A 54366-nucleotide genomic window follows, 5' to 3' on the forward strand; every position below is an offset into this window, starting at 1 on the left:
CGTACAGCAGCCAGGCGACATGCTCGACGAGCTCATGCGGGACGTCGAGCGTGGCAGGATACGGAACCGACAGGGCCCCTTCGGTCGCCGGTGTGATGAGTGGAATCACCACGCCAACGACGAGGGGCCCTGCCTCGTCACCACACCCGCTGACCGGCCCATTTCACCCTCGAGCACAGGATGAAAGAGGTTCAGTGGAGGAGCGCTCCGCCGTCTACGACCGGTACTACAGCGACTGACGAATCTGCAGCGCCGGTCAGTCGTCCGTGATGAGGCCGGTGCCCGCAAGGCAGCTGTCGACGAAATCCGGGCGGTACTGGATCTGCTTGAGCCTGCGCTTCACGGCCCTGGTGATCTGGCCCAGGTCGGCTGCGGCAAGGTTGCCAATGTCGCGTTTGACCAGCGACCAAATGCCCTCCTGCGGGTTCAGGTCCGGCGCGTAGGTGGGGAGCTGGAACACGGTGAGCCAGGCGGCATTCGCGGCGATGAACTCCCGCATCCCGGCGGTCAGGTGGAGGCGGACGTTGTCCCAGACCAGCACGATCGGCCCGCCGAGCTGAATGCGGGCACGCACCAAGAGGTCGCGGAGGTGTCCCGCCAGCCGAAGCCCTTCGGATCGCCCTTACGCCCTCGGTACTCGCGGATGGCGTAGATCAGCCGGGACCACTCGCCCGGCTTGCAGCAGGTCATACCCGCCATCGACACCCGTCCGGAGCCCCGGCCGCGAACCCGGACGACCGGGGTTCGGCCGATCCGCCCCCAGGTTCGAGAGCGCGGCGGCGTCATCGACTGGCCGGCCTCATCCTCGAAGACGATCCAGCCGTCACGCGCCGCCGCACAGCTCCTACCCGTGGCCAGACCTCCTTCTTCCACAACTCGACCGCCGCATCGTCGAGCTCGACCGCCCGCCGGACGGGCTGCTGCCACGACCAGCCGTGCCGCTTCAGCAGCCGCCACGTGCCTTCCACTGTGTACGAAACGTGGAACAGCCGGCCGATCAGCGTCTTGACTCGCGCCGGCGTCCACCGCTGATCGGCCCAGCCGTGGACGAGTGGTCCACGCTCCAACTCCCGCTCCAGTCTCGTAATCTGAACCGAGCTGAGCCTGGGACGTCCGGGCGATCCCTTCGACAGGATCCCGGCCTCGCCTCGCTCGCGCCAAGCCCGGTGCCACCGCTCCACCGACCGCTCGCTCACCCGCAGCGCGGCAGCGATCTCCCGGTTCTTCTCCGCGCCCTCGAAGCGTTCCACGGCCTGCAGCCGGATTCGCTCCCGCGCGGCTCTCGGCGTCGGTCAGCCCGCCGCCCTGCGCGTACCTCACAGCCCCACAGCTACCGCAGCCGAAAGGCAAACATCCCCGACATCACCCAATCAAGTTCAGCAGCTCGGCGACCTTGGGCTCGGATACCGGCACCGTGGTCTGGAAGATGCCGTCGTGGAAGCCCTTGACCGCGTCAAGGGATTTGGCGTCGATTCCGGACACCAGCTTGGGCGTCCCCTCGAACGACCACCTCTTGCTCCCCGGAGCGATGCGAGCGATGCGTTCGGGGCTGAACCCCGCCAGGAAGTCCACCCCGCCCTTGAAGCCAGACGCCTTCTCCAGGATCCGCAGCAGCAGCTCCTCGGTGGCGCCGGGATAGGTCGTGGGCTCCAGGACCATCGTCGCGCCGGGACGAAGGTGCTCGCCCAGTGTCCGGGCGCAGGACTCGACGTAGGCCAGGTCGGGCACGCCGTCCCGCAGCGGGGTAGGCACGGTGATCAGCGCGACATCGAAACCGGCCAGCGCTTCAGTGTCGGCGGTCGCGGAGGAGGCCCCGGAGTCCAGCACCGCGCGGAGCCGTGAGGAAGCCACGTCCTCCACGTAGGACTGGCCGGCGGTGAGCTGCTGAACACGGTGCGTGTCCACGTCGTAGCCGACGACACGGTGACCCGCCTCTGCGGCGCGTACGGCCAGTGGAAGCCCTACATAGCCCTGACCAGCGACGACTACCTGCATGGCAGCTCCTGCTCGATTGCGGTGTTTGAATGGACCGTCGTTCCTGGTCTGGCAAGGAGAAGTGCTGTGCCCCTGGTGTCTGTCGTGATGCCCGTGTACAACTCGGCAGCCACCCTCGGCGCAGCCGTCCGATCGGTGCTCACGCAGACCCACAGCGACCTGGAGCTGCTGGTCACCGACGACCAGTCCTCCGACGGCTCCATGGACCTGCTCCGCGAGTTTGCCGAGCAGGACGAGCGCGTCCTGCTGGCGTCGGCACCCGAACAGGGCGGTGCGGGCCGGGCCCGTAACCTCGCGATCGAGCGGGCCCGCGGGGACTACATCGCGTTTCTCGACAGCGACGACATGTGGCTTCCGGAGAAGATCGAGAAGCAGCTCGCCTTCGCCGTGGAAGGTGATGCGCCTCTGACCTTCACCTCGTACTTCAAGATGGACGCCGACCACGACGGCGAGAGCACCGACTGGGTTCCGAACGGTCGGGTGGTCCGTGCGCGGGAGCACGTGGACTACCGCGCGATGCTGGTCCGCGATCACATTGGTGCGCTCACTGCCATGTACGACCGTAAGGTCCTGGGCACGAGGCTGATGCCGGAGATGCGCAAGCGCCAGGACTACGCATTGTGGTTGAGCATCATGCGGGACGGCTCTGACGCCCGGGGCCTGGCTGAGCCGCTTGCGGTGTACAGGGCCCATCAGGCGGGATCGCTGTCCTCCAACAAGCTGTCGCTCGTGCAGTACAACTGGGCCCTGTACCGCGAGCACGAGCATCTGTCGGTCCCACGGGCGACGCGGGCGCTGGCCGGCGCTGTGTGGCAGTCGCTGCGCAACTCGCGCATCTAGATCCGTGCACCGGGCCCGGGGGAGCCTGGGGCGCGACCGTTTCCGGGGGCGCCCGACCGGGCCCCGCCTCGTGGTCATGCCGCGTGCTCGGGGAGGCGGGACCCGGTGGGTCGCCGATGCCGTCGGCCGGCTGCGCGGCCGAGCCGTCGCCGACCCTCGCGCAGGAACAGCTGGAGGAGGAGCCGTCGATCGGCGACCGGGACGGTCTCCTGGCCGCTGTGGAGCGCTTCCCTGCCGTGCAGGAAGCGGTGCTGGTTCACGGTGAGGTGGTCCCCGGGTTCGAGCATGAAGGAGACCTGGCCCCGGACGAGCTCCGCGGCGAGCTCCCTGGCGGCGTCGGCGTACGCTTGGCCGAGCTGGGACCGCTTCAGCATCTTGCCGGTGAACCGGACGAACCCCTCGCCTGGGTCGGAGCCGTCCAGGATCGGGAAGGGCTTGTACTCCTTGCCGACGCCGTACAGATCGAAGAAGGTGCCGTAGTGGTAGGCCATCTCGGCCAGCAGTGCGCGGCTGTTCTTCGGTGGTCGTGCCACCGCCGCGCGGGCGTCGGAGAGGATGCTGGTGCCGCCGCCAAGCGGGTCGGGGCGGACGCACAGGAGCGTGGTGTGATCCGGGGGCAGGGTCGTGTTCACCAGGTCCATGTGGAAAAGCGTTCTACCCGATGCCGCTGGACTTGCCGGGGTCCTTGTCGGCCTTGACTCCGATGTCCTTCCACAGGGACCACCGCGGGAAGGGCGAGAAAGGGACCGCCACCTCGGCCGCGAAGGCCGTCGCCACCCGCAGGAACCGGTCGTCGTCGGTCCCCAGCGTCTTGGCGAGATTCCCCAGGCGCAGCACGGCGTATCCGCCGCCCTCCCCTGTCAGAGCGTTGCGCAGCGTCGCGGCGGTCTCCTCGCACTGCGGGGTGGCCGTCAGCTCGGCCCGGTACTGCTCCATGGTGGACTCCGCTAGGAACGGGCCGTCCAGTTCCCACGTAGGGGGAAAAGATCGATCAGAGCGGCTTCGAGTTCGTTTGGGATGTCGATGAACATGTGGAACTCCCTGTCTCTTGGGCTTTCGGGATGTCCTTCGGGTGCTGCTGTCGTCCGGACGGTCAGGGCCCCGATGGACACGAGGCCGGAGCAGACATGGTCCTGTGACGGTCATCCGCGCCGGCGCCTTCGCGCCCCATCGAGGCGCGCTGGATAGCGGAGCCATGGAGGCACCGCTGGCGCCTTCCCGTCGCTCAGCCCCTGGCAGGACGTAGCAGCCGGCGCCCGCCGTCATCTCGGTGGGCGACGAAGTCGTCCTTGACGAGCAGGCGGAGAGCGCGAGGCACCTTCTTCAGGTCCAGGCCGTGCCGGTTGGCCAGGATCACGGTCGGCAGGGGCGTGCCCGGCCGGTAATCGCCGCTTCGTCCGCCTGCCCGGACGGTCTGGTCGAGTGCGACGTCGTCGGGGTGTTGCTCGTTAGGGCCGAGGCGTCGCGGAACGCAGGTGCGGCCCGTGCAGACCACCTCGCCCATCTGATCCAGGTGCGACATCGCTGCCGCGATATGGCGTTGTTCGTGGCCGAGCTCGTCCGCCAACGCGCTCGGCCAGGGGAGGGGAGCTCCCACGGGGTACCGCGCCAGGTGGTTGCGCAGGATGTGCAGTAGGGCTGCATGGCGCCGGGCGAAGGGGGCGCCCGGCGGTCGCAGCGAGCTCTCCACAACAGCTACACCCAAGTCGGATGTATGGGGTGATGCGCTGGTAGACATGGTTCCTTCAGTGGTTACGCCTGGTCTCTACGAGCGCGGGGGGTGTACTTCCTCTCCGCCCGGTCCGGGGTGAGGTGGCTCGACCCACTTCTCGGAAAGGGGTGGTCGGGCAGGGGGTCATCCGCCTCTCTGGCGGAAGGTGACGCCCGACTCGGCAAGGAGGGCACGCACGAAGGTGTAGGAGCGCCGGCTCTGCCCTGCAAGGTCGCGGATGGAGGCACCCGCGTCGTACCGCTTCTGCAGCTCTTCACCCACCCGCGTCCGCGTGGCCCCGGCCACCAGTTTGCGGGGTGCCGGCCAGTCGAGGGGATCGGAAGTAGCCGCGCGCCGCACGCCGCGTCCCTCCATCCACCGCAGGGCGGTGCGCACCGACGATCTGTCCGTCCGGGAGCAGTTCTCCGATGCCCCGAAGGTCAGGACCCCGTTGCACAGCAGGCTCCAGCCCTGTACCAGGTCACAGACGACGGTCTGGGCGGCCCGTGATCGGCGCCGCTCGCGACGGGGTGGGGGGCTCACGCACGCACATGTTCGTCTGATCCCTGGCGGGATGGGGCTCGTAGCGCAGCGGCTGTCGCGCCTTCATCGCATGGGGGAGGACGCCGGTTCGAATCGGGCCGGTCCCATCCTGCTTGTTCTCCGGTAGCTTCCTGCGACCTTCAGAAGCATCCCGGGCGTTACTCAGGGTGGCCAGTCACAGAAGTTGTGCCAGAGCCTCTTCACGTGGACAGAGCCAATGACGACCTGGTGGTTGGTGGAGTATCGGTAGTTCTTCGACCGCTCGGCCGCCGTGTGGTCACGGGTGGGGACCAGGGTGCCATCCACGATGAGCACGGCGCTCTTGCGGAACCGCCTGCGGAGCCGGAGCGCGAGCAGGGGGCCGAGGTGGCTGATGATGCGGTCGGCCGCGGACTTGGAGACACCGAAGAGAAGGGCGTACTGGCGCAGCGTCAAGTTGGTGCGCCAGTACGCGGCGACCGGCAGCACCCGGTCCTCCAGCGGTAGGCTCCACGGCCGGCCCCTGCGGATCGTGTCCGCGCCTTCACGCCGCAGCATCGTCAGCGACTTGCCGAAGCAGCGTGTGCTCAGCCCGGTGAACGGGGCTATCCAAGACGGCTGTGACGCCGTGATCACACCAGTCACGGTGAGGTCTTCACACGGTTCCCGCCGGTACTGGCGCACTGATCATTTGCTTGGCGGGTACGAATCCTCTGGGGGAAGGTGTGACTCCGCGACTCCGGAGGCATCGAGGTGCGGTGGGCGGCGTCCGTCAGACCGTGGAGCAGGACGCGGAAAGACCGCTGCGGGTCGAGGGATCAGCGGTCTTCCCACTGGGCGCGGGCCAGCTCCGAGTTCGTCCGGATCAGGTCCTCGTCGTCCTCGAGCATGAACAGCGAGTACCGGCCCGTCGCGTCCAGGGCTTCGAAGACCCGATGGGCCCAGGCGTCCGTGTCCGGTTGATTGGCGGTGACCCGGGCCGGGTGGGAGCGGTGCGGCTCATCCAGGTCTGGCGGCACGGCGACCCAGACGTTCAGCCAGTGCTCGTTGTCCCCCCAGGTGAAGGAGGGGGATCGCCCGTCGGTGTCACAGAAGAACCGGATGCCGAAGGCCGCTTCGAGGTCGGCCGGCAGGGTCTCCGCGAGGGTGGCCCCAGGGGCCTGCGGCCCCCGGAAGCCGGCGTAGATGTCGTATTCACTCAAGATGATCAGCCTCAGCCCATGTCGAAGGTCTTGTCACAGCAGTATCCGATCAGTCGCACCTGGGCGGAGTTGCGCGCCGCCCCCAAGGTGCGCAAGAACGTGTGGAACCCCTTTGGGGCCTCGGCCCACGACCCAGGGGCCGTTGCATGATCGTGTTCCGTCCGGAATGCCGTGCCGGCCAGGACCTGGAGGGGCTTGCCCCGGTTCGGGCAGGGGGCGGACCGGGGGCGTCGCAAAGTCCGGTGATCTCGTGAGTGCGCTGGTCAGGCGATGCCCAGGAGGTCGAGTGGGCGGGTGAAAGGCTCGTAGGAGGCGTGGCGGAGGCTGGCGGCGATGTTGCGGTGCCCGGCGGTGCGGAGGACGTTGACCGCCAGGTTTCGCAGGGCGGCCATGTTCTCCGGGCCGTGGCCTGTGCGGATCTTCGAGGCGTCCTCGGCGAAGGCGGTGTCGCGGACGAAGTGGAGCCGGTTCTCGATGGTCCACTGCGGCCTGGCGAGCCGGCCCAGCCGCTCGGGCGAGGCTTCCTGCGAGGTCAGGTCCGTGATCGCGTAGACGGTCTGGTGGCTGACGGTGCCGGTCTTGAGGTCGGTGCGGTGTCGCAGGATGCCACGGCCGTGCGGGAGTTCACCCACATCGGCCAACCCCTCGCCGAGAGCGAGGGCCTCGCACGCCATCGCCGTCCGCCGCGCCCGCGAGGCCCTCACCCACTGGCATGGCCGACGCCGTACGTGAAAGCAGGTGGGTGGGTGGGGTCATGTACCGGTGTGGGTGTGGGCGGCCCACAGGCTGGGGGCATGGGGGTACCTGCTGCGGAGGCGTTGGGTGGCGAGGTGAAGGGCGAGGGCGCTTCGATCGGGCCGGGGCGGAGCCGTGCCGTTGTCGGTGAGGTGGGTGTAGAAGTCGGTGCCGAGTTGGGCGGCGGTGCGGTCGTCGACGGGCCACAGCGTACCGATGACGTGCCGGTAGCCGGCGAGGTGGAAGGCGCCGGTGATGTGGAGGGACTCGTCGACCAGGCGGGGGGCGGTGTTGCTGGTGTCGCAGGCGGAGAGGTAGGCCAGCTCGGCAGTCAGGTCCAGGGCGGTGATGTCGGAGAGGGTCAGGGGGGCGGTGGCGTGGTCGGTGAGGACCAGGTGGCTCCGGGCGGGGTCGGTCCAGTCCGCTTCGCCGTGGCAGGAGAAGTGGGCGATGCCATGGCTGGGCAGCGCGTTGAGAACCGTGTCGCGAGTGGGGGTGGCCAGGAGGTGGGCGTCCGGGATCAGGGACGTGATGGCGGTGGTTTCGACACGGACGCCGGGCAGTGGCGGGGTGCCCGGGGCGTTGGCGGCGGCGACGACCAGGGTGCTGGGGGTGGAGGGTCCGGACTGGCGGGTTCTGGCATGGGCGAGGGCGCGCACGGTCGTGGTGTAGGAGGAGACGACACGGTCGAGGACGGTCCGCGGTCCGCCCTCCCGCTGGGGGTCGTCGGTGTGGTGGCCGGCCGCGTGGAGGGGGAGATAGGCGAGGGGGCCGACCGGGCACCACCACAGGCGGGGCCAGCGCTCACCGGGCTGATGGGCGGTCGTGTGGCCGAGGTGGGTCAGAACGGGCTCAGCGATGGTGTCCCACAGCCAGGCCAGAGCGGCGAGGATCTCCTGCTGGGCTTCGACACGTGTCCTGGGGGCGATCTCGTGGTCGGTGGTGGCGCGCAGGGCGGCCAGGAGTCGATTCCCCTGGTCGAAGGCGGCATCCTGGGTCAGCGTCGGCAAGGGCACGACCCGGACAGGGGCGTCGGCGGAGTCGGTGAGGACGAGTGCGTCGCAGCGGCGGGGGCTGGCGGTGACGAAGACGACGGGTCCCTCGTGCGCATGGCGGGCGAGCTCGTTGATCGGGGGCGCGTGGAGGAAGTCCTCGAAGCCCGGGAGGCCGGAGATGCGCGCGAGGAGACTCTGCCAGGCGTCGTGGGCCTCGCGCCTGTGCTCTGCCAGGCGCTGGTTCGCCTCCCGGAGTGCTTCCGGGGCATCCGCCGATGACGTGGGGCGAGGGCGGTCCAGGGCGTCGAGGCGGACCCGCAGTCGGCGCAACTCGTCGGCCAGGTGGGGGGCGTGCTCGCGCAGGCGGACGGAGTCACGGCTGCGCAGACCGAGGGTGTCGGCGGCGAGGATTCCGCGGGCGCTCTCCAGCAGTTCCACGGCCCGCGCCGGCCGGCCTGCGGCGAGCGCGGCGGCGGCGGCCTCCGCCGGTAGATCTGGCAGGCGGCCGAGCTGGTACTCGCGGTCGGCGCGGCCCAGACTGCCCGGGGCGAGGGACGCCGTCAGGCCAATGGCCTCCTCCAGGGCTTCCAGCCCCGCCCGAGGGGCGTCGGGGCCGGAGGCCAGGAATGCGAAGCGCCGATACGCCTTGATGCGGGTGACCGTGTCACTTGTCGTGCTGCCCGCGGCCTCGCTGAAGTGGCGGCATGCCTCCTCCCGCGCTTGCGTCCCGCCCGTGACTTCGAACAGGTTTGCCAGCTTGCCGCCGAGGCTGTTGAGGTACACGGCGCGGTGGGGGTGGTCGTGGGGGGTGGCGCTGACGGCCTCCCGGCTGACCCGTATGGCTTCTTCCAGTACCTTCATGTCACCGGTGCGTTCGAACAGGGTCTGCAAGATGTTTCCGAGGTTGTAGAGGTGCATGGCGTGGCCGGGGTGGTGGTGGGAAGTGGCGGCCACTGCTTTCCGGCTGGTCCTTACAGCTTCCTTCAGTACCTCGATGTCACCGATGTGCTCGAAGAGGGCTGCCAGCGTGCCGGTGAGGTTGTTGAGGCACACGGCGCGGTGGGGGTGGTCGCGGGGGATGGTGGCCACGGCTTCCCGGCCGACCTGTGCGGCTTCTTCCAGTACCTCGATGTCACCGGTGCGTTCGAACAGAGTCTGCAGGGTGTTTCCGAGGGTGCTGAGGTGTACAGCGTGGTCGGGGTGGTGGTGAGGGACGGAGGCCACGGCTTCCCGGCCGACCTGTACCGCCTCTTTCAGTACCTCGATCTCACCGATGTGCTCGAAGAGGGTGGCCAGCGTGCCGGTGAGGTTGTTGAGGCACACAGCGTGGTGGGGGTGGTCGCGGGGGATGGTGGCCACGGCTTCCCGGCCGACCTGTGCGGCTTCTTTCAGCACCTCGATGTCACCGGTGCGTTCGAACAGGCGCTGCAGGGCGGTCCCGAGGTTGTTGAGGGGGGACGCTCGTTTGGGGTGGTGGTGAGGGACGGTGGCCACGGCTTCCCGGTTGACCTGTACCGCTTCCTTCAGTACCTCGATGTCACCGACGCGTTCGAACAGGCGCTGGAGAGCGACCCCCAACGAGGTCAGGTACCCGGCGCGGTTGGGGTGGTTGTGAGGGGTGACGGCCACTGCTTCCCGGCCGGCTTGTACTGCTTCCTCCAGTGCCTCTGGCCGCCCCGTGCGTCCGGACAGCGTCTGCAGCGCGTTCACAAGGGAGTTGAGGTACATGGCGCGTTGGGGGTGGCCATGGGGGACAGCGGCCACTACTTCCCGCTGGACCTTTACGGCTTCCTTCAGTACCCCGATGTCACCGACGCGCCCGAACAGCGCCTGCAGCGCGTTCCCGAGATTGTGCAGGTACCCGGCGCGGTGGGGGTGGTCGCGGGGGGTGGTGGCCACTGCTTCCCGGCCGAGCTGTACCGCTTCTTCCAGCGCCGCAAGGTCACCGATGCGCTCGAAGTGGGTTCGCAGCGTGCTCCCGAGGTTGTTGAGGTGCATGGCGCGGCCGGGGTCGTCGCGGGGGGTGGTGGCCACAGCTTCCCGCCCGAGCCGTACCGCTTCTTCCAGCGCCGCAAGATCACCGATGCGCTCGAAGTGGATTCGCAGCGTGCTCCCGAGGTTGTTGAGGTACATGGCTCGGTAGGGGTGGCCCTGGGGAATGGTGGCCACTGCTTCCCGCTGGATCTTTACGGCTTCCTTCAGTACCTCGATATCACCGACGCGTTCGAACAGGCGCTGGAGAGCGACCCCCAATGAGTTCAGGAACCCGGCGCGGTCGGGATGGCCTTGAGGGGCGGCGGTCACGGCCCCCCGACCGACCTGCACGGCTTCCTCCAGTACCTCGATCTCGCCGACGCGCTCGGACAGGAATTGCAAGGCGTTCCCGAGGTTGTGCAGACCGGCAGCGTGGCTGGGGTGTTCCTCCGGAAGCATGGTGTGCACCGTGCGGAACGCGGCGACGGCCTGCTCGAGTACGTCCCGTTGCCCCGTGCGCTCGTATGCGGTGAGCAGATCGACGGCACGAGCCTGCGCGGTGGCCATGGCGCGCGGATCGAACTCCGGCACGGGGGTCCCGACGGCAGATTCTTGCAGCGTACGGTGCAAAGGCTCGGGAACGGACTGAGGGCTCACTCGATGGACGGGGGCAAAGAACCGGGTAGCAGCTGCCAGATCATCCCGGCCGTGGCCCTCGGAAAGGGCGAGGTGGCACAACCAGTGGTACCAGCCCAGGACCTGTGCGGCGGACAGATCGTGCTCGGGGTCGGTGACACGCTCCAAGTCGCGGGCGGCACGGCGGACCTCAGGTTCGAGGATGTGAGTGGAGTCGCCGACGCTGAGGGCGAGGTGACTGTTGAGGGCGGCGAGTGCCGCATCGCGGTCCGGCATGGCAGATATCCCCCGAAGGAACAGCATCACTGTCGGGGCCCGATCTGCATGCCCAGGCAGGCCGCGACTGCACGCGCAACATGAGTGTTGCGCCTTGAATGGATGCTAACCACGGCACAAGCCGCACAACCTATACTTTGGCCAACTCGGGGGAGCAGGGCCCCGTTTGCCAGCGCAGGACCCACGAGTACCAGCCAGGTGGAGCCGTACGGAGGGGGCGACATGGACGACGTGGTGGGCGAGCGCGTGGCGGCGCTGTGCGGTGAGCTCAGCCGCTGGCCGGAGCTGGCGACGATGATCCGCGACGCCGGGGCGCTGCCGCAGCTGAGCGAGCTGCTGGCGCTGCTCGCCAACCGGGCCGAGCCCGACGAGCGGCAGGTGGCCGCGCTGATCGACGCGATCGAGGACGCCTGCGCCCGGCAGGGCCTGCCCGTGCTGACCCGCCGTGTCCCGTCCTTGCCGCCGGGCGTGGGAGCGGACACAGGGGAGATCGCCGGGTGGACCTGCCCGCTGGGCAGGTGCAGCCGGGTGGTCCTTCAGGACGAGACCCCGCACCCGCCGACCTGTGCGGCAGCCTGGGGCGAGGACGGACGCATGAAGCCCTACTCGCCCGGCCTGCGGTGACGAGCACCTTTCTGGCCGGGATCGGCACGAAACTCGCCGATCGGTGGCTCAACGCGCTGCTACTACCCGGCCTGTTGTGGACCGCGCTGCTCGCCACAGGCCTGTACCTGGGCCAGGACCACCCCTTCGCCGCCAACCGATTGGGCGACCGGCTCGACCAGCTCGCTGCCCGCCCCGCCGCCCACGCCTCCGCCACGGTGGCACTCGCCGCATCCGCGGTCCTGCTGACCAGCACCGGTGCGGGACTCCTCGCCGGCGCTCTCGGCGGCCTGGTCGAGCGGTTGTGGGCGCTGCCCGGCGACCTCCCGCCTGCTTCCTGGATACGGGCCTGGCGCCAAAGACGTTGGGACACGGCAGGCGAGCAGTTGAAGACCGAGATCCGGCACGCCGCCCGGGCCACAGACGACGGGGCCGCCCGGACCCGCGCCGCCCGGGTGCGCGCCCGGCAGCGCCGACGGGCCCATCTCGGCCCCGCCCGGCCGGGCCACACCACCCGCATGGGCGACCGGTTCGCGCTCGCCACGCTCCATGCCGCCCAGAACAACGGCCTCGACGACCTGGCCCTGGCATGGCCACGCCTGTGGACTGTGCTGTCTGCTGAGCTCCGCACCGACCTCGCAGCCGCCCGCGACACCTACGCCGCCACCGCCCGCCTCGCCGCCTGGGGACTGCTCTACTTCACCCTCGCCGCCGCCTGGTGGCCTGCCGCCCTGATCGGCGCCGCCGTCCTGACCACTGCCGCCGTACGCGCCTTTGCCGCCGCGGATGTCCTGGCCGACCTGATCGAGACCGCCTGCGACCTGTACCTCAACGATCTGGCCGACCGCCTCGGCATCCCCACCACCACGCCCGCCGCAGAGACCGGGCACGCGATCACCGGACGCCTGCGCACCACCGCCCCAAGCACCTCGGACAGGGCCTTGTAGGGGCCGTGGTCAGAGGGCGGTCTGCAGCCGGTGGACCGCGAGGGCAACGACGAGCACGCTTTCGGACGCCTGGGAGTGCCACCGTCACCCGGTCCACCTGGCAGCCGGGACCGTGACCGGCGACGGCTCCACCTCCGCGTGCAGCCGCGGCACCGGCTCCGACGACGCCGGCACCTCGTACAGCGTGTCGGCGACCGCGATCAGCGTGAACATCACTCCCTCGGGGGTGCTTACGGTGCAGGGTCCCTTGCGTGATCGGGATCTGTCCGGATGGATCTGTCCGGATGCATCCGGTGAGACCGAGGGCGGCCAGGGGCCTTCGGCAGCCGCGGGCGCTGTGGCGTAGGGCAGCGGCGATGTCGATGTCGCCGTCCTGGCGGTGGACGCCGATGGCGAGGTTGCGCAGGCCGGCCATGATGCGGGGGAGATGACCGACGTGGATCTTGGAGTCGTCCTCGCGGAATGTGCGGTCGCGGACGTGGTGCAGAAGGTTTTCGATCTTCCAGTGCCCCCTGATCCAGGCGGCGAGCCGGGGTCCGGTCGCCGCGCCGGGCGGCAGGCTGGTGATCAAGTAGACGCGCTCGATGGTGAGCTTGCCGGTGGTGAAGTACTTCCTCCAGCACACGACTTGCAGGGCCTGGCGGGCGTCGGGGTAGCCGAGGTGGGCGAACGCGGCGGTCTTCAGCCGCCGGATCTCCGGGCGGTGGCGGGCTCGGGTGCGGTCGTGATGGTCGAGCGTGATCTCGCGCCAGGGCAGGCGGCGGACGCGGTCGAACAGGCCGAGGCGGTTGGCCTTGACCTGGGCGATGTAGGGGGCGCCGCGCGCGGAGGTAGGCGCCGTGGGTGTGCTGGGTGTGCAGCGCGTCGGCGGTGATGACCGTGCCGGTCAGATCGATGCTGTCCAGCAGGGGCCGGAAGGCGGGGATCTCGTTGACCACGACAGTGTCGGCAGAGGGCCGCGTACGCCGTACGGACTTCACGGAGCCGCTGCTGGGCCTCGATCGGAGCGCCGGGGAAGGAGGGAGAACCCGCCACATCCAGAATGCCGCCGCCGTTCGATCCTCGGAAGGGTGTACCGCGGGTGACCTGCGGCCATGGTCACCCGGACGGGCCGTCGTGCCCGAGCGCAGAGGGCGAGGGATCACGGTCCGCCCCGTTGCCACGGCGGCGCCGACCGGGCTGAGGCGGCGGCGCTGGGCCGACCACCTGTTGCACGCCTCCGCGACGGCGACGTTGCGGCGGTCCGGGAGGAGGGGCGAGCGCGAGGAGCAGCTCTCGCTCCTCGACCTCGGCCTCGATCTGAGGGGCGGTTTCGCCGTGGTCGGCCCGCGGGCGGCCCTGGTCCTAGGCCGTGTGTCGAAAGCTGCTGAGAGGCAACGTGATGGCGGGCTGGAGCGTCCATGAGATTGCCGGAGTCGGCTTGGCCAGGGCGTTGAGGGGGGCTCGTGGAGCGGTATATGAGTAAGCAGGACGGTCCAGGGCGAGAGCTGAACGCTTACGAGAAGGTTCTCGCAGAGGACCGCCGTGCCGTGCGGGAGATGTTCCGTGTGAGCATCGGTGGCGCCCATGCCGGGCTCGTCATAACGCTCTTCATCGTGGTCTTGTTCGCCGCCATTGGCGGCACCGTATGGGCTTTGATCGTTGGCGGAGCGGTTGCGTTCTGGTTCGCCGTCGCTCTTGTCGCGGCTGTCGGTGGCGGTCGCCGTGGGTGGGCCGCGGTCAAGCGCGCTTACCTTTTGACTTTCGGCTGGGCCGGCTGGCTGTGAGCGCCGGCATCCGAGCTTTCGGCGGTTGCGTGCCTGGTCGGCCTTGTCCGGGATAATGCGGCGGATCCCGCGACGGCGCAGGTAGGCGCGGTTCCGGCGGGAGGCGTACGCCTTGTCGGCCCGCACACGGTCCGGGTGGACGCGTGGCCGCCCCGGCCCGATGCGGGGCACCCGGACCTCGTCCAGCACGGGCTCGAACTGCGGCGAGGCCCCGCACTGCCCTGCCGTGACCACGATCGACATGGGCTTCTGCCCCTGCTCGACGGCCAGATGCAGCTGGGTGGTGAACCCGCCGCGTGACCGTCCCAACCCCGTGATCACGGGGCTCGGTGAAGATGCCGCCCCGTGGTTCCTTCCGCGGGTCGCCCTGCTTGCGTGCCCCGGCCGCGTGCTGATGGGCGCGGCACACCGTGGAGTCGACACTCAGACCCCGGACGAGCGCACCCTTTGCGTCGGCCAGGGACTGAAGCCGGGTGAGGATCCTTGCGGGTGCCGTTGCGCTGCCACCGGCGGAACAGGCCGTAGACCCGGCCCCAGGGCCCGTACTCGGCGGGGATGTCCCGCCACGCAACTCCGGTCCGGACCCGGAACCGTATGCCGTCGATCAGCTGCCGCCGAGGCCGGACGGCCGGCCTGTCTTCACACCCTTCGACAGCAACGACTCCAGCACTGCACACGCCCTAGTCGTGCTTGGGCCAGGTCGGGCCCTGGTCGGTCCAGATGACGCCCTTGTTGCGGCACAGGCAGAAGGGGTGGCCGATCGGGTCGGTGTAGACCTGCCAGCCGTAGCCGTTGGGGCCGATGAAGTCCTGCCTTAGCGTCGCGCCGAGGTCGAGGACGCGGCGCTGCTCGGACTCGATCTCGTCGACTTCGAAGTCGAGGTGGAACTGCTTGGGGTGCTCGCTGTCGGGCCACTGCGGAGCGCGGTAGTCGTCCACCCGGATGAATGCCAGCTCGATCTCGCCGAACTGGATTCCAGCCCAGTGCTCGGAGCTGCCTTCCTTGACCGGACGGCCCGTCACCTCGGAGTAGAAAGCCGCCAGCTTCATGGTGTCCGGGCAGTCGATAATGAAATCGGTGAGTCGCAGCATCCCGCGATCTTGTCACAAGCTCACACTCGACTTCGAGACTGGCCCTAGCAGCTCCGCTGAGGTGCGGGAACAAAAAGTTCCGGGGGCTTCGCCCCCAGGCCTCGTTCACCAGGGGCGGCCAGGTTTGTACCGCAGGTGCGGATCAGCAGCGGACTTCGGCGGAGCCGCTTAGAGCATCCCGGGCGCACAGACGGTGACCGCACCCCCGCTCCACGGCACCGCGACCGCCCGGGCCCGGGACCGGCTCCGCCCGAGACCGACACACCGCTCGGCCTGGATCTCCCGGCCGGGCGCCCTGCCGGTCGTCGAGGGACCGTGATCCGCCTGCAGGCCGAGCACCTGCCCAGCGGCGCGGCACCGAAGCCGGTAGGGCTGTGGTGGTCGGGCATCGACGTCGCCCCGGCCGACATCGGCATGCTCGGGCAGGCATTCCTGGGGCGCTTCGGCATCGAGCACACCTTCCGCCTGTTCACGCAGACAGTGGGCTGGGCCTGCCTGAAGATCCGCGCCCCCGAAGCTGCCGACCGCCGGACCTGGCTGATCCACGCGGCGTTCGCCCGACCACGGCTCGCCCGCCCGCCGACGGCAGGCCTCCGGCGGCCGTGGGAGACGCCCGGCCCGCCCGACAGATTCCCCCTGCACGAGTCCGTCGCGACTTCCGGCACATCCGCCCCGAGGCCGCCTGCCCGGCCCGAGCACCGAAATCTTCGTCCCCCGGTCCAGGACGCCCGCCAGGAAGAAAGGACACCCGGCCGACCCCACGCCACGACGTCCACACAGTCCGCTCTCCAGCTCCTCTCCTTCCTGTTCAGCGTCTCCGGACTCCTCGTCGGCTTCCTCTCCACCCGGATATCCAGCCGGGTCCTGCTGTTCGTCATGACCGTGGTGTGGGCCGTCGCCCAGCTCCCGGTCCTCGTGGTGGCCTCGGTCCCGACCCTGATGGCCGGCCGCATCCTCCTCGGCGCCGCTGAAGGACCGGCGGCTTCCACGTCCCTGCACGCCCTGTACAAGTGGTTCCCGCCGGAGCGCCGCGCCCTGCCCTCGGCCCTCCAGATCGGCGGCGCGGCCCTCGGCACGCTGATCGCGGCCCCCCTCGTCACCTGGCTGATCGCCGGTTCCGGCCGGCGCTCGGCCTACGCCGTCCTCGCGGTCGTCAGCGCCTGCTGGGCGCTGCTGTGGTGGCGCGTGGGACACGACGGCCCGTACGACCACAAGCGCACGGCCACCGGAGTCGGTGGGCTTCGGCTGCCGTACCGCAGGATCCTGCTGACCGGCACTGTGCTCGGCAGCATCGCCAGCGCCTTCGGAGCGGCGTGGGCACTGTCCCTCAGCCATGCCTGGCTGCCCGCCTACCTCAGGACGCAGCTCGACATGTCGGCGGCGGCCTCCGCGACGGTCATCAGCGCCATCTCCGGCTTCGGACTGGTGCTGCTGCTGACGGTCTCCCCGTTCGTGGACGCGCTGAAATCCCGAGGCGCGAGCAGCCGTTGGTCCAGCGGGGCGGGGCAGAGCATCGCCGTGTGCGGGGCCGGGTGCGCGAGGGCGGCGTTCCCGTCCGTCGACGCGACCGGTCCGCGGCTCGTGCTGATCGCGCTGGCCTTCGGCATGGTCGCGGTCACCATCCCCCTCCACTACATGACCACCGCGGAGGTCGTCCCTCCTGCCCAGCGCGGCGCCGTCTTCGGCATCGTCGCCGGTCTCGGCACCCTGCCGGGCCTCATGGCGCCGTTCCTCACCGGCCACCTCATCGACACGGCCGACACCCCGGCCGCCGGCTACACGATCGCCTTCCTCACCGCCGGCGCCGTGATGCTCACGACCGGCGCCTTCGCGCTCACGGCCATCCGGCCGGAGCGGGACGCACGACGCCTCGGGCTCGACGACGAGCCCCGGCCCTGAAGCGCATGGCGGGGATGCGGTCGTGGCGAAGCTCCAGGAGGGCGCAGGTGCGATCGGTTGTGTCAGCGCGGCGGAGGAACCGGCCCGGTTGCGGGCGGAGAACGCCAGACTGCTCAAAGCCGAGCAGGAGCGACGGCTCGAGCGCGAGATCCTGCGCGGGGCAGCCGTCCATTTGGCCCGGGAGGTGAAGTGAGCCCTCGCCGCTGGGCCCTCATCTCCGACAACCGCGCCGATTTCGGCGTCAAGCGGATCTGCCGGATGCCCGGGGCGTCCCGCGCCGGCTACTACCGGCACCTGTCCACCGAGCAGGCCCGCGCCGAGCGCCAGGTCGAGGAGAAGCGGACCATGAACGAGATCCGTGCCATCCACACCGAGCATCATGACGCCTGCGGTGCCCCGCACATCCGTGCCGAGCCGCGGGCGAGAGGTCACGGGATCAACCGCAAGCGCGTGACCCGGCTGATGCGGGTCAACCACGTCGTCGGCCGGCACCCGCGGAAGAAGAGACGCGCGAGGGCCGTGGACAGGAACGCGCCCCCGCCGGACCTGGTGATGCGCGACTTCACCGCCGACGCCCTGAACACCAGGTGGTGCGGCGACATCACCTGCGTGGCCGTCGGTGACGTGGCTCTACCTCGCCACGGTGATCGACATCCGCTGGAGGAGGGGGGTGGGTTGGTCGATCGCGGACCGCATGCGCACCTCGCTGGTCACCGACGCGATCGAGATGGCCGTGGCCGCCCGCGGCGGCCGGGTCCACGGTGTCGTCTTCCACACCGACAGGGGCGCCCGGCACGGCATCCTCCGCCGACGTCTGCCGCCGGCACGGCATCCTCCGCAGCATGGGCCGGGTCGGATCGAGCTGCGACAACGCCCTCGCCGAATCGTTCTTCCAGGGCCTCAAGCGCGAGTTGCTCCACGGCCGGCATCGGAGCTCGAAGGCACAGACCCGACTCGACTTGTTCCGCTGGGTTTCCTGTGACAACCGACGCCGTCGCCACTCCGCGCTCGGTCAGCGCACACCAGCCGAGTTCGCACCACAACCGATCACCACGCGTACGCTGTCACTCGTCGCATGAGACCCGGTGTCCACTCCTCGGGATCAGCCTCAACGGTGGACGTGACCGCACGAGACGTGCCCGCCCGACTCCGTCCCAGGCCGGCACCATGGCCGGGAGGCGCCTGCTCTCCCGCAAGCGGCGGGTCATCCGGCACGAGGCCGGGCCACCTGAGCGTGTTCCCTGAATCAGGGGCGGACCAGCAGGGTCAGACAACAGAGGGGTATGCGCAGGTCAGAGGGCCGGTGTCATATGCTGGCCTTCCATGGCAATAAGTAATTCGCTGTGGTCTTTCGCCCTGGTTGTGGGGCTTCTCGCTCTGACTCCTGGACTCGACACCGCTCTGATCTTGCGCACCTCCGCTCTCGGTCGGCGCAACAGGGCCTGGGGCGTCGTCCTCGGAATCCAGTCGGGCACCCTCCTGTGGGGCGCGCTCACCTCTCTGGGGGTGACCGCGCTCTTCACGGCCTCGCACCTCGCCTACGTGACGTTGCGCTGGATCGGGGCGGCGTATCTCATCTGGATGGGCGTCCGCATGTTGCGGGACACCTTCCGGGGTCTGCCTACGGCCGGCATCGGTGAATCCGACCTTTCCACCGGGAAGGACTCCGTCACCGGCGGCTGGCGGCAGGGGACGCTCACCAACCTCCTCAACCCGAAGATGGGTGCCTTCTACGTCGCCGTCCTGCCCCAGTTCATCCCCGCCGGCGCACACCACTTCACCATGGGGCTGCTGCTCACCACGGTGCACATCCTCATCGGTCTGATGTGGTCGGCTGTCCTCATCGGCTTTGCCCGAGTGCTGCACGGCTGGCTGCGCAGGCCTCAGGCCCGTCGCCTGCTCGACCGGATCACCGGGACCGTCATCGCCGCCTTCGGCATCCGGCTCGCTCTCAGCGACTGAACGCCGTACCCGCCATGGCGCGAAGCCGTGATCAGTACCGGGTCCGGACAAGGAGGGCGGCGAGGCGGAGTGCGGCCTGGTAGGCGATGGCGAGCTTGTCGGTGAGCATGGCCGGTCCACCAGGACGGCCTCCGGCCGGGTCCGCGGTCTTCCCGGCCCGCTGCGCGGAACACGGATGCCGGCCGTGACAGTTTCGAAGGCCGGGGCGTCGCCTGCCTGGCCTGCGGTGACGCGGAGGGTCAGGGGTCGTGCATGGCTGTCGCCGGCGAGGTGGACCTTTGTGCTCAGGCCGCCGAGGGAGCATCCGAGCGCGTGGTCGCCGGGTTCGGCCCGTCCTGGAGCCCCTTTTTCCTGGCTCCGGCGGCGTGCTGGTGGGCCCGGCAGACGGTGGAGCCCGCCGATACGGTCCGGTCGATGTCGGCATCGGCGTCGGCCGCTGCCAGGAGCGCGGCGAGGATGCGTTCCCAGGTGCCGTCCACGGCCCACCTGATCGGGCGTTTGTGAGCGGTCCGGAACGAGCCGAGCTCACCCTGGCAGGTCCCGCCAGGGTGAGCAGGTGCGGTACTTCCACGCGATGGCCTCAAGAGTGCGGCGGTGGTCGGCCCATCGCCGACCGCGTACCGGGTCGGCCGGGCATCAGGGCTCGATCCGGTCCCGCGTCGCATCTGGGATCACTGATCGGACGGACACATCCGATCAACTGGCCAGCCGCTCAAAGAGACATGCTCCAGGCTTCCCTTCCGGTTCGAGCGTTCTGCAGGAGGGGTCGGCGTCGGCCGGATTCAGGGGCCGTGACCGCGAGCGGTATCCGTACCGAGGGCGCACAGGGCGCACAGGGCGCACAGGGCGTTCCGGACGTGGCTCCGTTCGCTGTGTGCCCTCGCAGGCCGACGCGCGGAGCCCTTCGGTGGCGTACGGCGGTGCCGGTGGTCACCCCGGAGGTAGGTGCCGGCGGGCCGCTCTGGCCCGCCGTCCGTAGCTCGCCGTCGATGGCGTGTCGTCTCCCTTCCGCGTCAGGCCTTCATGGGTGACCGACGGCTCTGGGCGGAGCCTTCTTCGGAAGGGCTGTTCGGGTCTCCTGTGACTGGCTGGGCTGCGGGGTCCTGGTCGGTGAGGGAGCCTTCGATGTCCACGTGCGGGACGGCGCGTTCCAGCCAGGTGGGCAGGTGCCATGCGCGGTTGCCGAGGAGGGCGAGGACGGCGGGAACGAGGGTGAGGCGGACGAGGAAGGCGTCGATGAGGACGCCGACGGCCAGGGCGAAGCCGATGGACTTGATGACGGGGTCGGCGGTGAAGATGAAGCCGCCGAAGACGGCGGCCATGATCAGGGCGGCGGCGGTGACGACGCGGCCGCTGCGTGCGACGCCGTGGGCGATGGCCTCGCTCGCGTCGCCGGTGTGCTGGTGGTGCTCGCGGATGCGGGCGACGAGGAAGACCTCGTAGTCCATGGCGAGGCCGAAGAGGACGCCGATGAGCAGGACGGGCAGGAAGCACAGGATGGGGGCCGCGGCGGCGAGGCCGAAGACGTCGGCGAGGTGGCCGTCCTGGAAGACCCAGACGACGGCGCCGAGGCTCGCGCCGACCGACAGCAGGAATCCGGCGATCGCCTTGAGGGGGACGAGCAGGGAGCGGAAGGCGATGGTCAGCAGGACGAGTGCGAGCAGGACGGTGATGCCGATGACCAGGGGGAGGGCGTCGGAGAGCTTGGCGGAGATGTCGATGGCCGCCGTCGTGGCTCCCGCGACGTACATCGTGCCGCCGGCCCGGCTGACGACGTGGTGGTCACCGCGCAGGCGGTGGACGAGGTCGGTGGTGGCCGCGTCGTTCGGCCCGGTGGTGGGGACGAGGCCGATGGCGGCGACGGAGCCGTCGGCGTTGGTCACCGGGGGTGCCACGACCGCGACGCCTTCCTCGGCGGACAGGGTCTTGCCGAGCTCGGCCAGGACCTGGGTCCGCTGTGCGGCGGGGACGTCGGTGACGATGACGGACAGGGTCGCGTTGAAGCCGGGGCCGAACCCGCGGGTGAGCAGCTGGTAGCCGCGGTGCAGGGTGCTGGCGGCGGGCTGGCTGTCGTTGCCGGGCAGCCCGAGCCGGAGATCGCGGGCGGGCAGCGCCAGGCCGAGGAGCAGGGTGACACCGGCGAGGACGACCAGGACGGGGCGGCGGGTGACGAGCCGGGCCCAGGCGAGACCCCATGCGCCCTCCGGCCTCGCGGTGGCGGGGCGGGGCTTGGGACGCAGCCGTTCACCGGCGTAGGAGAGGAGGGCGGGCACGAGCGTGACGGCGACCGCGACCGCGATGAGGACGGTGCCCGCGGCGGCCAGGCCCATGACGGCCAGGAAGGGAATGCCGGTCAGGGAGAGGGCCGCGAGCGCGACGACGACGGTGATGCCGGCGAAGACGACCGAGGTGCCCGCGGTGGCCGTCGCCCGGCCGATGGATTCCTCCACCCGGCTTCCCGGCACGGCCAGTTGTTCACGGTGGCGGCAGATGACGAACAGCGCGTAGTCGATGCCGACGGCGAGTCCGATCATCAGGGCGAGAACGGTCGCGGTGCCGGTCATGTCGACGAAGCCCGAGACGAACAGGACCCCCAGGACGCCGACGGCGACGCCGACCAGCGCGGTCAGGAGGGGCAGGCCGGCCGCGAGCAGCGAGCCCAGCGTGACGGCCAGGACGGCGAAGGCGATCACCACACCGACGATCTCGGTGCTGCCGCCCATGCCGTCGGCCGGGGTGGTCACGGTACCGCCGAACTCGACCTGCAGACCGGCCTCGCGCAGCGGATCCGTCGCCGACTTCGTCAGGGCGTCCGTGGCCGACTCCGGCACCTCGGAGGCCGCCATGGCGAACTGCACGTCGGCGTAGCCGATCGTACGGTCCCGGGAGACCGCGCCGGTTTGCTGCGGGTCGGAGACATGGACGACGCCCGGGATCGCCGCGGCCCGCTTGAGCGTGTCCGCGAGCGCCGTACGGGCGCCGGCCTGGTCGAGGTCCTCGCCCGGTGCCGCGGCGAAGACGATGCGGGCGCTGCCGCCCGCCGCGGCGGGAAACTCCTCGGCGAGGAGCTCCTGGGCCTTCTGTGACTCGATGCCCGGTACCGAGTAGGTGGTGCCGAGCGTGCCGCTCAAGGTCGTGCCCAGGGTGGCGATCACCGCCAGCAGCAGGAGCCATCCCGCGAGCACCCGGCCGCGCCTGCGCGCGACCCAGCGGCCCAGTTCGAACAGTTGGTCAGCCATGCCGGTCCCTCATCACACGCGACGATTTTTTTTGCAGCCTAAAGCAAACTTACAGTCCATAGTAATTTTGCAGTCCTGGGTAGGATGCTGGTATGGATACGCCAGGACTGCGCGAGCGCAACAAGGCCCGCCGCCGGGAAGCGATCACCCGAGCCGCGTTCCGGCTCTTCGCCGAGCGTGGATACGCGGCGACGACGATCGCCGACATCGCCGCCGAGGCCGAGGTGTCACCGCGAACGGTCACGCTGTACTTCGCGACGAAGCAGGACCTCGCGCTGTCCCGGACGGCGCAGTCCCTGACGCGGCTCACCACCGCGCTGCGCGAGCGTCCCGCCGGGGTGTCGACGCTGGATGAGGTCGCCGACTGGCTCGGCCGGGAGATCACCGAGGCCGACGAACTCGGTGTCCTGGAGCAGCGCATGTTCGACGCCAACCCGGAACTGGCGGCGCTGCGGGGGATCCACTACACCGAGGCCGTGAACGAGGGAACGGCCGCCCTGGCCCGCGACATGAGCGTGGCAGCCGACGACACGAGGCCACGCCTGGCCGCCGCCGCCACCGTCGCCGTCATCGTCGAGGCGTACAAGACCCCGGCGGGCGAGGCTCGCGATCAGGCATTGAGGAGCGCCTTCGCGTTCCTCACCGCAGGCATCACCCGTCTCTCCGAGCCGGCTGGATCCTGAGGGTTCTCGGGGAGCGGGCGGCTTCGCGTGTCGGCCCGTGGTGCGCGTCGACCTCCCGGCCGTCGAAGTGCCGCGGGGCGACGACCCGGGCGGTCGGCCGCTGCGACCCGCCGGAAAGGGCCGGGGCCCGTCCCGGCGGGGCCGGCGTGCGGACGGACCCCGGGGTTCAAGGGGGCGACGGTACTCGGAGGGCTCAGGAGGAAGCCGTCGGCAGGACGAGCCTGCGCCCGATCGCGCCGAGCCGGGCTCCGGAGGGCTCGGGGGTGCGTACGAAGGCCTTACGGTCGACGGTGATGAGGCCGAACGTGGTCCGGTAGCTGCCCCGTTCGCAGTTGTCGAGCGCCCTCCAGTGGAAACAGCCCCGCACGTCCACCCCGTCGGCCATGGCGTGGGCGAGGCCCGTCGGCGCGCCGGCGGTGTAGGCGATCCCGCGGTCGCCGTCGGCCGTGGCGATGCCGTTCCCGGTGACGATCGGCGGGGTTCCCGGCACGGTGGCGGCGGTCAGACGCACGAGAACACCTCGCCAATGGCGCTTCGTGGCGGCGATGTTGGGCTCAGTTACGGCCTGGGCGGTGATGAGAGGTACGCGGTCGCCAAGGTAGAGGCCGGCCCCGCTGCTCGGTGCCGTCGTGCGAGGAGCAATGCGGGCCGGGTGGCTCTGCCCGTGAGTACTTAAAAAGCCGGACGCTCACGTCCATTCTGCGTGGCTGTCTGGTGCCTGGCGGGAGACTGGACCACACCTCGAGTCTCGTCGGTTCCGATTCGTTGCCGGACGCAGGTTCCTGTGTCCGCGCAGGCCGAGTCCGTGAGGGGCGGCTCGATCAGGGAATGGGAGCCGCCGACCGTTCAGGAGGGCCGATAGATCCCCTCGGGATCCTCCTGGGCCCATTCCGCGTCCTCCTCGAAGCCCAGGTCGCCGATGTTCAGATTCGCGTGGACGTCGTGGACCCCGCAGGGGCGGCGCGGAACTCAGTACCGAGCTCGATCGATTGTTCGTAGCCTCTTCGTCCTCGCACCCTTCCCGGGCCGCCATGGTGACCGCCGGCAGGGCGTGGCATTCGGTCTCCATGGTCATCCGATCGGCGAGGACACGACGGACGGGTTCTCGTCGGTGCGGACCGCCGCCACTACCTCGTCGGTGGATGTCTCCGCCCAGGACCGGTCGTCGATGACGTGGACGCGCGCGTCGTACGGGTCGTCTCCCCAAGGCTTCATCAGCGCCGCCAAGACGTCCTGTCATGCCCGGTCGTCCTTGTAGTCGGTCCTGACGGCCAGGGCATGGAATTCATCACGGCCGGTGACGGCGGGCGTCGCGTTCGCGGATCCCTCTCCCCGGGCTGCTCAGCCGCCGGATCGTCGGACTCTGTTACGGCCTGCTGTCGCCGAACGGGCAGCGGCGCCGTGTCCCTCGTCCGGGGAGGGGCACGGCGCCGGGTCGGGGTACTACTTGGCCAGGAATTCGATCAGCGCCTTGTTGACCTCGTCCGCGTGGGTCCAGAGCAGGCCGTGCGGGGCGCCCTCGATCTCCACGTACTCGGCGGAGGGAAGGGCCTGGTGGAACAGGCGGGCCGTGGACTCGACCGGGAGGATGCGGTCGTGCGTGCCGTGCAGGATGAGTGCCGGCACGTCGATCTTGGGGATGTCCGCGCGGAAGTCGGTGCCCCAGGTCAGCGGTGCGGCGGCGGCCGCGTGGGCACCGCCGCCTGCGGCGACGTTCCAGCTGTTGTGGACGGCCGCTTCGCTGATGCGCGAGCCGAGGTTCTCGTCCAGGTTGTAGAAGTCCTGGTAGAAGTCGGTGTAGTACGCGAATCGGTCGGCCTTCACCGCGTCGGAGACGCCCTGGAAGAACTCCGCGGTCGCCGCGCCCTGCGGGTTGTCGTCGGTCTTGAGCAGCATCGGCTCCAGAGAGCCGAGGAAGGCGGCCTTGGCGATGCGTGAGGAGCCGTAGGTGCCGAGGTAGCGCGCGACCTCGCCGCTGCCCATGGAGAAGCCGGCGAGGACGGCGTCGCGCAGGTCCAGCGTCTCCAGCAGGCGGTTGAGGTCGGCGGCGAAGGTGTCGTAGTCGTAGCCGACGGTGGGCTGGCTGGACTGGCCGAAGCCGCGGCGGTCGTAGGTGATGACGCGGTAGCCGGCGGCCAGCAGTGCGGCCGACTGCTTCTCCCAGGAGTGCCCGTCGAGGGGGAAGCCGTGGATGAGGACGACCGGCTGTCCGGTGCCGTGGTCCTCGTAGTACAGCTCGATGTCGGTGGTGTTCTCCTGGCCGACGGTGATGAACGGCATGCTTGGTCCCTCTCGGACGAGGTGATGGGGGCAGGTGCGGAACGCCGGCCCAGTGGTGGGTCACGGGACGGCGAGGTGCTGCCGTCGTGCTCGGCTCGCGAGTCCAGGTTCGTGGCAGGAGAGGCACTCGCGTAACCGTCGAATGACTCAAGAAGGGGCGCCTCGGTACCATCCTCCCCACGTGGCCGTTCTGGCTGTCGGCGCGGCCGGGGCAAGGCCTTCCGGGAGTCCTGTGCAGTCAAGTGACTGAGCCCGGCACCCTGGACGCCAGTGCCCTGGAACGTCCCCGCGTTCGCCGGCGGGGCGAAGCCGGAGACGGAGCCCACCGGATTGGTCATCGCGTCTGGGGCGACCGGTGAACGAGTGTCCGACATGCGTGCCGTGGTGACCGTGCCCTCTGGGACGCGTAGGGAAAAGGTGGTCCACTCGTCGGACATTCCGCGCACCTCGGCAAAGTGAGGGATTCTGTTGACAGTTCTCGGGGACTCGGTCGAATCGATGGAGCAACTGGCCGTGGTCTGGCGGGCCATGGTGCTCGACCGGGACGAGGGCGCGGACGTCCGTGACCTCCCGGGGATCGCCGTGCGCTGGGCCGACTGCCGGTTCGCCTTCTGGAACTGCGTCACCCTGACCGAGGTCGGGGCCGACGGCGCGCTTCTGGAGCGGCGTCTGCGGGAAGCGGCCGAGGTCATGCGCTCGAAGAAGCAGCCGGGCTTCCTGTGGGTCTTCGAGGACCTGATCGAGGACGAGGCGCGCGCCGGCCTGGACGCGGCGGCCGAGCGGGCGGGTCTGGTGCACGCCTTCCCGGGCACGGGCATGGCCGGGGACCTGCTGCCCCTGCCGGAGCCCGTCCACCCCGACCTGACCTTCGTACGCGTGTCGACCGACGAACACCTTCAGGCGTACGCCGACCTCAACTCCAGGGCGTACGGCTTCGCGCTGGAGGACGGCCGGGACGGCCTCGCCGGCTCCGCCCTCTGGAAGGAGCAGGTGCACGCCTACCTGGGCCTGCGCGACGGAGTTCCCGTGACCTGCGCGGCGACGGTGGAGGCGGACGGCCGGCTCTTCGTCGTCCTCGTCGCCACGGACCCGGAGTGGGAACGCCGCGGATACGGCGAGGCCGTGACGCGCAAGGCACTGTACGAGGGGGGCCGGGCCACCGGCCTGACCCGGGCCACCCTGCACGCCACCGCCGCCGGAGCGCCCGTGTACCCGCGCATCGGATTCCGGCCGAACTCGCCGATGCGTTTCTTCGCCCTGCGGGGCTGACCGCGTTCGGGCGAGGGCTAGCGCCTTGTTGTGAAAGCCCTGGTTGCTTAGGGGCCGGCGTCCAATGGGGACGTTGTCGTCAGTGGTGCTGTGCATGATCGGCGCGTCAGCTTTTCGCGGAGGTAGGGGAGTGCCATGCCGGTCACGAACCAGGAGGTAGCGGGACACACGTTCCTGCGGCAGATGTACGACGACTCGTACTTCCCCGATCACGTGGTCGACCGGGGGAAGGCGATCCTGTTGCGGCTGTGCGGGCGCATGGAGAGCGAGCAGCCGTCGGATACGGAGAGCTTGTATGCGCTCTCCCGGGCTGCGACGGAGGAGTTCAACCTGCTGGACAGGGAGTTCATGGCGGCCGGGAGCGAGATCGAGACAGTCGCGCGCGAGTGGATCTGTGACGAGTTTTACTTCGTCGCGTCGGCGTACGGGTTCCCGGAGGCGGATGCGGAGGAGTTGACTGCCGGGCGGGATGGGTGAACGAGGACCGGAGGCGACCTTCGGTCGAAGCCGCTTGTCGAAAGCTGTGATCAGCCCGGTCGCCTCGTAGTGGGCGGCGGCTTGTCGTATCGCGTGACGGCGGCGCGATGTCTCTTGAGGCGGTTGGTCCCGCACTCGACCGCGTGGCGCACGCGGTGGTCGGCCCGGTCGAAATGTGGGGGCCGGCTGCTGTGGGAGCCGAGCTTTTGACGGGTGCGCGCCTGGTCGGCATCGGGCGGGATGGTGCGGCGGATCCCGGGTTGGCGCAGGTAGGCGGCCTTCTGCCGTGGGCAGCCACTCCTTGACGAGGGCTGCCTCGTATTCGGGGCGGAAGAAGGTGGCGGCGCCCTTCGTGGACCTGTCAGACGGACCCGCCGGGGATCAGGCAGAGGAGTGGCAGGACCTCTTGTCTCCCCGACGGGGGAGACCTCTCTTCGTGCGCGAGGGTTTTACAGGCCCAGGTCGAGGGCCACGCACGAGTAGAAGTTCCATGAGTTCTCGGGGTTGTAGTCGGGGGCGCCCCTGCCGGCCGGATCGGCGTCCACCTCGGTGGTCATGTCCTCGAACGGGATTCGTCCGGGGAGCTTTCCGAAGCGCTCGTGCCGGGCCGCGGCGTAGGTGTCCTGGGCGACTTCATTGTTCATGACCATGCTCCACTTCGGTGATCGTGGATCGCGTCCTGCTGGTCGCCTGGAGCGACCGCTGTCAGCATGCATCGCATGTCGTCACCTGTCAAGACGGTGACGAAGGTGGAAGTGGAGCATGTTTCTTAGGGTCTGCCGAACCACGGGAGCCCCTCACACGTCCTCCGAAGAACACAACCGCCCCGGCCCACCTCCCGCAGGAGCAGTCCCAGCGCCCCGGCCACGTGCCGAGCGCCCGCGACATCCCCTGGTCGAAGAACGCCGACGACGGCACCTTCAAATCGGACGACGAGCTCAAGGCCCTCTGCGGGGCCGAGCGGGTCGACCTCGGCGACGTCGGCACCTGCCACACGCCGGCGGAGCCGGCCGCATCCCTCCAGATCGCCTCGGGCTCCACGTCCGTGGTGCTGTACTCCGGGGCCGGCTGCACCGCCACCTGGCCGTGGGGCAGTGGAACCCTGGCCCAGACGAACCCTCCCCGGGAGATGCTGAGCTACCGGGTGGTGACGCAGTAGCGGCGCCGAGGTCCATCCGGCACCCGGGTGTGTGCCTGCGAGCGCAGCGGGAGAACGCTTCCCGCTGCGCTTTCGTCATTCTGGAGGGGCCAGGCACATGTGTGCCGTGCGGACGGCAGCCGTCACCACGTGCGTTGCAGCCGTGTCCGGCGGTTTGCTAGCCTCCTGGGCGTGCTGATCGAAGTTGACAGAGCCTAGCCTGAGCCCGCCGCCCATCGGCGCAGGTCCAGGCGTATCTCGTACAGCCAACCGCCAGGACTTCGGCGCGGTCGGCGTGTGCTCTCCACGCCCCATGCCCAGCGGCTCTGACCTTCACCGGCCTGTTCTCCGACGAACCCACGCCTTGCCGCGACAGGACCCCCTGTCCGCGTGAGCACTTGTTGTTCCCCGCGTGCCCTTCCGTCGGGCTGTGCCGTGCCTTCGTGGTCGGAGCGATGCCCTACGGAAACGGAAACCATCGCCCATGATGAACAAGAAGTCCCGCGCGCGGACGCGTCACCGCCGAGCCCACTGGAAGGTGGACGTGCCGGTCCTGGTGACCTGCGCCAACACCGACTGTGGACTGCGGACCCCGCCGCACGCCGCCTGCCGGCACTGCGGAATGTACCGGGGCCGTCAGGTGATGCCCCCGGCCTGACGTCACACAGGACACCATGGTGCCGGGTCCCGTCGCGTCCGTTTCCGCGGCGACGGGGCCCGGCCCCCTCCATGCCCAAACCGAGGCATGTGTGCCACCTCACATCGGAAAGTCTGAACTTTTCGGGCTGCCCAGCATCGTGTCGGTGTCAGAGGTCCACACACCACGCGGAGGTTCCGATGAATTCGTCGATCGCGCACACCGACCCCCTCTCCCCGGGCACACACACGTTCTCGCTGGCCGGCCTTGCCCTGCGCTATCACGTCCACGGCAAAGGCCCGGTGTGCGTGGCCCACTCCGGCGGTCCCGGCATCTTCTGGGAGTACATGCGCATGCCGGCTCTCGAAGAGCACCTGACCATGGTGTACGTCGAGCCCATCGGCACCTCGGAGGACAACCGCCTGCCCTCGCACCCGCACGGATACACGCGCGATCGTTACAGCGACTTCCTGGAAGCGCTCATCAACCGGCTCGGTGTCTCCAAGGTGCATCTGCTGGGGCATTCGCATGGAGCCTTCGTCGCCGCCCACCACGCTCTGAACCGCTCCGAGCAGGTGGCGGGGGTCGTGCTGTACGAGGGTGCTCCCGTCACCGGCCCGGAGCACGGCGAGGAGGCGGGACGCAACGTGGAGCGCTTCGCGGAGAAGCATGCCGGTCACCCGGGGCTGCCTGATGTGCTGGCCGCGTTCGGGGAGATGTCGAGCATCTCCAGCGATGAGCAGACGGAGGCGGTGGCCAAGGGAGTGCTGCCGTCGTACTTCGCGGACTACTGGGGCGACGAGGAGCGGTACGCCCCGCTCAGGGACGCGATCCGCGCCACGTACATCTCGGGCCTGGACGAGGAACTCGGCCCCGACCTCGTCGACGATCGCGTCGCCCTCAAGACGCTGGCGGTACCGGCCCTGGTGATCGTGGGCCGGCACGACGTCATCTGCGGTGTGCGCTGGGGGCGCGAGCTGGACGAACTGATCCCGGACGCACGTCTGGTGATCCTGGAGAACAGCGGCCACCTGGGGCACGTGGAGGAACCCGAGGTGTTCGCGGCCGCGGTCCGCGGCTTCGTCCTGGAGACCGCGGTCCAGTAGGACGCGGGGGAGAGGAACGGGCGGGGGTCACGTACGCGGTGGAGCGAACGCGGGCCCCGCGCGGGCTTTGGCCCTCAGGGGGTCGATGCCGCGGCGGCCGTGGAGCCGTTCTGGGACCTGGGTGTCTTCGCTCCCGGCTGCTTCGGGGCGATGGTGAGGGGGTCGACGGCCTCTCCCGGGGCGCCCTCGCGGTAGAGGCCGTCGGGGAGGCTGTCGCGGTCGTGGGGGAGGAGGAAGAACACCCGGCGCCTGTAGAGGCCGCTGTCCGGGTCGGGCGAGGCGTCGTCGTCCAGGAGGGCGTATCCCACCATGCGTCCGTCGCGCGCGTAGGGGGGCTTGGTGTTGCGCCGCTTCGTCTTGTCCAGGGCCTGACGGACGTAGTCGAGTCCGTCGGGGTTCTCCAGCCACACCACCTCGGCCTCGTGGATGAGGTCGCTCTCGGTCAACAGCGAACTCATGGCTGCGGTCTCTCCTTCGTCGGCCCCGTTCCCAGCCGTGGGAATCGGCGGGGTGTCCGTCCGTGCTTCGGCCCGCCTGCCGCCGGGCGGGAGGCCGTTCTGCCGGGGACACCGCCTGCGGCGTCCGCTCGCCATCGTAGAGGGCGCGACAACGGCGGTGTAGGACCACGTCATGGGAAGAACGGGGGTACGACGGTCGTCACGGGGCCTCCAGCAGCGCGATGCCCGGGTAGTACTTCCGGCCGTTCGACTTGATCATGTCGGTGGGGGAGGCCACCCCCACTTCCTGGCGGACACGGTTGGCGAAGGCGCGCGCGGTCTCGGGCCGGATGCCTTCCCCGGTGTGACACCAGGAGCTGTACTCCGTGTAGAGCAGCCCTTGTTCCGCCCGCAGGTCCTTGCCGAGGCCGCCGTCACGCGTGCAGCGTTCGGACAGGAAGCGGCCGATGTGGTCCTCCGTGGCGGCGTAGGCCGTGGTGGCGATCCGGACCCTGGCCGGGCCCTCCAGCGGGTCCCTGGTGCGCAGATAGCGCCGCGCACCCTCGATGAGCCAGTGCAGGATCCCCGGGCCTTCGTCGCGGACCAGTTCGAAGGCGAGGTTGTCGATCCTGCGGTGCGCCGGAACGGTGCGGGTGAAGGGCAGCAGGCGGATGCGCCGCCAGAACGCGAAACCGCCCGTGGAGACCTCGGGATGGTGGTTGCCGAGGAGCCACAGGTGGTGGGTCGGCGTGAACGAGAAGTAGTCCTGCCGCATGCGCCGCGCCTTGATCCTGTCCCCACCCGTCAGGAGCCGTACGCGCGCCTCGTCGAACCTGTCGTTCGGCTTCAGCTCGCTGCACACGATCAGGCGGCGCCCGTGCAGTTCGGTCAGCTCCGTGGAGTGCTCCGAGACCGCACCGCGGTCCATCAGGAAGCCCGGTGGAGCGGCGTCCGCGTAGTCACCGAGTATCTGGACCATGATGTCGAGCAGTACGGACTTGCCGTTCTTGCCCTCGCCGTGGAGGAAGGGCAGCACCTGGGCGCCCACGTCGCCCGTGATCGAGTAGCCGAGCAGCAGGTGCAGGAAGTCGATCATCTCCCGGCCCTCGTCGTCGTCCCCGAAGGTGTCGGCGAGGAACCGGTGCCAGCGGGGCGTCTCCACGCCCTGAGGGCTCACCGTGGTGGCGCGGGAGTGCAGGTCGCGGGCGGGGTCGGGCGGGCGGAGGCGTCCGGTGCGCAGGTCGACCACGCCGGCGGGGGTGCACAGGGCGTAGGGATCGGCGTCCAGTCTGTCGGGGCTCACCGACATGTCGGGAGCGGCCTTGGCCTGTGACAGGAGCGCCTTCAGTCCGGCCGTCGACAGGCTGCGCCGCTTGTGCCGCGCGAGCTCGTGGTCGCTGTGGATCCCCCGCGGGTCCGTGGAGGGGATGTCCTCGGCCATCTCCCCGGCCGCCCACAGCGCGTCCTTCTCCCCTCCGCCGCGCCTCCACCGGTAGCCGTCCCAGGAGAACCAACCGAGGCCTTCCACATGGCGGAACTGGTTGCGATGGAGGCGTACGAAGAGCTGCGCGTTCCCGCGGTCCGAGAGGGAGGGAGGGAACAGCGGCGCCACCTGGGAGGTCTGTCCGGCAGGCCCAGCGGCCGCCGGCTCCGGGTACTCCAGATCGAGCATCCGCTGAACGGCCGCCCGCGGATCGAGGACCAGTGAGGCTTCGCTGCTCATGGACGTCCTTCGTGGAGAGCGTCGCGAGCGATCACCGTGATCACGCGGCTGTCATGTTCGCATGGCACGGGAATCGTCCTTGTCACTTCTGTTCGCCCGAATACTGCACACACCTGACGTGGGAAGCAGTACGTGTCAGGGACTGAAGGGACCCTGATGCGAGGAGAGTGTAATGCTCATCCTTGAAAAATGTATCTCTTCGGCCCGGATGACGTTTCTCTGCGTTCGCCGGCTCCTCGGTGATGCCCCACCGCGTGTTTCTCCTCTGGTCGACAGGTTGGTGTGAGGGGATGATATTCGCAGGTCAGAGGCGGTGTGGACTCCTGCTGCAGGGCCCGTCGTACGGCAGCGCGCCGTCCGGCTGCGGAGCTCCGCGCGGCTTCGGCGGCCGGAGGAGGTGTGCGTGTCGGGCGTGGGCCGAACCGGGGCCCTTGCGGGAAGGTGCCGTGGGGTCGACAGCGAACCGGATGAAACACGTGTGAGGGATACGGGGTGGGGAACCGTCTTGACGGGTGATGCATGCGCTGCCATGATTACGTCACCTCCTCAACCGGTGACGAAAGCGGATCCGGATCAGGAGGTGTCCCACGACCTCTTGACCCAGATGGGGAGCATCAGCCATGGCAACCACCTACACCGCCCAGGTCAGCGTCGACGGAGAGGGCCGCAACGGCGGCCACGTCCGCTCCTCCGACGGTCTGCTGGAGACCAGCCTCGGTCTCCCCAAGGAGCTGGGCGGTGCCGGCACCGCGACCAACCCCGAGCAGCTTCTGGCGGCCGGCTGGGCCGCCTGCTTCCTCGGAGCCCTGCGCCGTGCCGCGACCCTGCGCAAGATCCGGCTGACCAGTACCAGCATCACGGCCGAGGTCACCCTCACCCACGGCGACGACGACACGTTCTCCCTCTCCGCGGTCCTCAACCCCGTGCTCGGCGGTGTGGACCAGGAGACCGCCGAGACACTCGCCCAGGCCGCCCACCAGATCTGCCCCTACTCCAAGGCCACGCGTGACAACGTCCCCGTCGTCATCAACGCCAGCGCCGCAGCCTGACCGGCCACTTCCCTCAGACCGCGGGCCCCGTGTCCCCCGCGCGGGGCCCGCTCCTCTCCGTTCCGCCCACCCCACCTACTTGCGAGGGCAGGACATGATCTTCAGAACGCGTATGCGCACCGACGGACGCCGACGGCCCGTCCGCGCCTCCGCCGCCGCTGTCTCCCAGGACCGGGCGATCCGGGCGGCGCCGCGCGAGGAGATCCGGTGGTCCACCGACACCCAGGTGTGGAGCTGGGCGCTGAGCGTGGCTTACGTCGGCTACAGCCCGCATTCCTCCCACCTCCGCTGACGGAAGCGGAACACCACCGTCAGGTGACGGATGCCGGGCCCGTCACCGGCGGCCGACAGTGGAGCGTGACGCGGAGGGGGCAGGTCACATGCCCGGCGCGTGTTCCCCGTGCCGGCCGACCTCGACGGCGGCGAGGGGTTCCTCCGGGGAGATCACGGAACGCGTCCCCGGCCGATGGGCCCCGGCCCGTCCCCGGCGCCCACCCGCCGCGCATCGGCCCCCGGACCCCATCCCACCATCGGAGGACAGATGACCACCGAGAACATCCGCACCTATGACGTCATCGTGATCGGCGCAGGGCCGGTCGGCGAGAACGTCGCGGACCGCACCACCGCGGCCGGTCTGAGCACCGTCCTCGTGGAGAGCGAACTGGTCGGCGGAGACTGCTCGTACTGGGCCTGTGAACCCAGCAAGGCCCTTCTGCGCCCGGCGCTTCTTCGCGCCGACGCCGTGCACGTCCCGGGAATCGATCCCTCCGTCAAGAACCCCCTGGACGTCGAAGCAGTCCTGGCCCACCGCGATCGCATGTCCGCCGACTGGAACGACGACGGGCAGGTCGAATGGGTCAAGTCGGCCGGCATCGAACTGCTGCGCGGACACGGGCGTCTGACGGGCGAGCGTGAGGTGTCGGTGGAGACCCCGGACGGCGACACCGTCCGGTTGCGCGCGCGGCACGCCGTGGCCGTGTGCACCGGCAGCCGAGCCGACCTGCCGCCGCTGCCGGGCATCGAGGCCCTGAAGCCCTGGACCGGCCGGGAGGCGACGAGCGCTCGCCAAGTGCCCCGGCGCCTGGCGGTCGTCGGCGCCGGCGTGGTGGGTGTGGAGATGGCCACCGCCTGGCAGGCGTTGGGCAGTCAGGTGACCCTCCTCGTCCGCGAAGAGGGGCTGTTGCCCCGTATGGAGCCCTTCGCGGGCGAACTCGTCACCGAGCGGCTGCGGGAAGCCGGTGCGGACGTGCGGTTCCAGGTCTCGGTCGTCGCAGCGGAGCGGGCAGGCGACGGAGAGGTCCGGATCGCCCTTTCGGACGGCGCTGAAGTCGTCGCCGACGAGGTCCTCTTCGCCACCGGCCGCGCCCCGCGCTCGGAGGACATCGGGCTCGACGCCGTGGGACTCGTCCCGGGCGACTGGATGGCCACCGACGACAGTCTGACGGTCACCGCCGTCCCCGGGGACTGGCTGTACGCCGTCGGGGACGTCAACCGCAGGGCGCTCTTCACCCATCAGGGCAAGTACCAGGCCCGCATAGCCGGTGCCGTGATGGTCGCCCGTGCCCGTGGCGAGCGGCTGGAGACCGGGCGCTGGGCGCCGCACAGCGGGACGGCCGACACGGACGCCGTTCCGGGTGTCGTCTTCACCGACCCCGAGATCGCCTCCGTGGGACTGACCGTCCGCGAGGCCGAGCGCACCGGCCGGGACGTCGAAGTCGTGGACTACGAGATCGGGCTCCTCGCGGGCGCCCTCCAGTACCGCCCCGACTACCGGGGCAAGGCCCGCGTCCTCATCGACCGCGACCGCCAGGTCGTCGTCGGTGCCACGTTCGCCGGGCCCGGTGTCGGCGAACTGCTGTACTCGGCCACCGTCGCCCTCACCGGGGAGGTGCCCGTCGAGCGCCTCTGGCACGCGGTACCCGCGTTCCCCACGATCAGCGAGGTGTGGCTGCGCCTGCTGGAGACCAGGAGGGACTCATGACCACCGCACGCGATCTCGCGCTCTTCGTCCTGAGCCTGCCGCCCGAACGCGCCGTGGAGCAGGGAGACCTCTCCCTCGCGCTGGCGGGGGCCGAAGCGGTCGACCTGTTGAAGAACGGGTCGCTGGCCCTGGACGGCGACCGCATGGCGCCCCGCTCCGACAGGGGCACGGGCGACCGTCTGCTGGACCAGGCCCTCGCCTCGGCCGTCCGGCAACAGTCGTGGCAGACGATCCAGAGCTGGCTGTGGCGCCGTGGCAAAGACCTCGCGGAGACCTACGCCCGGGATCTGGAACGAACCGGTCGCCTCGTCCGGCCGCGGGGACAGTGCCTCTGGCTGGGGGCTGTGCGGCCGCTGAGGGCCGACCCGTCCGAGCGCGGCCGGGTGAGGCTCCTCGTCCCGGGCGATCCGGTGCTCGTCGCTCTGACGGGCTTCCTGGGAATCGGCGACTTCGAGCGGGACACGGTCGGCGATGCCGGCGGGGACCCTTCCGTGGCGACCGTGCTGGCTGCCGTCGGGGAAGCGGTGACCGAGCTGGAGGCCGTACGGCTGAGGCGGGGCGTCGAGGCCGAAGCGTTCGACAACATGTGGCGGGCTTAGGCCGGGGCGCGGCCTCGCGCGCTCCACCGCCCGCTCATGCCGAACCGGGCACGGGCTGCCCGCTGTCGGCCGGGGCGGGCAGCCCGCGGCCGGACGGACCGACGTCTTCGGCAGGCGGGACCGGGGGCGCCGGTCGACAAGGCACACGTGGTGCACCCCCGGAGTTCCGCCGCGGTCGGGACGTGCGGACGCGTCAGTTGGCCGAGTCCGACTCGACGACGGTGTACATGACGGAACGCTGCTGCTTGTGGCGCTCGATGCGTCCCTTGGCGACCAAGGACTCGAGGGTGTTGCGCACCACCTGCGGCGTCGGGTTGCGGTCCGGGTGGTCCGCCAGCAGCTCGTCCCGCAGTTCCTTCGCCAGGCGCGGTCCGTCGTGCTTGCCGAGCAGTTCCAGCAGGAGGTCACCGAGCAGGGGCTGGCGCGACTTCCCCTTCGCGCCTGCCTTCGCCTTGCCACCCGTCGGGGCCTTGGCGGAGCCCGAGCGACGTGCGTGGGTACCAGTCGAGGCCCGCTTCGTCTTCGTACCGACGGGCTCGTCCTGCAGCTGCTCGGGCAGCCGGGACGGGTCCGCGAAACCCTCGTACCGCTGGGCGAGATTCAGGATGTCCGTCAGGAGGGCCTCCTCCTGCTTCAGCACCGCGATCTGTTCCGTCAGCTTCTGCTGTCGACGGCGGTTCTCCTCCAGGTCCGACGCGGCTTGGTCCACCAGCCGCGATCGGAGGGCGGCGGATGACTGGTTGGTCACAACCGTTTCACTCCCTCGATATGAATGTTGCTGCGCATGCTACCCATGCCCGGGTCCCCAGCGTAGATAAGTGTCGATGCCAGAGCTACGTACAAGCATGTTCACCTTTCAGAATAATCTCCGATGCGCCGATGTATGGAGCGAGCAGCGGTTTCCTTCGGCGGTCGCGGGCGGTGACTCACGGGCCAGGTGTGGACAGGGCGTGTTCGCGGGCCGTCTCGGCGGCCCTCTTCGCCGAACCACGGTGCAGGGGGCCGTGACCGGGGAGCAGCACGTCGGCGTCCACACCTTCGATGAGGGCCAGGGAGTCGAGGGCACGGGACCGGTCGGTGTGGAACATGGAGGGAAGTAGCTGCGGTCCGCTGATCCGCGAGGTGGGGTGCGCGGTCACCAGGGCGTCGCCCGTGACCAGGACGCCGCTGTCGGCGAGGACGTACGCGCAATGGCCACGCGTGTGGCCCGGTGTGTGTACGGGAGTGGGGCCGCCGGGCAGGTCGAGCGGTCCTGTCGAAGGGAAGGCCTGCGGGCTCGCGACGGGGACGTGGGCGGTTCCTCCGGCGCGCAGGGCGTGGACGGCCCAGGGGAGCACCCCGGGCCGCCAGGCCTGTGCGAGGACCTGTCCGACGGACACCTGATCGAGGAAGTCACGGCGTGCGTGCGGCACCTCCTCCTGGTGCATCAGGACGGGGACGCCGTACTCGGCGCGCAGGTACTCGGCCGCGCCGATGTGGTCGTTGTGCGCGTGGGTGACCAGAACGGCGGCCACGGACCGGGGGTGCAGCCCGACCGCCTCCAACGAGGCCAGGACGGCATCGCGATCTCCGGGGTAGCCGGTGTCGACGAGTGTGCAGCTGTCGCCGTCCTTGACGATCACCCAGTTGGTGTTGCTTCCGGAGACCGAATGGACACCGCTCGCGACGCGGACGATGTCGTCGTCGCGCAGAACCTTCGGCATGGTGGTGCTGATCCTCTCCTTGCCGCGTCCCCTCGCCGGGGCCGCGGTGACTTCACCCCATCGTGTCATGTGTGCGCAAGAAGTGGGCAAACTCGCACACGTATCTCGGGGAAGGTTTGCGAGTATGGACACCGGAAGGTGTACCCGTCTCGCCTCCCCCGGTAGCGGATTCGACGAGTGGATCAGGAAAATGCCTGCTCAGAGTAGTTGCGTCGCCTCCCCTGACGGCCTGCTCGCCCCCATATGTCCGTCGGGCGGCGGCTCGGCACCCCAGCGGCACGAACGCGCCGGCTCTCCGGCACGCGTCCGTGCCTACAGTTCACACGTGGGGGCCGCATCCGGCCCCTGGACAGATGCGGGACAGAGAACCAGGACGGTTCAGAACACGATGGCCACACCCCTCACGGAGACGTCCCGGTCCGAACTGCTCGGCACGATCATGCGGGAGCACCGGGACGCACTCGTCTCGTACGCCGAGAAGATGCTGGGCGATCACGGGCTTGCCGAGGACATCGTTCAGGAGACCGTCGTCCGCGCCTGGCGGAACATCGACCGCCTGCACGGAATGGACGGATCCGTCCGCGGCTGGCTCTTCACCGTCACCCGGAACCTGGTCATCGACTGGGTGCGCAAGCCGCACGCCCGCAGAGAGGCCATCGGGGTCACCTACAGCGAGCCTGTTTCGCGTGCCGACGGCACCGACGCGGTGCACGACGCCCTGATGGTCCGCCCGTTACTGGACCGGCTGTCTCCCGAACACCGCGCCGTGCTCGTCCACATCTACCTCTGCGACCGCAGCATCAACGAGACCGCCGGCATCCTCGGAGTGCCGACGGGCACCGTCAAGAGCCGCCAGCACAACGCCCTGCGCAAGCTGCGCGAGGTCGTGCGGCCCGAGCCGGCCCGGCCCGCACCTCCTGTGACCGGGCCCCGTGCGGCGGCCGTTCCACCGGGTACGTCCCGGTGAGGTCGGCCGCCGGGACCCGGCCGCGGCGCACCGCACGCATGGCTGCGTAGGCGAGAGCGGAGAGCGTTTGTCTCTGGGTGCGGAGAGCACCGGCCTGTCGTGGATGCCTGAAGTGTCGGCGGGATCTGGGAGCCGTTGGGCGTGTCGGGCTGGCTAGGAGAGTGTTCCGCCTCGGATCGCTGTCACGGCCAGATAGATCACGAACGCGATCCCGCCAAGCCCGAGGAGGAAGAAGCAGGGCCCCAGGGTGATGTCGAAGAGGCGCGAGGACGGGTCCTGGAGTACGACCACGTCCGATGGGTCCCGCGGGCCGTAGCCGGCCTGGACGGACGGGGCGGTGCTCGGGTGGGAGAAGACACGCGTGGTGCCGGTGCCGTCCGTGTACCGGTACGTCCCCGGGTCGTCCGCCTGCACCGCGTCAACGGTTACGCCGTGCCTGCGCAGGCGAGCCTCGTGGAACCACGGCACGACACACACCGCGCCGAGCCACAAGGGCAGGGCAGCCAAGACGCCGAACATCACGATGAACACCGCGCCGGCCACGCCGGTGCGCTCGTCGCCCACGACGGCAGTGGCCAGGGCCAAGGCGAGGACCCCGCCCAGATAACCGAGCATGACCCGACCGAGTCCGCGCCGGTACGTTTCGAGCCAGGTCTTGGTGATCGTGCGGAGGTCGACGAGGGCGCCGCCGTCGATGTCCTCGACTGGTCGAGGCAGCAATGCGTTCACGGCGTCGGCGAAGGTGACAGCCGCGGCCGCGCTCACATCCTCGATCCGGTGGACAGACGGTGTCGCCCCGGCGAGCGCCCTCAGCTCGACCGTGACGCTCCGCGCCTCGGCATGGACACGGGCGATCGCCCTGGTGGGGATCGTCAACTTCTCGCCGGGGCGTTCCAGGAGCAGCCCGTCCTGCTCCGAGCGCAGGACGGTGGCGTCACGTCCCCGCAGGACAGGTATGGAGAATGCGTTCGGCATGAGCAAGATCGTAAGGCGGCCGGTTGCCTGCGACAGGAGCAAGGGCCTTCTCCGCCGCGCAGCACATCCGTGGTCCCGAAGCAAGCACCGAGGCGCTCTCAAAACCCAGCGACATCACTCTCCCGTAGGGAGGGAAGCTCTCGGCGCTGAGCAATGGGCGCTCCCGTAACTCACCAACAGAACCACACGCACGACCGGCGTCGGGCGCGCCCCCGGTCCTCCGGACACGCGCCATGCGCTTCCTTTGGAAACACGTCTGGACACACGTCATGCGCTGAACCTTTCGACCGGCCGTCCCGTTGTCCGGGTGGGGGCTCCGTCGTCAACACGCGGGCGGCGGAGCCGGGACGTGCCTTCTGCTTCCCCCGTAGCGGGAGACCGTCCCCGCGCCGGCGGTCCGAGTCCCAACTCGGGGACCGCCGGCGCGCTCCCGTGGCACGTCCCCACGGTCAGGTCGGCGAGCGCAGAGCGTCCACGGGTTCCAGCCTGGCGGCGCGCAACGACGGGTACAGTCCCGCGAGCAGCCCCACGAGCGCGCCCACCACCGGGGCGCCCAGAGCGAGCCGCGGGTCGAGGACGGGCGTCCACTGCCGGACGCCCGACACGGACACCACGACGGCCACGCCGACGGCCGCCCCCACGACACCGCCCAGGAGTCCTATCGCGGTGGACTCGACGAGGAACTGCCCCGCCACCTGACGCCGGGACGCGCCGAGGGCGCGCCGCAGCCCGATCTCGCCGACCCGTTCCATCACGGTGACGAGCGTGACGTTGGCGATGCCGATGGCGCCGACCACGAGCGAGACCAGCCCGAGGACGAGGAACAGGCCGTTGACGTCCCCCTGCACCCCCGTGCGGGCCTTGGACAGGTCCGGCGGGGCCAGGACGGTCAGGCCCTCCTCGTGGCCGGGCGCCAGGGCTATGGGTGCCTGCCGGGCCACCTGCCGGGCCGCGCCCAGCGACGTGTTCACGAGCACCCGGGACACGTTCTTCAGCCCCATGCGGTCCGCGCCCGTGGTCGGCGGCAGGATGACGGAGGCGGACAGCCGCGACTCGCGCCGGATGCCTTCGAGCACGCCGATCACGGTGAACGACTGTCCCGCGAGGAAGACGGCGGGCGCCCGCCGTACGTCGTCGATGCCGAGGAGCCGGGCGGCCTGGTCGCCGAGAACGGCCACCCGGGCGTGCCGGGCGACGTCGCCCGCGTCGAAGAACCTGCCCGAGGCCATGGTGCCGTGCACCGCGGCCGGCAGGGTCGTGGTGGCCGAGACGACCGCGAGGGTCTGGCCGGTCACCGTGCCCGGCGCGACCACGTCGTTGGTCCTGACCTGGACCGACGTGGTCGCGTCGGACTCCGACAGCGCGGCGGCCGACTCGACGCCCGCCAGGCGCGCCACCGCGTCGGCACCCGACCACGGCACCAGAGCGGGGTCCGTCGAGCCGGGAGCCCGGACGGGCACCACCACCGACACCGAGGTGGCGGTGAGGGCGTCGAAGCGGCCGACGATCTGGTTCGCCGCCGTCGAGGCGACACCGATCGTGATCACGAGGGTGCCGATGCCGAGCACCGTGCCCAGCGTGGTCAGCGCCGAGCGCACCGGTCGCGCGAGCACACCGGCCAGCGCCTCGGACCACAGGTCCCGGGGGTCCATCCTCGGGCGGTCGTGGCGGGGTCCGCGGCGCGTCGTGCGGAAAGCACGGGCAAGGCCCCTCATACGGGCTCCTGACCGAGCCGGCCGTCGCGGAGGTGCACCCGCCTGCCCGCACGCGCGCTCACCGCGTCGTCATGCGTGATCACCAGCAGCGTCATGTCCTGCTCCTGGAGCGTGTCGAAGAGCGCCAGCACCGACTCGGTGTTCTCTCCGTCGAGGTTGCCGGTCGGCTCGTCGCACAGCAGCAGGGCGGGCTCGCCCAGCAGGGCGCGGGCGATGGCCACCCGCTGCCGTTCACCACCGGACAGCCGACCGGGCAGGAAGCCGACGCGGTGGCCGAGCCCGACCCGGGCCAGCGCCTCGCGGGCCCGCTCCCGCCGGGTGCCGCGCCCCCGACCCGGCCTCGGAGCCCGGTAGGTCTCCGCCAGCATCACGTTCTCCTCCACGGTCCGGTACGGCAGCAGGTGGAAGGACTGGAAGACGAAACCGATCCGGCTGCCGCGCAGTGCCGTGCGCTCCAGGTCGCCGAGGTCGCCGGTGAGCACGCCGTCCAGCCAGTACGCGCCCGACGTGGGCCGGTCGAGGAGACCCAGGACGTTCAGCAGCGTCGACTTCCCGGACCCCGAAGGGCCGACGACCGACACGTGCTCCCCGCGGCGGACCGTCAGATCCACCTCGCGCAGGGCCCGCACCGGGGGTTCGGAGTCGAAGACCCGGCCGACCGACTCCAGACGTATGACGACGTCCGCGTCCGGTGCCCCGGGCGCCGGCCCCACGGTCCCGCGCCTCACTGCCCGACCACCACCTGGTCGCCCTCGCCGAGCGGTACGTCGCGCGGGGTCACCTCGACCTGGCCGGCGGCGGACAGCCCCGGAGTGACGGGCACGTCGACGATCCGCCCGCCGCGCAGCACCCGTACCCGGGCCTGCCCGTCGGCGGACGTGCGGACCGCCGCCACGGGCACCACCAGGACGGCGCCCTTGGAGGAGCCGAGGTCGACGGTGGCCTTGACGGCCGCCCCCGCCTGGTCCTTGAGCACGCCGGGTTCGGGCACCGAGACGGCCACCGGCACCGGAGCCTCCGAACCGGCGCCGTCACCCGCCGCCCCTCCGTCCCGGCCCGCGACGCCGCCGGTGGCGCTTCCCGCGGCACCGCCGACCCTCGCGACCACACCGGTGACCTGCCGGCCGTCCGTCGTCTCGACCCGGGCCGGCATGCCCTGGCGCAACTGGGCGGCGTCCGCGGCCGGCACCACGGCCTGCACCACGACGTCCGAGCTGGTCACCGTCACGACGGAGCCGTCAGGAGTGTCCCCGAGGTGCACCTTGACCTTGTCGACCCGCACCGGCAGCTCCGGCAGGAACACCACCTCACCGGCCGGCACCCTGGTGCCGTAGGCGGCCAGGAACAGGCTGAGCGTCTTGTTCGCCTGGTCGAGCCGGCTCTTCGCCGACTTCAGCTCCAGGGCACGAGCCGCGTCGGAGGGCGCGGGCGAGGAGGCGCCGCCGCCGTGACCGCCGGCCGTGCCCTGGCCTCCCTGGGCCTGAAGCAGGCCGAGCTGGGCGTCCGTCACCGACTGCTCCAGCTCGCCGCGCTGCTTCTGCTCCTCGGGACCGGGCGCCTGCGCCTCGTATCCCCTGCTCGCGTACCACCGCGTCACGGCGCCCGCAGTGCCCTGGCCGTAGTGTCCGCCGGCGCCCCCGGGATCCTGCCCGACCCTGCGCAGCGCGAGCTGCAACTGGCGTACGTCGTCCCCCGAGGCGCCGGGGCCGAGGGTGCGGTACATGGGCACCTGCCCCCGCAGCACGAACACCGGCCGCCCGCTGACCTGCATCAGGACGCTTCCCTCGGTCAGCACGGCACCCTGCTGCGGCGGTTTCGTCACCAGCGGGGCGGCAGGCCCGTCCGCCGCGGAACCGGAGGACGCGACGGGCCCGGCCAGGGCGACCGACCGGGGCGCGCCGAACTCCACGGTGCCCTGGGCCACCACGGTCGCCGTCAGCTTGCGGCGCTCCACGGCGACCGTGACCGGCCCCGCCTTCGGCGGCTGGTGCGCGGCCGCGGCGTCGGCGGGCGACTGCATGCGCGTCCCGGCGGCCCAGCCGCCCCCTCCGAAGGCGACGACCACCGCGACCATCACCGTGACCTTCCTGCCGCGACCCCAGGGCCCGCGCAGAAGCCGCCGGCTCATCCGGTGACGTCCTGGAAGGGGTGCTGGGCGAGCTTGGGGAAGTACGCCGCCCGGAAGGCCTTGCCACAGGTCAGGTCCTTGCCGGCGAGGTCGATCTCCCGCGTCAGCTTGGAGACGGCCTCCGACTCGTCGACGCTCAGCACACCGCCCTCCGGCGTCTGGGAGCTCACCTGGAACTTCACCATGTCGCCGATGGACGTCGGCTGTGTGGTGGTGACGCCGATGCCTTCCCCGGTCAGGCAGGACGCGTACTGCTGGGCCAGGGACACCAGGTGCGGGTCGCCGTTGAGAGCCTGCTGGGCGTCGAGGGAGCGCTGCCGGTCCTCGGCGTTCTGCCTGTCGATCTCGGCCCGGGACTTCGCCGGCCCGTAGGCCTTCTCGTCCGCCTCCTTCAGGCATCCCGCCTGGACGCGCTTCCCGTTCCTGGTCGTCCTGCCGAAGGCCTCGTCATAGGCCTTTCGCTGGGCGGCGGAGAGCGCGGCGACGTACGCGGCGTTCGGGCTGGTGTCCTTGTCGTCGTAGGCCCGGCTGCCCCACACGTTCGGGTCGTCGCGGTAGACGGCCCCCGCCCAGATCCCGAAGCCGTACTTCTGCCGGTACTTCTTCGCCGCGGCGTAGTCCCGCCCCTCGCCCTCGGCGAGGGGGGTCTGGTCGTTCCGCGTCACGTGCGGGGTGTAGACGAAGCCCTTGGCGCGCATGCAGGCGGCGAGGGCGTTCTGCTCGACGTACTGCTTCCTGGTCTCCTCGTCGGCGTCGGCGGGGACGGACAGTTCGCCGCCCGAGGACGCACCGGCGGAGGGGGCGTCCGAGGGGGACGACGTGTCGGGCATCGCGACGGCGCCGCCGCCGTCGGAGCAGCCCGAGAGCGCGATCACGCCGATCGCCGCCATCAAGGTTCCTGTGGTGAGCGTTCCGAGTCGGACGGTCATGTCGATCCACCAGTCAGCCGTGGTCGTGTGCGGGAACGGATCGCCCCGCCGCCACTCCAACCGGTCGGCGGGGGAGGAGGGAGGTACGCCCGCCCTCGAATGTGACGTGCTTCACGTTTCTCTCTGTGTGTTTCGCGTGTCGCGAGGCAACCGCTCGGGACTCCCACCCGGTTGTAAGCAACAAGAGAAGCCACCTGCAACGGGAGCGGAATGACGACGGCGGGGGAGGAACACCCCAGCTTCGAGGAGTTCGTAGCGGCACGTGGGCCCAGGTTGCTCCGGGTGGCATGGCTGCTCACCGGAGACGCACACCTGGCGGAGGACCTCATGCAGACGGTGCTGGCGAAGGTGTGGCCGAAATGGCACCGCATCGCCGCGGAGAACCCGGAGGCGTATGTGCGCAAGGCGCTGGTCAACACGCACGCGTCGTGGTGGCAGCGACGCTGGCGCGGCGAGATACCGCATGAACACGACCGCATTCCCGACCGGAGCACCGGGACCGGGGATCCGTTCGCCGCGGTCGATCTGGAGCGGTCGCTGTCGCTCGTCGTACGGCGCCTCCCGCCCCGGCAGCGGACGGTGGTGGTGCTGCGGTACTTCGAGCAGCTGAGCATCGAGGAGACCGCGCACGTGATGGGCTGTCGGCCGGGCACCGTGAAGAGCCAGGCGACCAAGGCACTGGCCGCGCTGCGGGCGGCGCTGGCGATCGAGGACGGCGCGTGGGCGGGGAGGGTCCGTCATGGGCACGGTGGCTGAGTGGGAGAGGCCGGACGAGGCGGAGCAGGCGGTGCACCGCCTCCTGGAGGCCGTCGTGCCCTCGCTTCCCGTGCCTGCCGACCGCATGGACCGCATCAGGCACCGGGTACGGCGGCGGCGCAGGCGTGCGGCCGCTGCCGTCGGCGCCGCCGCTTCCGTGGTGACGGCCGCCCTGGCCCTGGCATACGTGGTGGGGGCACCGGGTGCGGGGCGCGACGAACCCGTGGTGACGGCGGCGGCCGGTCCGGCCACCGCACGTCTGCTCGGGCCGGACCGGCCGGTGACGGTCGAACTGCCGAAGGGCTGGCATGCGGTGTCCCTGCGGGACGCGCGCCACTCACCCCTGGCGTTCGTCTCCTCCCAGCCCGTGTCCCAGCCCGCGGCGGGCGGCTGTGTGGCGGGAAGGCGTGACCTGCTGCGCATGTGCAGTCCCGTCTCCCGGCTGGCCGAGGGAGGCGTTCTCGTCGTTCTGTGGCCCCTCGACGAGCCACAGCCGGGGACCGGTGCGGATGTTCCGCTCACGATGACCGACGCCGATCCGGCCGACCTGTGCGCGGATGCGGGAGCGGACAGTGCCACGACCGGGCACGGCCGCGCCCGCTCGTCCTCGGCCGGGTCCGTCGACGTGTGGATCACCGTGTGCCGGCGCGGTGCGGCCTCCGGGACGAGCGCGGCCGCCATGGAGCTGCTGGACCGGGCGTTCGCCGGAGCGTAGGGAGGCCGCACTCCTTCGGGAGCGGGGTCAGGACCCGACCGAGGTCACCTCCCGTCCTCGGTCGCGTCCGGGCTCCAACCGGAGCTCGCGCCCCTGCCAACGGCGCCGCAGCCAGCGGTCGTGGCTGGCGACCACGATCGCGCCCGGCCCGCCGCCCCAGGCCTCCTCCAGCTCGTCGCACAGGCGGGGCGAGAGGTGGTTGGTCGGTTCGTCGAGCAGCAGCAGCTGCGGAGGGCGCGCCACGAGGAGTGCCAGAGCCAGGCGACGGCGCTGCCCCACGGACAACCGGCCGACCGGCTTGTCCAGGTCGGCCTCGTGCATCAGGCCCAGCGACTCCAGCGGCACCTTCTCCGCCCGCACCTCGCCCAGCGACAGCGCGTACGTGTCGCGGACCGTGCGCTCGGGCCGTTCGAAGACGGTGTCCTGGGTGAGCAGCCCCACCGTCAGCTCGCGCCGCCTGCGCACCTCCCCTTCGGCCGCGAGACCTCCGGCGAGCACGGCGAGCAGCGTCGACTTGCCCGCCCCGTTGCCGCCCGTGACCAGCAGACGGTCGGTCGCCGCCACCTCCAGACCGTCCAGCGCCAGCCGGCCCGGCACCCGTACGCCGCGCAGGGCCACCAAGGGGCGCGGCCCTTCGGACGACCGGGCCGCCAGGTCCCCGGCGGCGAACCGCAGGGGAAGCGGCGGTGCGGCGACCTGGGCGCGCTCCAGCTCCTCCAGCCGCCGCGTGGCGTCGCGCACCCGGCGCGAGATCGAGTTCTGGACGCGGCCGGCCCGGTGGCCGTAGCCCATCTTCTCGTTGTCGGTGCGGCCGCGGTCGGGGGCGACCCGGTGCGCGGTCACGCCCGCCGCCCGGCGCAGCTCGTCCAGCTCCCGCTGCTCCTCGGCGTACCGCCGCTCCCAGCGCTCCCGCTCGGCGTGCTTCGCGGACAGGTAGGCGCTGTAGTCGCCGCCGTAGCGCACCGGGCCGTCCACCGCCGGGTCGAGGTCGATCAGGTCGGTGCAGACGGCGTCGAGGAACGCCCGGTCGTGGCTGGCGATCACCACGGTGCCGGGCATGCCGCGGACCTGTTCCTCCAGGAAGGCCGCCGCGTCGTCGTCGAGGTGGTTGGTCGGCTCGTCGAGGAGCAGCGCCGACGGCCGCCGTACGAGGAGCGCGGCCAGGGCCAGCCGGCCGCGCTGCCCTCCGGAGAGCGACCCGAGCGTGCGGTCGTGTCCGACCGTGCCGAGGCCCAGGCCGTCGAGGACCAGGGCGGCACGGCGGTCGGCGTCCCAGGACTCCCGGTCCTGTGCCTGTTCCAGGCGTCTGCCGTACGCCTCCAGGAGTTCCTGATGGCCGGGGTCGTCCTCCGGGACCCGGGCGAGTTCCGCGCCGAGCCGGTCCAGCTCGGCGAGGTCCTCACGGGCCTCGCGGAGCGCCTCGTCGAGTACCGAGGCGATGGTCGAGCCGGCGTCGAACGGCATCTCCTGGTGGAGGAAGCCGAGGTCGCCGGGGCGGGTGACGCTCCCGGCGTCGGGTTCGTCCACGCCGGCGAGCACCCGCAGCAGGGTGGACTTGCCGACGCCGTTCTCCCCGATCAGGCCGATGCGATGGCCGGGGGAGGCGGTCAGGGAGAAGCCGTCGAGGACCCGGCGGCCGCCGAGGACGCGGACGAGGTCATGGGCGAGCAGAGCGGGTTGGGACATGGGTGTCCGTCCGATGTGAGCGGTGGTCGGCCCGCCGGGCGTACGGCCTCGGGCGCGGGCCATGGCACACACCGGCGCATCACACCGAGGGCGCTCCCGTCTCCTTGAGCACGCCGTCGGCCAGCCGCAGCCAGCGGTTGACCCCGATCTCGGCGAGGAACCGCTCGTCGTGGCTGATCACCATGAAGGCGCCCTGGTAGGAGTTGAGCGCGCTCTCCAGCTGGCCCGCGCTGACCAGGTCGAGGTTGTTGGTCGGCTCGTCGAGCAGCAGCAGGTGCGGTGCCGGTTCGGCGCACAGCACGCAGGCCAGCGTGGCGCGCAGCCGTTCGCCACCGGAGAGCACACCGACCGGCAGGTGGGCCCGGGGGCCCCGGAAGAGGAAGCGGGCGAGCAGGTTCATCCGCTCCGCCTCCGGCCGCTCGGGGGCGAACGCGGCGAAGTTCTCCGCCACCGTGAGGTCCAGGTCAAGGAGGTCCAGGCGCTGCGACAGATAGGCGATCCGGCCGTCGTTGCGCTTGATCTCTCCGCTGTCCGGGGCGAGGTCGCCGGTGATCAGACGCATCAGGGTGGTCTTCCCCGCGCCGTTGGGACCGGTGAGCGCGATGCGCTCCGGGCCCCGGACGGTCAGGTCGACACCACCCGGGGCGAACACGTCCTCGGCGCCCAGGCGCACCTGCATTCCTTCGCCGAGGAACAGGTTGCGGCCGGCGGGCACGCGGGTGTCGGGCAGCTCCAGGGTGAGGCGCTGTTCCTCACGCAGCGCGCGCCCGGCCTCGTCCAGGCGCGCCTTGGCCTCGGTGACCCGGGAGGCGTGCATCTGCCCGGCCCGGCCGGCGGACTCCTGCGCACCGCGCTTCATGTTGCCGGCGAAGATGCGGGGGAGACCGGCGTTCTTGAGGTTCTTGGCCGCGTTGCTCGCCCGGCGGTCGGCGCGTTCGCGGGCCTGCTGCAGTTCCCGCTTCTCCCGCTTGAGTTCCTGCTCGGCGTTGCGGACGTTCTTCTCGGCGACCTCCTGCTCGGCGCGGACGGCCTCCTCGTACTCGGTGAAGTTGCCTCCGTACAGGCGCAGTTCGTCGCTGCCGAGTTCGGCGATGCGGTCCATGCGGTCGAGCAGGGCGCGGTCGTGGCTGACCAGGAGCAGGCAGCCGTTGAAGTCCGAGAGGACGTCGTAGAGCTTGTGCCGGGCCCCCAGGTCGAGGTTGTTGGTGGGCTCGTCGAGCAGCAGCACGTCGGGACGCTTGAGCAGCTGGGCGGCGAGGCCCAGGGAGACGACCTGGCCGCCGCTGAGCGTGCTGAGACTGCGGTCCAGGGCGAGGTCGGCCAGGCCGAGGCGGTCGAGCTGGGCGCGGGTGCGCTCCTCGATGTCCCAGCCGTCGCCGATGGTGGTGAAGTGCTCCTCGGCGACGTCGCCGGACTCGACGGCGTCCAGGGCGCGGATGACCTCGGCGATGCCGAGCACCTCGGCGACCGTGAGGTTCGCCGTCAGGGGCAGGCTCTGCGGGAGGTAGCCGAGCGTGCCGCCGACGGACACCGAGCCCGCGCCCGGCTTGAGTTCGCCGGCGATCAGCTTGAGCAGGGTGGACTTGCCGGAGCCGTTGGGCGCGACCAGGCCCGTACGGCCGGGGGGCACGCTGAAGGACAGGTTGTCGAAGACGGGGGTGTCGTCGGGCCAGGTGAAAGAGAGGTTCGAGCACACGAGGGCGGCGTCGGACATGAAAGGACCTCGGAGGTGATGAGGGCAGAGCTTGGTCCTCTGCCCTGGGCAGACGGGGATGAAAGGGGTACGACGAAGCGGACCACCTCGGCAGCGCTGCTGAGCGCCGGCCGGTGGCCGTCACATCCGGATCTCACCCGGAGATGTCGTCTTCACCCACCACGTCTGTGTCTCCTCACTGGACAACCAATGTCGTCCGCAAGCGTAGCAGCCCGTCCGCGAAGAGGCCCGCCGACCGGGTGTGAGCGGCCGCGTCGGGGGAGACACGTCCCGTCGAATGACCTAACACGTATCTCACCCGCGGGCCCGCAGGGTGTGGACACGGACCGTCAACTGACTGTTCTCCGGGGCGCGGTGAGCATCCAGAGTGAGAGCCGGTTGTCGACGCGGCGGCAGGACGCCGACCTCCCCAGCGGATCGTGTCCCGTTGCCCCGGGCCACAGGTCCTGCTCTCCGCCCACCACAGGTGTCGCCGCGCGACCCCGTACACGCCTACCTCACGGATGGAACCCCATGAGACGACGACTTCTGACCGCCCTCGCGGCCGGTGTGCCGCTGGTCGCGGCCGCCGTGTATCTGCCGAACGCGTCGGCGGAGAGCCCGACCTCCGATGCCCTCCCTCCGCTCGACTGCCGCACCGTGCCGGTCAAGGCCCCGGCCGGCAGCGAGGTCGAGTCCGTGACGGCGGTCCGGCAGGCCGGCGGCACCATCCACGGCACCGGGATTCTGGAAGGCACCGTCACCGATGTGCCGGCCTTCTGCGAGGTGACCGTCACCCTCACCCACCCGGGCGCCGGCGACCACGTCAAGGTGAAGACCTGGCTGCCCGAGACAGGCTGGAACGGCCGGTTCCAGGGGCTCGGCGGCAGCGCCTACTCCGCCGGTGACAACGGCGTCGGGCTCGGCACCGCGGTCAAGAACGGCTACGCCGCGACCACCACGGACGCCGGCGTCGGCGACGTACTCGACGTGAGCTGGGCGTTGAACGACAAGGGCCAGGTCAACCGGGCGCCGCTGAAGAACTTCGCCTCCCGCTCCCAGCACGAGGCGGCCGTCGTCGGCAAGGCCGTCGTCGCCTCCGCCTACGCCGAGCGCGCCGCCTACTCCTACTTCACCGGCTGCTCCACCGGCGGACGCCAGGGCTACATGGAGGCTCAGCGCCACCCCGACGACTACGACGGCATCCTCGCCGACGCGCCCGCGACCAACTGGGACGAGTACGAGGTCGCCACCCTGTGGCCGCAGGTGGTCATGAACAACGAGAAGAACCACCTGACCGGCTGCGAGCTCGACGCGTTCACCGACGCCGCCGTCAAGGCCTGCGACAAGCGTGACGGCCTCGCGGACGGTCTCCTCAACGACGCCTCCCGCTGCGACTTCGACCCGCGCCGGCTCATCGGCACCAAGGTGCTGTGCGAGGGCAGGGAACTGACCATCACGGCGGCCGACGCGGCCGTCGTCCGCAAGATCTGGGACGGCCCGCGCACCGCCACCGGCGAGAAGCTGTGGCCCGGAGTCCCGGTCGGGGCGAACCTCAAGGGCCTGGCCGGCACCTTCCGCGACGGCGACGGCGACCTGAAGGGCGCGCCCTTCCCGGTGCCCGCCGCCTGGGTCCAGTCCTGGGTGAAGAAGGACCCGTCCTTCGACCTCTCGACCATCACCTACAGCCAGTTCACGCGGCTGTTCAAGCAGTCCCAGGCCGAGTACGACGAGATCATCGGCACGGACGACCCCGACCTGTCCGCCTTCCGCGAGTCCGGCGGCAAGCTGCTGACCTGGCACGGCCAGGCCGACCCCTTCATCCCCACCCAGGGCAGCGTGCTGTACCGCAAGCAGGTCGAGCGGCTCATGGGCGGCACGAAGAAGGTCGACGACTTCTACCGTCTCTTCCTCGCCCCGGGCACCGACCACTGCGGCCTGAACGGCCAGGACGGATCGGCCGACGGCCTCTCCGCCCTCGTCGACTGGGTCGAGCGGGGCGAGGCCCCCAAGACGCTGCCCGCCACCCTGGTCAACGACGCCGGCGAGAAGTACCAGCGCGACCTGTGCCGCTACCCGGCGGTCTCCCGCTACAAGGGCCACGGCGACCCGGCCGTCGCCTCCAGCTTCCGGTGCGCATCGCCGCACCGTCGCTGACCCGGGAAAGGCCGAATGATCATGAGCACGCAGACATCGACGCCGTCGGAACAAGGCTTGGCGGACGAACGCTCCTCCCTGCTGAGGCTCTACCTCGCCCGTGGAGTCCTGGCCGTGGCGTGGGCCCTGGCGTTCGCCGTCTCCCACGAGGAGATCGACGCCACGGCGATCGCGCTGCTGGTCTTCTACCCGGTGATCGACGCGGTCTCCTCGCTGATCGACCACCGGGCGACCCCGGAGGGCTCCGAGCGCAGGGTCACCGCGTTCAACGGAGCGGTCAGCACACTCGCCGCCCTCGCGGTCGGCATCGCCGGCGCCGGCGGCGAGGCACCGGTGCTCCATGTGTTCGGCGCCTGGGCCGTCGTCTCCGGTGCCGCCCAGGTGATCGTCGGGATACGGCGCCGAGGCCCGGAACTGGGCAAGCAGTGGCCGACGCTGATCTCGGGCGGGCTGTCCTTCGTCGTCGGCATCTTCTACAACATCCAGGCCGCGGGCGGGAACTCCTCGCTCGACGTCCTGTCGGTGTACGCCACCGGCGGCGGGGTGTGGTTCATCGCCCAGGCCCTCCTGCTCGGCTGGAAGTCCCGGCAGCTGCGCACCCGGACCGTCTGACCTCCGGACAACACCTTTCTGCCCGCGCCTTTCGGGGCGCGGGCAGAACACGAGAAGGGAAGAGAAATGACTCTGACGGGTTTCGTCCGGGCGGCCGCGGTCGCCACCGCCGTGGCCGCCATGGCCGTGGGCACGAGCCTCGCCACGCCGCAGTCCGCCTCGGCCGCCACCCAGACCGCCCGCAAGGCCTCGCTCTGGTGGAACGGTTCGCTGTACGAAGCCGAGGTGGACAACAATCCGGGCAACGGGGCGCCGAGCTGGCTCTGGCTCGCGGACTACAAGCGCGACGACTACGTCGGAACCATCGCGCACGTCGTGTTCGTCGACGGCACGACGGGCACCTGGGGACCGGTGTACGGCGGAACCGGAACGGTGGGCCTGCCCAAGGACGTCCGTAGCTTCCAGGTGTGCAGCTACTTCGCGCCCACTTATACGGCCTGCAGCGGCTGGGTCACCCCGTAGCGGCTTGCCGAAGAAAACACGTGATGGGGCTTCAGGAAACTCCTTGAAGCCCCATCGACGGTCTTCACACCCCGGGCCGCGTGGATCCGACGCGGTAGCGCACGGGCAGGGAGCGTACGCCGCGGATGATGCCGGAGCCGATCCATTCCAGGGAGCCGGCCGGTGCGGCGAGTGCCAGTTCGGGAACGCGGGCCAGGAGGACGCGCAGGGCGATCGCCGTCTCCAGACGGGCCAGTGGGGCGCCCAGGCAGTAGTGGATGCCGTGCCCGAAGGCCAGGTGGCGGGCGTTCGGCCGGGTCACGTCGAGGACGGTCGGGTCGGTGCCCTCGGCTTGCGGGGCGTCGTGCCCGGCCGAACCGAGGGCGACGACGACCAGTCCGCCCCGGGGGATGTGCACCCCGCCCAGTTCGAGGTCCTCGGCGGCGTAACGGTTCGTGGTGCGTTCGACGGAGGTGTCGTGGCGCAGGAACTCCTCCACCGCGCCGGGTATCAGCTCCGGGCGCTCGCGCAGGGCGGCCAGCTGTCCGGGATGCCGCAGCAGGGCCAGCGTGGCATTGCCCAGGAGGTTCACGGTGCTCTCGTGGCCCGCGACGATCAGCATCATGCTGGTGCCCACCAGCTCCTCCTCCGACAGCCGGCCGTCCCGCTCGTCGCGTACGGCCACCAGGGCGGAGAGCAGGTCGTCCTGCGGGGCGCGCCGCTTGTCCCGCAGCAGGCCCGCCAGGAGCGCGTGCAGACCGGCGAGCGCCGGGCGGTGCTCGGGCGAGGCGACCTGGAGGGCATGGCTCGACCAGCGGCGGAAGTCGGTGTGGTGTTCCTCGGGGATGCCGAGCATCTCGGCGATCACCGTGGCGGGCAGGGGTGCGTGGAACGCCTCGATGAGATCGATCTCGCCGGTCGGAGGCATGGCGTCGACCAGGGCGTGGGCGATCTGCTCGATGCGCGGCGCCAGCTCGGCGCTCCGGCGCGGGGTGAAGGCGGCCGAGGCCAGACGGCGCAGTCGGCCGTGCTCGGGCGGGTCGGCCTCCAGCATCTGCGCGCCCAGTCCCACCGACGGTTGGTTGAGGACGTAGCCGGCGGCGGCGAGGGCCCCGGCGGCCGGCGTGGAGTCCTTGAGCAGAGCGGGGTGGGTCAGAGCCTCCCGTGCCAGGTCGTGACCGACGACCACCCACCCCTTCAGGCCGAAGTGGAACCGCGCCGGGTGGATGGGCCCGAGCGCGCGCAACCGGGCGTACCGCGCCGGCGCGTCCGCCTTGAAAGCCGGCCCCAGGTCCACTCCGCCGCCCTGGTACGGACACTGCTCGTCGGTGCTCATGGGATCTCTCTTCCCTCTGGTGGTTCGATGCGCCGCCCGGAACGGACCGACGGCTATGCGGACGGCGTCCCCGGCCCGCGGACCAGGTCCCTGAGAAAGCCGTCCCAGTTCAGCCCCGCCGTCTCCGCCTCGGCCGCGACCGACCGGTAGGAGGCGTCCAGCCACTCCCCCAACAGCTCGGTGGGCAGCTCGAACAGGGCCTCCACCTCCCCGGAATCCAGCAGCAGCCACGACGAGGGCGGCGCTCCGGGGAGCGTCGGCAGCGTCGGCCACATCCGTACGTCGCCGAGCCCGCTCATGGACGTCACGCCGTGGTGCAGGAGCTCACGCCCTATGCGCCAGACGAGACCGGGCCCCCGTTCCGCCATGAACTCGACCGTGATCACCGCGGCCGTCTCCGGGTCGAAACGGAACGTCGCCCGAACCCGCTGCCGGGTGAACTCGTCGAGCATCTGGTCGAGGTCGAGGTGCAGCGGTGGCAAGGGCTCGTGGGCCGGATGTGCTCGCAACGGCGACTGGTCACGGTGCATGACGGAGTTCCCCTTCGTGGGACGAGGTCTGCTCCTCCCACTGTTCGCCCGGCGACGCGTCGGCGCATCGGTCAGTTGACGGTCAGGGAGTCGGGCCGCACACCGGCGCCCGACGGCACCGATGTGTGCCGTGCGGACGGTGAACGACGTGCGGTGAGTCACATTGCTGTCCGCCGGCGGGCGGAGGGCGGACATGCCGAAGGGGCCGACCGCACGTGCAGGCGGTCGGCCCCGTGCGCGGGTCACTTGGC

The 54366-nt window shown here is 70.5% G+C and carries 53 protein-coding genes and 7 pseudogenes (1 of these 60 only partly in view); 24 read left to right on the forward strand and 36 right to left on the reverse strand.

Annotated features, from left to right (window positions below; all coding sequences use genetic code 11):
• From ACFYUS_RS32460 to ACFYUS_RS32475, 4 genes and pseudogenes are all read right to left on the reverse strand, one after another.
• A pseudogene (locus ACFYUS_RS32460) lies at positions 1 to 112 on the reverse strand (IS5/IS1182 family transposase); the annotation flags it as partial.
• Between the two features lie 144 nt (positions 113 to 256).
• Positions 257 to 574: a transposase gene (locus ACFYUS_RS32465; RefSeq protein WP_388860279.1), complete on the reverse strand. Its 318-nt coding sequence runs from the start codon at positions 572 to 574 to the stop codon at positions 257 to 259.
• A 208-nt stretch (positions 575 to 782) separates the two neighbouring features.
• Positions 783 to 1250, reverse strand: a complete 468-nt coding sequence (locus ACFYUS_RS32470; RefSeq protein WP_388860282.1) for a winged helix-turn-helix domain-containing protein — start codon at positions 1248 to 1250, stop codon at positions 783 to 785.
• A gap of 112 nt (positions 1251 to 1362) precedes the next feature.
• A complete protein-coding gene (locus tag ACFYUS_RS32475; RefSeq protein WP_388860285.1) occupies positions 1363 to 1995 on the reverse strand; it encodes a nucleotide sugar dehydrogenase in 633 nt (210 codons plus the stop codon).
• Positions 1996 to 2061: 66 nt separating this feature from the next.
• On the opposite strand from ACFYUS_RS32475, the gene ACFYUS_RS32480 reads away from it, so the two are divergent.
• Positions 2062 to 2835 carry a glycosyltransferase family 2 protein gene (locus tag ACFYUS_RS32480; RefSeq protein WP_388860288.1) on the forward strand — a complete coding sequence of 258 codons (774 nt, stop codon included), beginning with the start codon at positions 2062 to 2064 and terminating at the stop codon, positions 2833 to 2835.
• Positions 2836 to 2909: 74 nt separating this feature from the next.
• On the opposite strand, the gene ACFYUS_RS32485 is transcribed toward ACFYUS_RS32480, so the two are convergent.
• The 8 genes and pseudogenes from ACFYUS_RS32485 to ACFYUS_RS32520 all read right to left on the reverse strand — a co-directional run.
• Complete coding sequence (locus ACFYUS_RS32485; RefSeq protein WP_388860676.1) at positions 2910 to 3656, reverse strand: TauD/TfdA family dioxygenase; 747 nt, start codon at positions 3654 to 3656, stop codon at positions 2910 to 2912.
• 404 nt (positions 3657 to 4060) lie between these two features.
• Positions 4061 to 4402, reverse strand: coding sequence for a hypothetical protein (locus ACFYUS_RS32490; RefSeq protein WP_388860291.1), 342 nt, complete (start codon positions 4400 to 4402; stop codon positions 4061 to 4063).
• Between the two features lie 288 nt (positions 4403 to 4690).
• Complete coding sequence (locus ACFYUS_RS32495) at positions 4691 to 5089, reverse strand: DUF5999 family protein (protein WP_388860294.1); 399 nt, start codon at positions 5087 to 5089, stop codon at positions 4691 to 4693.
• A 216-nt stretch (positions 5090 to 5305) separates the two neighbouring features.
• Positions 5306 to 5713 (reverse strand): annotated as a pseudogene (locus ACFYUS_RS32500) (transposase family protein); the annotation flags it as partial.
• A 173-nt stretch (positions 5714 to 5886) separates the two neighbouring features.
• Positions 5887 to 6270, reverse strand: coding sequence for a hypothetical protein (locus ACFYUS_RS32505; RefSeq protein WP_388860297.1), 384 nt, complete (start codon positions 6268 to 6270; stop codon positions 5887 to 5889).
• 263 nt (positions 6271 to 6533) lie between these two features.
• Positions 6534 to 6902: a transposase gene (locus ACFYUS_RS32510; protein WP_388860300.1), complete on the reverse strand. Its 369-nt coding sequence runs from the start codon at positions 6900 to 6902 to the stop codon at positions 6534 to 6536.
• A gap of 120 nt (positions 6903 to 7022) precedes the next feature.
• Positions 7023 to 8954: a CHAT domain-containing protein gene (locus ACFYUS_RS32515; RefSeq protein WP_388860679.1), complete on the reverse strand. Its 1932-nt coding sequence runs from the start codon at positions 8952 to 8954 to the stop codon at positions 7023 to 7025.
• 429 nt (positions 8955 to 9383) lie between these two features.
• A pseudogene (locus ACFYUS_RS32520) lies at positions 9384 to 10133 on the reverse strand (tetratricopeptide repeat protein); the annotation flags it as partial.
• 147 nt (positions 10134 to 10280) lie between these two features.
• Here ACFYUS_RS32520 and ACFYUS_RS32525 point away from each other — a divergent pair.
• From ACFYUS_RS32525 to ACFYUS_RS32535, 3 genes are all read left to right on the forward strand, one after another.
• Positions 10281 to 10970, forward strand: a complete 690-nt coding sequence (locus ACFYUS_RS32525; RefSeq protein ID WP_388860703.1) for a hypothetical protein — start codon at positions 10281 to 10283, stop codon at positions 10968 to 10970.
• A gap of 138 nt (positions 10971 to 11108) precedes the next feature.
• Complete coding sequence (locus ACFYUS_RS32530; protein ID WP_388860303.1) at positions 11109 to 11510, forward strand: hypothetical protein; 402 nt, start codon at positions 11109 to 11111, stop codon at positions 11508 to 11510.
• Positions 11507 to 12436 (forward strand): hypothetical protein, encoded by a 930-nt coding sequence (locus ACFYUS_RS32535; RefSeq protein WP_388860306.1) that lies wholly within the window; start codon positions 11507 to 11509, stop codon positions 12434 to 12436. Before ACFYUS_RS32530 ends, ACFYUS_RS32535 begins: the two co-directional genes overlap by 4 nt.
• Before the next feature lie 84 nt (positions 12437 to 12520).
• Here the strand turns inward: ACFYUS_RS32535 and ACFYUS_RS32540 are convergent, their stop codons facing one another.
• Positions 12521 to 12649, reverse strand: a complete 129-nt coding sequence (locus ACFYUS_RS32540) for a hypothetical protein (protein ID WP_388860308.1) — start codon at positions 12647 to 12649, stop codon at positions 12521 to 12523.
• A 1244-nt stretch (positions 12650 to 13893) separates the two neighbouring features.
• Here ACFYUS_RS32540 and ACFYUS_RS32545 point away from each other — a divergent pair.
• Positions 13894 to 14202, forward strand: a complete 309-nt coding sequence (locus ACFYUS_RS32545) for a hypothetical protein (RefSeq protein ID WP_388860310.1) — start codon at positions 13894 to 13896, stop codon at positions 14200 to 14202.
• Between the two features lie 39 nt (positions 14203 to 14241).
• On the opposite strand, the pseudogene ACFYUS_RS32550 reads toward ACFYUS_RS32545, so the two are convergent.
• The 3 genes and pseudogenes from ACFYUS_RS32550 to ACFYUS_RS32560 all read right to left on the reverse strand — a co-directional run.
• Positions 14242 to 14445, reverse strand: a pseudogene (locus ACFYUS_RS32550) (transposase); the annotation flags it as partial.
• Between the two features lie 74 nt (positions 14446 to 14519).
• Complete coding sequence (locus ACFYUS_RS32555) at positions 14520 to 14879, reverse strand: transposase (protein WP_388860313.1); 360 nt, start codon at positions 14877 to 14879, stop codon at positions 14520 to 14522.
• Positions 14880 to 14882: 3 nt separating this feature from the next.
• A complete protein-coding gene (locus tag ACFYUS_RS32560) occupies positions 14883 to 15293 on the reverse strand; it encodes a VOC family protein (protein WP_388860316.1) in 411 nt (136 codons plus the stop codon).
• A gap of 315 nt (positions 15294 to 15608) precedes the next feature.
• On the opposite strand from ACFYUS_RS32560, the gene ACFYUS_RS32565 reads away from it, so the two are divergent.
• The 3 genes and pseudogenes from ACFYUS_RS32565 to ACFYUS_RS32575 all read left to right on the forward strand — a co-directional run bounded on the left by ACFYUS_RS32565 (position 15609) and on the right by ACFYUS_RS32575 (position 19154).
• The gene (locus ACFYUS_RS32565; protein WP_388860319.1) at positions 15609 to 17192 is read left to right on the forward strand and encodes an MFS transporter; all 1584 of its coding nucleotides are present in this window, start codon (positions 15609 to 15611) and stop codon (positions 17190 to 17192) included.
• A gap of 70 nt (positions 17193 to 17262) precedes the next feature.
• Positions 17263 to 18271: pseudogene (locus ACFYUS_RS32570) on the forward strand (IS3 family transposase); the annotation flags it as partial.
• Between the two features lie 244 nt (positions 18272 to 18515).
• A complete protein-coding gene (locus ACFYUS_RS32575) occupies positions 18516 to 19154 on the forward strand; it encodes a LysE family translocator (RefSeq protein ID WP_388860322.1) in 639 nt (212 codons plus the stop codon).
• A gap of 102 nt (positions 19155 to 19256) precedes the next feature.
• On the opposite strand, the pseudogene ACFYUS_RS32580 reads toward ACFYUS_RS32575, so the two are convergent.
• Positions 19257 to 19844: pseudogene (locus ACFYUS_RS32580) on the reverse strand (IS5 family transposase); the annotation flags it as partial.
• A gap of 323 nt (positions 19845 to 20167) precedes the next feature.
• Positions 20168 to 22393 (reverse strand): MMPL family transporter, encoded by a 2226-nt coding sequence (locus ACFYUS_RS32585; protein WP_388860325.1) that lies wholly within the window; start codon positions 22391 to 22393, stop codon positions 20168 to 20170.
• A 92-nt stretch (positions 22394 to 22485) separates the two neighbouring features.
• Between ACFYUS_RS32585 and ACFYUS_RS32590 the strand changes: the two genes are divergently transcribed.
• Positions 22486 to 23076, forward strand: a complete 591-nt coding sequence (locus tag ACFYUS_RS32590; protein ID WP_388860328.1) for a TetR/AcrR family transcriptional regulator — start codon at positions 22486 to 22488, stop codon at positions 23074 to 23076.
• Positions 23077 to 23269: 193 nt separating this feature from the next.
• Here the strand turns inward: ACFYUS_RS32590 and ACFYUS_RS32595 are convergent, their stop codons facing one another.
• The 3 genes from ACFYUS_RS32595 to ACFYUS_RS32605 all read right to left on the reverse strand — a co-directional run bounded on the left by ACFYUS_RS32595 (position 23270) and on the right by ACFYUS_RS32605 (position 25356).
• A complete protein-coding gene (locus ACFYUS_RS32595) occupies positions 23270 to 23587 on the reverse strand; it encodes a family 1 glycosylhydrolase (RefSeq protein ID WP_388860331.1) in 318 nt (105 codons plus the stop codon).
• Positions 23588 to 24147: 560 nt separating this feature from the next.
• A complete protein-coding gene (locus tag ACFYUS_RS32600; RefSeq protein WP_388860334.1) occupies positions 24148 to 24303 on the reverse strand; it encodes a DUF6924 domain-containing protein in 156 nt (51 codons plus the stop codon).
• A gap of 216 nt (positions 24304 to 24519) precedes the next feature.
• Positions 24520 to 25356 (reverse strand): alpha/beta fold hydrolase, encoded by an 837-nt coding sequence (locus tag ACFYUS_RS32605; RefSeq protein ID WP_388860337.1) that lies wholly within the window; start codon positions 25354 to 25356, stop codon positions 24520 to 24522.
• A 498-nt stretch (positions 25357 to 25854) separates the two neighbouring features.
• Between ACFYUS_RS32605 and ACFYUS_RS32610 the strand changes: the two genes are divergently transcribed.
• Together ACFYUS_RS32610 and ACFYUS_RS32615 are read left to right on the forward strand one after the other, a co-directional pair.
• Entirely contained in the window at positions 25855 to 26625 is a 771-nt protein-coding gene (locus ACFYUS_RS32610) for a GNAT family N-acetyltransferase (RefSeq protein ID WP_388860682.1), read from the forward strand.
• Positions 26626 to 26760: 135 nt separating this feature from the next.
• Positions 26761 to 27102: a DUF5713 family protein gene (locus ACFYUS_RS32615; protein ID WP_388860340.1), complete on the forward strand. Its 342-nt coding sequence runs from the start codon at positions 26761 to 26763 to the stop codon at positions 27100 to 27102.
• Between the two features lie 449 nt (positions 27103 to 27551).
• Here the strand turns inward: ACFYUS_RS32615 and ACFYUS_RS32620 are convergent, their stop codons facing one another.
• Entirely contained in the window at positions 27552 to 27746 is a 195-nt protein-coding gene (locus ACFYUS_RS32620) for a hypothetical protein (RefSeq protein ID WP_388860343.1), read from the reverse strand.
• Between the two features lie 179 nt (positions 27747 to 27925).
• Here ACFYUS_RS32620 and ACFYUS_RS32625 point away from each other — a divergent pair.
• The 3 genes and pseudogenes from ACFYUS_RS32625 to ACFYUS_RS32635 all read left to right on the forward strand — a co-directional run.
• Positions 27926 to 28075 (forward strand): annotated as a pseudogene (locus ACFYUS_RS32625) (sulfurtransferase); the annotation flags it as partial.
• A 649-nt stretch (positions 28076 to 28724) separates the two neighbouring features.
• A complete protein-coding gene (gene rpmF, locus ACFYUS_RS32630; protein WP_388860346.1) occupies positions 28725 to 28898 on the forward strand; it encodes a 50S ribosomal protein L32 in 174 nt (57 codons plus the stop codon).
• A 179-nt stretch (positions 28899 to 29077) separates the two neighbouring features.
• Positions 29078 to 29983 carry an alpha/beta fold hydrolase gene (locus ACFYUS_RS32635; RefSeq protein WP_388860349.1) on the forward strand — a complete coding sequence of 302 codons (906 nt, stop codon included), beginning with the start codon at positions 29078 to 29080 and terminating at the stop codon, positions 29981 to 29983.
• A gap of 74 nt (positions 29984 to 30057) precedes the next feature.
• Here ACFYUS_RS32635 and ACFYUS_RS32640 read toward each other — a convergent pair whose 3' ends face one another.
• Both ACFYUS_RS32640 and ACFYUS_RS32645 read right to left on the reverse strand, forming a co-directional pair.
• Positions 30058 to 30441, reverse strand: a complete 384-nt coding sequence (locus ACFYUS_RS32640; RefSeq protein WP_388860352.1) for a DUF6009 family protein — start codon at positions 30439 to 30441, stop codon at positions 30058 to 30060.
• 199 nt (positions 30442 to 30640) lie between these two features.
• Entirely contained in the window at positions 30641 to 32143 is a 1503-nt protein-coding gene (locus tag ACFYUS_RS32645; RefSeq protein ID WP_388860355.1) for a phage/plasmid primase, P4 family, read from the reverse strand.
• Between the two features lie 620 nt (positions 32144 to 32763).
• Here ACFYUS_RS32645 and ACFYUS_RS32650 point away from each other — a divergent pair.
• The 4 genes from ACFYUS_RS32650 to ACFYUS_RS32665 all read left to right on the forward strand — a co-directional run bounded on the left by ACFYUS_RS32650 (position 32764) and on the right by ACFYUS_RS32665 (position 35772).
• Positions 32764 to 33192 (forward strand): Ohr family peroxiredoxin, encoded by a 429-nt coding sequence (locus ACFYUS_RS32650; protein ID WP_388860358.1) that lies wholly within the window; start codon positions 32764 to 32766, stop codon positions 33190 to 33192.
• Between the two features lie 112 nt (positions 33193 to 33304).
• A complete protein-coding gene (locus ACFYUS_RS32655) occupies positions 33305 to 33484 on the forward strand; it encodes a hypothetical protein (RefSeq protein WP_388860361.1) in 180 nt (59 codons plus the stop codon).
• Between the two features lie 249 nt (positions 33485 to 33733).
• Positions 33734 to 35173, forward strand: a complete 1440-nt coding sequence (locus ACFYUS_RS32660; RefSeq protein WP_388860364.1) for a dihydrolipoyl dehydrogenase family protein — start codon at positions 33734 to 33736, stop codon at positions 35171 to 35173.
• Positions 35170 to 35772, forward strand: coding sequence for a GPP34 family phosphoprotein (locus tag ACFYUS_RS32665; RefSeq protein ID WP_388860367.1), 603 nt, complete (start codon positions 35170 to 35172; stop codon positions 35770 to 35772). The genes ACFYUS_RS32660 and ACFYUS_RS32665 overlap by 4 nt, the downstream gene beginning before the upstream one ends.
• 193 nt (positions 35773 to 35965) lie before the next feature.
• Here ACFYUS_RS32665 and ACFYUS_RS32670 read toward each other — a convergent pair whose 3' ends face one another.
• Both ACFYUS_RS32670 and ACFYUS_RS32675 read right to left on the reverse strand, forming a co-directional pair.
• A complete protein-coding gene (locus ACFYUS_RS32670) occupies positions 35966 to 36520 on the reverse strand; it encodes a hypothetical protein (protein ID WP_388860370.1) in 555 nt (184 codons plus the stop codon).
• Between the two features lie 178 nt (positions 36521 to 36698).
• Positions 36699 to 37475, reverse strand: a complete 777-nt coding sequence (locus ACFYUS_RS32675) for an MBL fold metallo-hydrolase (protein WP_388860373.1) — start codon at positions 37473 to 37475, stop codon at positions 36699 to 36701.
• A 388-nt stretch (positions 37476 to 37863) separates the two neighbouring features.
• Between ACFYUS_RS32675 and ACFYUS_RS32680 the strand changes: the two genes are divergently transcribed.
• Entirely contained in the window at positions 37864 to 38442 is a 579-nt protein-coding gene (locus ACFYUS_RS32680) for a sigma-70 family RNA polymerase sigma factor (protein ID WP_388860377.1), read from the forward strand.
• A 153-nt stretch (positions 38443 to 38595) separates the two neighbouring features.
• Here ACFYUS_RS32680 and ACFYUS_RS32685 read toward each other — a convergent pair whose 3' ends face one another.
• From ACFYUS_RS32685 to ACFYUS_RS32705, 5 genes are all read right to left on the reverse strand, one after another.
• Positions 38596 to 39459 carry a hypothetical protein gene (locus ACFYUS_RS32685; RefSeq protein ID WP_388860380.1) on the reverse strand — a complete coding sequence of 288 codons (864 nt, stop codon included), beginning with the start codon at positions 39457 to 39459 and terminating at the stop codon, positions 38596 to 38598.
• 407 nt (positions 39460 to 39866) lie between these two features.
• A complete protein-coding gene (locus ACFYUS_RS32690; RefSeq protein ID WP_388860383.1) occupies positions 39867 to 41069 on the reverse strand; it encodes an ABC transporter permease in 1203 nt (400 codons plus the stop codon).
• Between the two features lie 59 nt (positions 41070 to 41128).
• Positions 41129 to 41845 carry an ABC transporter ATP-binding protein gene (locus ACFYUS_RS32695; protein ID WP_388860386.1) on the reverse strand — a complete coding sequence of 239 codons (717 nt, stop codon included), beginning with the start codon at positions 41843 to 41845 and terminating at the stop codon, positions 41129 to 41131.
• Positions 41846 to 41856: 11 nt separating this feature from the next.
• Complete coding sequence (locus tag ACFYUS_RS32700) at positions 41857 to 43260, reverse strand: Tat pathway signal protein (protein WP_388860389.1); 1404 nt, start codon at positions 43258 to 43260, stop codon at positions 41857 to 41859.
• Positions 43257 to 44189 carry a hypothetical protein gene (locus ACFYUS_RS32705; RefSeq protein ID WP_388860392.1) on the reverse strand — a complete coding sequence of 311 codons (933 nt, stop codon included), beginning with the start codon at positions 44187 to 44189 and terminating at the stop codon, positions 43257 to 43259. Before ACFYUS_RS32705 ends, ACFYUS_RS32700 begins: the two co-directional genes overlap by 4 nt.
• A 210-nt stretch (positions 44190 to 44399) precedes the next feature.
• Here ACFYUS_RS32705 and ACFYUS_RS32710 point away from each other — a divergent pair, with 210 nt between their 5' ends.
• On the forward strand, positions 44400 to 44945 hold the full coding sequence (locus tag ACFYUS_RS32710; RefSeq protein ID WP_388860395.1) for a SigE family RNA polymerase sigma factor: 546 nt from the start codon (positions 44400 to 44402) through the stop codon (positions 44943 to 44945).
• Positions 44929 to 45660: a hypothetical protein gene (locus ACFYUS_RS32715; protein WP_388860398.1), complete on the forward strand. Its 732-nt coding sequence runs from the start codon at positions 44929 to 44931 to the stop codon at positions 45658 to 45660. The genes ACFYUS_RS32710 and ACFYUS_RS32715 overlap by 17 nt, the downstream gene beginning before the upstream one ends.
• Positions 45661 to 45687: 27 nt before the next feature.
• Here the strand turns inward: ACFYUS_RS32715 and ACFYUS_RS32720 are convergent, their stop codons facing one another.
• Both ACFYUS_RS32720 and abc-f read right to left on the reverse strand, forming a co-directional pair.
• Positions 45688 to 47346: an ABC-F family ATP-binding cassette domain-containing protein gene (locus tag ACFYUS_RS32720; RefSeq protein ID WP_388860400.1), complete on the reverse strand. Its 1659-nt coding sequence runs from the start codon at positions 47344 to 47346 to the stop codon at positions 45688 to 45690.
• A 79-nt stretch (positions 47347 to 47425) separates the two neighbouring features.
• A complete protein-coding gene (abc-f, locus tag ACFYUS_RS32725) occupies positions 47426 to 49060 on the reverse strand; it encodes a ribosomal protection-like ABC-F family protein (protein WP_388860403.1) in 1635 nt (544 codons plus the stop codon).
• Between the two features lie 513 nt (positions 49061 to 49573).
• Between abc-f and ACFYUS_RS32730 the strand changes: the two genes are divergently transcribed.
• From ACFYUS_RS32730 to ACFYUS_RS32740, 3 genes are all read left to right on the forward strand, one after another.
• Positions 49574 to 51196: a tannase/feruloyl esterase family alpha/beta hydrolase gene (locus ACFYUS_RS32730; RefSeq protein ID WP_388860406.1), complete on the forward strand. Its 1623-nt coding sequence runs from the start codon at positions 49574 to 49576 to the stop codon at positions 51194 to 51196.
• Between the two features lie 21 nt (positions 51197 to 51217).
• Positions 51218 to 51808: a DUF308 domain-containing protein gene (locus ACFYUS_RS32735; protein ID WP_388860409.1), complete on the forward strand. Its 591-nt coding sequence runs from the start codon at positions 51218 to 51220 to the stop codon at positions 51806 to 51808.
• Between the two features lie 66 nt (positions 51809 to 51874).
• Positions 51875 to 52270 carry a hypothetical protein gene (locus ACFYUS_RS32740; protein ID WP_388860412.1) on the forward strand — a complete coding sequence of 132 codons (396 nt, stop codon included), beginning with the start codon at positions 51875 to 51877 and terminating at the stop codon, positions 52268 to 52270.
• A gap of 64 nt (positions 52271 to 52334) precedes the next feature.
• Here ACFYUS_RS32740 and ACFYUS_RS32745 read toward each other — a convergent pair whose 3' ends face one another.
• The 3 genes from ACFYUS_RS32745 to ACFYUS_RS32755 all read right to left on the reverse strand — a co-directional run.
• Positions 52335 to 53585, reverse strand: coding sequence for a cytochrome P450 (locus ACFYUS_RS32745; protein WP_388860415.1), 1251 nt, complete (start codon positions 53583 to 53585; stop codon positions 52335 to 52337).
• A gap of 53 nt (positions 53586 to 53638) precedes the next feature.
• Entirely contained in the window at positions 53639 to 54115 is a 477-nt protein-coding gene (locus ACFYUS_RS32750) for an SsgA family sporulation/cell division regulator (RefSeq protein WP_388860418.1), read from the reverse strand.
• Positions 54116 to 54357: 242 nt separating this feature from the next.
• On the reverse strand, positions 54358 to 54366 hold the 3' end of the coding sequence (locus ACFYUS_RS32755) for a hypothetical protein (protein WP_388860421.1). The gene runs 420 nt beyond the window's last position; 9 of the gene's 429 nt are visible here — the last part of the coding sequence; the start codon falls outside the window, past its right edge; the stop codon is at positions 54358 to 54360.

The organism is Streptomyces sp. NPDC004284 (assembly GCF_042874035.1).
Taxonomy (GTDB): Bacteria; Actinomycetota; Actinomycetes; order Streptomycetales; family Streptomycetaceae; genus Streptomyces.

Bases quoted from the DNA above. Each gene is read 5' to 3' on its own strand.
- ACFYUS_RS32475 (WP_388860285.1), bottom strand. From the start codon at position 1,995: ATGCAGGTAGTCGTCGCTGGTCAGGGCTATGTAGGGCTTCCACTGGCC.
- ACFYUS_RS32525 (WP_388860703.1), top strand. From the start codon at position 10,281: ATGGCCTTGAGGGGCGGCGGTCACGGCCCCCCGACCGACCTGCACGGC.
- ACFYUS_RS32530 (WP_388860303.1), top strand. From the start codon at position 11,109: ATGGACGACGTGGTGGGCGAGCGCGTGGCGGCGCTGTGCGGTGAGCTC.
- ACFYUS_RS32540 (WP_388860308.1), bottom strand. From the start codon at position 12,649: ATGTTCACGCTGATCGCGGTCGCCGACACGCTGTACGAGGTGCCGGCG.
- ACFYUS_RS32545 (WP_388860310.1), top strand. From the start codon at position 13,894: ATGAGTAAGCAGGACGGTCCAGGGCGAGAGCTGAACGCTTACGAGAAG.
- ACFYUS_RS32560 (WP_388860316.1), bottom strand. From the start codon at position 15,293: ATGCTGCGACTCACCGATTTCATTATCGACTGCCCGGACACCATGAAG.
- ACFYUS_RS32575 (WP_388860322.1), top strand. From the start codon at position 18,516: ATGGCAATAAGTAATTCGCTGTGGTCTTTCGCCCTGGTTGTGGGGCTT.
- ACFYUS_RS32585 (WP_388860325.1), bottom strand. From the start codon at position 22,393: ATGGCTGACCAACTGTTCGAACTGGGCCGCTGGGTCGCGCGCAGGCGC.
- ACFYUS_RS32590 (WP_388860328.1), top strand. From the start codon at position 22,486: ATGGATACGCCAGGACTGCGCGAGCGCAACAAGGCCCGCCGCCGGGAA.
- ACFYUS_RS32605 (WP_388860337.1), bottom strand. From the start codon at position 25,356: ATGCCGTTCATCACCGTCGGCCAGGAGAACACCACCGACATCGAGCTG.
- ACFYUS_RS32610 (WP_388860682.1), top strand. From the start codon at position 25,855: ATGGAGCAACTGGCCGTGGTCTGGCGGGCCATGGTGCTCGACCGGGAC.
- ACFYUS_RS32615 (WP_388860340.1), top strand. From the start codon at position 26,761: ATGCCGGTCACGAACCAGGAGGTAGCGGGACACACGTTCCTGCGGCAG.
- ACFYUS_RS32620 (WP_388860343.1), bottom strand. From the start codon at position 27,746: ATGAACAATGAAGTCGCCCAGGACACCTACGCCGCGGCCCGGCACGAG.
- rpmF (WP_388860346.1), top strand. From the start codon at position 28,725: ATGATGAACAAGAAGTCCCGCGCGCGGACGCGTCACCGCCGAGCCCAC.
- ACFYUS_RS32635 (WP_388860349.1), top strand. From the start codon at position 29,078: ATGAATTCGTCGATCGCGCACACCGACCCCCTCTCCCCGGGCACACAC.
- ACFYUS_RS32640 (WP_388860352.1), bottom strand. From the start codon at position 30,441: ATGAGTTCGCTGTTGACCGAGAGCGACCTCATCCACGAGGCCGAGGTG.
- ACFYUS_RS32645 (WP_388860355.1), bottom strand. From the start codon at position 32,143: ATGAGCAGCGAAGCCTCACTGGTCCTCGATCCGCGGGCGGCCGTTCAG.
- ACFYUS_RS32650 (WP_388860358.1), top strand. From the start codon at position 32,764: ATGGCAACCACCTACACCGCCCAGGTCAGCGTCGACGGAGAGGGCCGC.
- ACFYUS_RS32655 (WP_388860361.1), top strand. From the start codon at position 33,305: ATGCGCACCGACGGACGCCGACGGCCCGTCCGCGCCTCCGCCGCCGCT.
- ACFYUS_RS32660 (WP_388860364.1), top strand. From the start codon at position 33,734: ATGACCACCGAGAACATCCGCACCTATGACGTCATCGTGATCGGCGCA.
- ACFYUS_RS32665 (WP_388860367.1), top strand. From the start codon at position 35,170: ATGACCACCGCACGCGATCTCGCGCTCTTCGTCCTGAGCCTGCCGCCC.
- ACFYUS_RS32675 (WP_388860373.1), bottom strand. From the start codon at position 37,475: ATGCCGAAGGTTCTGCGCGACGACGACATCGTCCGCGTCGCGAGCGGT.
- ACFYUS_RS32680 (WP_388860377.1), top strand. From the start codon at position 37,864: ATGGCCACACCCCTCACGGAGACGTCCCGGTCCGAACTGCTCGGCACG.
- ACFYUS_RS32690 (WP_388860383.1), bottom strand. From the start codon at position 41,069: ATGGACCCCCGGGACCTGTGGTCCGAGGCGCTGGCCGGTGTGCTCGCG.
- ACFYUS_RS32700 (WP_388860389.1), bottom strand. From the start codon at position 43,260: ATGAGCCGGCGGCTTCTGCGCGGGCCCTGGGGTCGCGGCAGGAAGGTC.
- ACFYUS_RS32705 (WP_388860392.1), bottom strand. From the start codon at position 44,189: ATGACCGTCCGACTCGGAACGCTCACCACAGGAACCTTGATGGCGGCG.
- ACFYUS_RS32710 (WP_388860395.1), top strand. From the start codon at position 44,400: ATGACGACGGCGGGGGAGGAACACCCCAGCTTCGAGGAGTTCGTAGCG.
- ACFYUS_RS32715 (WP_388860398.1), top strand. From the start codon at position 44,929: ATGGGCACGGTGGCTGAGTGGGAGAGGCCGGACGAGGCGGAGCAGGCG.
- ACFYUS_RS32720 (WP_388860400.1), bottom strand. From the start codon at position 47,346: ATGTCCCAACCCGCTCTGCTCGCCCATGACCTCGTCCGCGTCCTCGGC.
- abc-f (WP_388860403.1), bottom strand. From the start codon at position 49,060: ATGTCCGACGCCGCCCTCGTGTGCTCGAACCTCTCTTTCACCTGGCCC.
- ACFYUS_RS32730 (WP_388860406.1), top strand. From the start codon at position 49,574: ATGAGACGACGACTTCTGACCGCCCTCGCGGCCGGTGTGCCGCTGGTC.
- ACFYUS_RS32735 (WP_388860409.1), top strand. From the start codon at position 51,218: ATGAGCACGCAGACATCGACGCCGTCGGAACAAGGCTTGGCGGACGAA.
- ACFYUS_RS32740 (WP_388860412.1), top strand. From the start codon at position 51,875: ATGACTCTGACGGGTTTCGTCCGGGCGGCCGCGGTCGCCACCGCCGTG.
- ACFYUS_RS32745 (WP_388860415.1), bottom strand. From the start codon at position 53,585: ATGAGCACCGACGAGCAGTGTCCGTACCAGGGCGGCGGAGTGGACCTG.
- ACFYUS_RS32750 (WP_388860418.1), bottom strand. From the start codon at position 54,115: ATGCACCGTGACCAGTCGCCGTTGCGAGCACATCCGGCCCACGAGCCC.